Here is a 55,026-nt window from a genome sequence, read left to right as displayed (position 1 = left end):
GGGTTGTTCGCCGAGAGCATCGTTCGCCAGCGATGCAACTCGAGTTCAATTCGACTATCGGTGGTATCGCTTCTCAGTCACCCTACGAAGGTTACCATCTCGACTGGTTCCGGTTCCGAATTTGGCCCCCGGAATCGTACGAAGAGGGTACCAGCTACGAGGTTCGCGTCCAACCACCGGGTCAGTGGGACGATTTTTCGGTGTACTACGAACTCCAGCCTACTGTTCGCCAGACTATCGTCGAACTCCGAGATGCCGATACCCAAGGCACGATTCTGGTTCCGGCCGTGTTCGACCCCGGTGGAGGCCGACTCCCCGAGTCTCTACATTGTTCGTTTACTGTCCAAGCATCTCGCCCCGGAACGTTTGGCAACACCGTCCGTGTCGCGGACGAGGGGACCCTTCCACTCGACCACGTCAACGCGACGGGCTGAGTCTGCCACGCGAGACGACACGTGCACCTGCCTTCGACAAACCCGGTTGAACGGAGTTGCCGTGTGCGAAACGTCAAGTGGCCGATTGACAATGAGTCTCTATGGCGTTTGATGATGTATATTTCGAGGGCCGAACGGCCTTCATCACGGGAACCAGTCGCGGAATCGGCAAGCAAATCGCGCTGGAACTCGCCGACCGCGGGGCGAACGTCGTCTCGACCGGCAAGACCGTCGAAGAGCGCGACGACCTGCCGGGGACCATCGTCGAGACAGCCGAGGAGATTCGCGACCGAGGTGGCAACGCCATCTGGTGCCAACTCGACGTTCGTGACGACGAGTCCATCCAGAACGCTATCGACGAGACGGTCGACGAGTTCGGCGGTATCGACTTCGTCGTCAACAACGCGGGCGCGATTCACATCGCGAACTTCGAGAACACGCCCCCGAGGCGCTTCGACCTCCTCATGGATGTGAACGCCCGCGGGACGTACGCGACGACACACGCCGCGCTCCCGCACCTCCGCGAGAGCGACCACGCCCACGTGGTGACGTTCTCCCCACCGCGCCCCGCAGACCCCGCACCCGGAAAGGTTGCCTACGCGCTCTCGAAATACGGGATGACGTTCATCGCGGAGTCGCTCGCACAGGAACTCGCGAGCGACGATATCGCCGTCAACGCGCTGTGGCCGGTGGCCGCAATCGAGTCCGAGGCAACCCGCCACTTCGGGATGGGAACGCCCGAAGACTGGCGAACCCCGCAAATCATGTGCGACGCAGTGACCGAACTGTTCTCCCGTGAGCCGACGACCTGTACGGGGAACACCTTCTACGACGAGGAACTGCTGAGCGAGGCTGGTGTCGAAGACTTCTCGGCGTACAACGTCGTCGAGGGGAGCACTCCGGGACCGATGTCGGCCCAACTGTTCGACACCGAGTACGAGCGATAACGGCCGCCCTCTCGGAGCTAATTATCTCCGTTGAGACTCAGGGCCGTAGATTTATGTGTTTGAGCGGGCTACCACAGATAATGAGTTTCGTCACTAACGGGTTTGTGAAAACGTTCACTCTGACGGAACTATTTCACGAATCGGCAATTAGACTTATATAGTCATAGAGGTTCAAATAATCCGTGGACTTCCCGCGCCTCCCCTCACGAGATACAAGCGGTCAAAAGGTCGTCTTACCGGACGATCTGGACGGTGAGCAGACGCTCTTGCTCATCAGTTTCGACCGCCGACAGCAGTCGCTCGTCGGGTCGTGGCGCGGGTTCGCAGAAGAACTCTCCGAGACCTACGACCACTTCGAGTACTACGAACTGATGGTTCTCGGTGGTCGAAGCGGGATGATGCCGTCGTTCGGCGGTGGCGGCGGGATGTCCCCCGGTGCCGCGCGGAACAAGCGGCACGACAACGCGCTCATGGCTCGGGTCGACAAGACGGCACTCCAGCGCCGTCTCGGTCTCCTCGGCGAGGGGAACATCTACGCGCTGCTTATCGAAGACGGAACGGTCGTCAGGCAGGCCGCGGGCGTCATCACGCCGAAGACTGCCGACGCGCTCGAAGACCTGCTCCAAGAGTGGCGCGAAGCCAATTCGGACTGGCTCGATGCGACCGCGTCGCCCGAACAGACGGGTGACAACGCCCTCGACAGTTAAGGCCGAGCGGGCGACGTTTTCGAAGTATTCGACGGCTGAGCCGCGGTGGTGTTCGACAGTTGAGCCGTAGCGTTATTCGACGACCAGTTCGACCGGGTAGTCCGTCAGGTTCTCGTAGCCGTCTTCGGTGACGACGACGAGGTCTTCGATTCTGACGCCACCGATTTCGGGGTCGTAGAGGCCAGGCTCGATAGTGATGACGTGTCCGGGTTCGAGTTCCTCGCCGGCTTGACTCACAGACGGGAGTTCGTGAACGTCGAGACCGACGCCGTGGCCGGTGCTGTGGATGAATCCGGTTTCAGCAGTCGGGTTCGCGCGGAGTGTGTTCTCGCCGGCCGCTTCGTACACGTCGCAGACGGCGTCGTGGACGTCCTCGCCGGTCGCACCCGGTTCGATGGCGTCGAGTGCCGCGTAGAAGGCTTCCTCGGTGAGGTCGAACCACTCGCGGATTTCTTCGGTCGGCTCGCCTTTGACGAACGTCCGCGTCATGTCGCCGTTGTACTTCGTCTCCTTGTCCCGCGGGAAGATATCGACGATGATGGCTTCGTCAGCCGAGAGCGGGCCGCTTCCACGGTCGTGCGGGTCGGCGGCGTCGGCACCGCAGGCGACGATAGTCTCGTCGAGGGCGCAGCCGTGTCGGAGCAGCGTAATCTCGATTTCCTCTTTGACTCGCTCGCTCGTCAGCGGCTCGCCCTCGTAGTAGAGCGTGCCGTCGTCGGCCACGTCGGCGGCGCGGATGAGTTCCTCGGCCGCCTGCATCGACGCCTCGTTCGCGTCCTGTGCCGTGCGGATGTGTTCGACTTCCTCGTCGGACTTGACTGCGCGGATTTTCGTCAGCACGTCGTCGGTCTCTGCGTCGACCGCGACACCCTCGTCGCGGAGGCCGTCAGCGAGGCCGAGCGGGAAGTCGGCGGGCGTCGCGAGCGTCTCGACGCCGTGGTCGGCGAGGAACTCGGCAATCGCCTTCGCTTTCCCGACAGTCGGGCCGTATTCGGTGTACTTCTGGCGGTAGTCGTAGTCGGCGAGTCGAGAGACGGTGTCGGCGCGACTCTCTTTCTTCGCGCGTCCGTATTCGAGCGCGGAGACGAGGAGGGCAGTTTCGTCCGGGGTGAAGAGCGTCACGTACGGGTCCGGCGCGTCGAATCCCGAGAGGTACAACTGGTTCGAGTCGCTACCATCGGCGGAGATGAGATAGCCGTCGAAGTCGTCGCCGAGGAACTCGGTGAGTTGAGAGAAATCGGGTTCCATACTCCGGGGTTGTCTGGGGTGGTAGTAAAGGCCTCGCGTCTGGTACGGCGGTTTCCGGTTTCGGCCACACGGAGAGTCTACTCGGGCAAGGACTCACCGTGTGAGAGCCGCCGGAATACCGCACCAGCACTGGGCGAGCAGTATCCGACCGACACCCCGGACAGGGTGGTTCGGAACATCCCTGCCGCACGTTGGCATTCGTAGCCCAAGGTAATGGTTGTTATTCTAACCATATGAGAACGTCGCCGCGTCCGGTACCCTGATACCATCCCCTGACGACGCCCGGGTATGGACGCCCACATCTCGCAGTCTCGCGTTCGGGGTCGAACACGAGCACCTCCGTCGAAGAGCTACACACACAGAGCCATACTTGCCGCCGGATACAGCGACGGCGCGGTCGTTCGCGACGCCCTCGTCAGCGCCGACACGAAGGCGACGATGCGGGCCGTGGAAGGCTTCGGTGGCAGCGTCGGCCGCGAGGGACAGACGGTCGAGGTGACGGGCTTCGACGGTCGACCCGAGACGCCAGCGGACGTCATCGACTGCGCCAACTCGGGGACGACGATGCGACTCGTCACGGCCTGTGCCGGACTGGGCGAGAACCTGACCGTCCTCACCGGCGACGAATCCCTCCGCTCGCGCCCACAGGGACCGCTTCTCGAAGCCGTGTCCGACCTCGACGGCCGCGCGGAGAGCACACGGCGAAACGGACTGGCTCCACTGGTCGTCGGTGACGGAATGACCGGCGGCACGGTCGAAATCCCCGGCGACGTCTCCTCGCAGTACATCACGGCGCTCCTGATGGCCGGGGCCGTCACCGACGAGGGTATCGACGTCGAACTGACGACCGAACTCAAGTCCGCCCCGTACGTCGATATCACGCTGGAAGTACTGGCTGACTTCGGCATCGAAGCCGAGCGAACCGACGAGGGGTTCTCGGTTCCCGGTGGGCAGTCGTACCGCCCGACCGGCGGCGAGTACAGCGTCCCCGGCGACTTCTCGTCGATGTCGTACCTCCTTGCAGCGGGTGCAGTTGCCGGTTCCGAGGACGAACCGGTCGTCATCGAGGGAGCACGACCCTCTGCGCAGGGCGACAGCGCTATCGTCGATATCGTCCGCGACATGGGCGCAGCAGTCGAGTGGGACGAGGACGCGGGTGAATTGACCGTCTCGCCTGCCCCGCTCTCGGGAATTACCGTCGATGTCGGCGACACGCCGGACCTCCTGCCGACGATTGCGGTTCTCGGCGCGATTGCCGACGGCGACACGGTCATCGAGAACTGCGAGCACGTCCGGTACAAGGAGACAGACCGGGTCAGCGCGATGGCCGAGGAACTGTCGAAGATGGACGCCCACGTCACGGAAGAACAGGACCGCCTCACTATCCACGGCGGCCAGACCGACCTCGTCGGTGCCGACGTCGATGGTCGCCACGACCACCGTATCGTCATGTCGCTGGCCGTTGCTGGCCTCGTCGCCGACGGCGAGACCACCGTCGCCGGGTCGGAACACGTCGACGTGTCGTTCCCGAACTTCTTCGAGACGATGCGCGACCTCGGCGCGGACGTGCACGAAGACTAAGCTTCCGCGGCAGAACCAGCTTCCAGCATAAAACCCGCTTCCACGACAGAACCTTTTTCCCGACACCGTCCGGCGAATTCGTCATGCAGTTATCGGACCTGTCGGCACTGCGGGAGCGCCAGCGAGATGGCGAGTATCTCCTGCCCGCCTACGAGGACTGGTGCTTCTCTCGGATTCCGGGCACTGTCGCCGATCTGCTCGGTGCCGACGTTGGACCGCGACTCCCCGAATCGGCCACCGACGAGTACGATGATATCTCTCGCGTCGTCGTCTTCCTCGTCGATGGCTTCGGTCTCGCGCAGTGGGACGGCGAGCGCGACCGAATCCCGTTCCTCCGCGACTTCGAACGCGCGGGCCGTGTGACGCCGATTACGTCGGTCTACCCCTCCGAAACCGCCGCCGCGATGAACACGTTCCACTCCGCGACCCTCCCATCGGAACACGGCGTCGTCGGCTGGAACGTCTACGAACCCGAGGCCGACGAGATGTTCGAGGCGCTTCCGTTCCTCCGAAAGGACGGCACCGAACCCGAGCGCATCGACATCGAAGACGTTGCTAATGCGGACCCAATCTATCCCGAACTCGAAGCGGCGGGCGTCGAGACGCACCACGTGACGCCCTTCCCGTCGGAATCCACGGTGCCGCACACCTACGACGCGGACGACCTCTCGACGTTCTCGGACGCCTTCGACGAGGCGGCCGAGGAAGCGTCGGACCCGTCGTACATCTTCGCGTACCTCCCGCAGACCGACGCCACCGCCCACGCCGAAGGCGTCGATTCCGAGGCGTACCGCGAGATAGCTGCGGAAACGTTCGACCGGGTCGCTTCGGCCATCGACACCCTCGCATCGGAAACCGACGACCACGGCGAGACGCTCGTCTGTCTCACCGCCGACCACGGGCTTATCGACACCGACCCCGAGCGAAACGTCGACCTCTCGGCACCGCCGTTCGACCTCGTTTCGGACTTGAAGACGCTCTCCGACGGGACGCCGATTCGATTCTCGGGCAGCGCCCGGAACGTCAACCTCCACCTGCGACCGGACCGAATCGACGACGTGTACGACACGCTCACGGCGGAGCTGGACGCGAAAGTGCTACGGAAGCAGGAGGTACTCGACACTGAACTCTTCGGCCCGAATCCGTCGCCGGTGTTCGAGCGCCGACTCGGCGACCTCGTCGTCGTCCCCCGCGAACTCAGCGTCTGGTACGGGGACGAAGCCAGGGACAAACTCGACTACGTCGGCATGCACGGCGGTCTACACCCCGACGAGATGCTGATTCCCTTTGCGACGGCGACGCTGGAGTCACTCGCCGACTGAGTCGTCTGAACTCTCGTCTCCCGGCCCCGAACCGGTCACGCCCGTCTTCTTCACAATCGCGTCGGTCCACCAGAGTTTGAGCACCATCACGCCGAGCGTCCCGAGCACGGTTCCGACGGGATTGCGGCGAATCGCGGACGCGAACGCGTAGAAGGTGACTGGGATGTTGAGGACGTTGAGGACGTTCGGATAGTCGAGACCCATCGTGTTCTTCCCCTCGTCCAGCCACTCGCGTTCGGCGAGGACGATGCGACTGAGGTAGTTATCCGTGCGTTTCGGGCGCGGGAACAACACTGGGTTGACTGCGATGAACGCGAGCGTCGCCGCGAAGAGTCGCCGGTTCCGCGTGAAGATGGCGTACATCAACACCGGATAGACGAGGATTCGCGTTCCGGCGCTCCACGGATTGGCGTGCCGCTCCCAAAACGTTGCTTCGAGGCGGTCACGGAGGCCGGGTTGCGTCGGCTGTTCCATAGTAGCTTTTCGACAACTGCGGGTATGAAACTCACTACGGATGACGTGTCACCACGACTCAGACAACATCGACTCAACGAGTAACGACCGGACCGCTTTATTGTGATTCCGAGGTATTGGCTCGCAGTCTAACAGTGGTCTCGCGTCAAGGACGAGAAGCCGGTTGTCGTATGCGGGTACCAAGCCGTGCGCAAAGTATCCAATCGGTAAATCGTACGTATCCAACAAATTCTTGATTTCGGTTGTGTACGTCCGAACGATGTCTCTGTGGTTAGCAATCGTCTCGGTATCCAATTGTCCGGACTCTGATTTCGAGTCCACAAAGATGTCCTCACGAAGTTCGAATACGTGCCAGAGATAGACGTAGTCTAAACCCATCGACAGCAGTGATAACGCCTGTCCCAACCCACTGTAAAAACCGCCAATCGGGTTTCCTTCTGGACCGACGCGCTTCGGTAACAGCCGGTCCCCCTCGATACCGGTATACTGACCGAAGTACTTCGCTTCGATACCGATTAACGGTGGATTCCGTTGCCCAGCATTAATCGAGCCACAAAGAATGTCGATATCAGGCTGTAGCGGATGGCTGAATTCACGTAGTGCGCGCTGCGGCTCTATTAGGTCACCCTCCGATTGTGCCTTCTTCTGCCAGAGGTTCACCTCTGTCTCGGCCCAGATATCGTCGCGTTCGGCGACAGTTGTCGCTAGGCTATCAACAATCAACTTCTCGGATGGTTCACGGTCAGCAAATGACTGAACGTGTTCATCCGGGTCATTACAGAGTAATTGAGTGAGAATTGTCCGTGGACTGTTCATTCTCGTCAGTAGTACAACTCGACGCTAAATGCTAAACAATTGTCTATTGCTGGAGTAGCTGTGAGTCAGCGGGGCCACCAGTCATCTGTGCTCTCATTAAATCCTCGCCCACGATTGCACCTATCTACAAACACTAAATGGGCGGCCCCCCGAGGGTCCGGTAATGAACGGGAACGAATTCGGTCGCCTCTTTCGGGTGACCACATACGGCGAGAGTCACGGCGACGCCATGGGCGTCACCATCTCGGGGTGCCCCGCGGGCGTGGAACTCTCCGTCGAGGACGTACAGAAGGAACTCGACCGACGAAAGCCGGGCCAGTCGATGATTACGACGAGTCGCGGCGAACCGGACGCCGTGGTCATCAACTCGGGAACGCTCGACGGCTACACGACGGGCACGCCCATCGGGATGGTCGTCCAGAACAAGGACGCCCGCTCGGGCAAGTACGAACCCTACGTGACGGCTCCGCGTCCGTCGCACGGCGACTTCACCTACTCGGCCAAGTTCGGCACGCGCAACTGGGGCGGCGGCGGACGCTCGTCCGCGCGTGAGACAGTAAACTGGGTCGCGGCCGGTGCCGTGGCGAAGCAGGTCATCGAACAGAGCGAGTACGACATCGAGGTCAAGGCCCACGTGAACCAAATCGGCGACGTCGAAGCGCCGCCGGTCACGTTCGAGGAGATGCTCGAACACACCGAAGAAAACGATGTGCGGTGTGCCCACCCCGAGACGGCCGAGAAGATGATGGAGGTCATCGAACAGTACCAAACGGAAGGCGACTCTATCGGCGGTTCTATCTACTTCGAAGCGCAGGGCGTCCCCCGCGGCCTCGGCGCACCGCGGTTCGACTCGTTCTCGGCGCGACTCGGGCAGGCGATGATGGCTGTCCCGGCCGCGACGGCCTTCGAATTCGGTCTCGGCCGCGAGGCCCGCGAGTGGACCGGCTCCGACCGCAACGAAGACTGGGAGTTCGACGAGAACGGCGACCCGCTTCCCGTCGGCAACAAACACGGTGGCATCCAGGGCGGCATCACGACGGGCCAACCAATCTTCGGCGAGATGACGCTCCACGCGCCGACGTCGATTCCGAAGAAACAGCGGACGGTCGATTGGGAGACGGGCGAGGAAAAGGAGATTCAGGTCGTCGGCCGCCACGACCCGGTGTTGCCGCCACGGGGTGTGCCCGTCGTCGAGGCGATGCTCTACGCGACCATCCTCGACTTCATGCTCCTGTCGGGCCACATCAACTCGGACCGACTCGACGGACAGGTCGGCGAATACGACACTCCATATCACCCGTCGAGTCCCGAAAACCGGTAGATAACTCCATCCCGAGTTATCGTTTATCGGGTTACGGCAATTTCTGAATATCCGTTTGTCCACTTTTCAGGAGGCATCTGACCACCAATTTAGGAATATTAAGTCCTTCATTATCTTTTCTTGTTAATCCATAGCAAAGTCTTTAATCGAACCCCCACCAAGTCATCAGATAGCGCCCCAGCGGGGCCGTGAGCTCAAATATGACTGACCACGAACTTATCTGGCGCATCGCAGGGGGTTCCGGTGACGGTATCGCCTCGACCAGCCAGAACTTCGCCAAAGCCCTGATGCGAGCGGGGCTACACGTTTTCACGCATCGCCACTATCCATCGCGCATCCGCGGTGGCCACACGTACACTGAGGTCCGTGTGAGTGCGGACCCGATTCAGTCGCGTGGTGACGGGTACAACTTCCTCCTCGCGCTCGGTGACTCCTTCGCCCGTAACCCGAGCGAGGGTGCCTACTACGGCAACGAGGAGATCAAACCGCTCTCTGAGAATCTCGACGAACTCGCCGAAGGCGGCGTCATCGTCTACGACTCCGGTCTGCTCGACACCTCCGAAATCGAGGACTTCGACGAGCGCGTCGAAGAGAACAACTGGCACGTCTACGACATCGACCTTCGCAGTATGGCTCGCGAGCACGGTCGCGAAGTCATGCGTAACACCGCCGGTGTCGCCGTCACGTGCGCCATCGCCGACATCGAGCCGGACGTCATCAAGAGCCTGATGTCCGACGCGATGCCGGAGAAGATTCTCGAACCGAACTTCGAAGTCTTCGACGACGCCTACGAGACCGTCAAGTCCGAGTACGATGTCGACGCCCCCGAGGTGTCGGCACCGACAGGCGAACACGACGAAGAGCAGGTTCTCATCTCTGGTTCTGACGCGATTGCCTACGCCGCTATCGACGAAGGGTGCCGTTTCATCTCGGGTTACCCGATGACCCCGTGGACGGAAGTCTTCGTCATCATGTCGCAGAATCTCCCCGAACTCGGCGGTATCTCCGAGCAGGTCGAAGACGAGATTGCGGCCGCCGCGCTGGCGATGGGTGCGTCCCACGCCGGTGTGAAGGCCATGTCCGGGTCGTCCGGTGGCGGTTTCTCGCTGATGTCCGAGCCGCTCGGTCTCGCTGAGATTACCGAGACGCCTATCGTCCTCGTCGAGGCCATGCGCGCCGGTCCGTCGACGGGTATGCCGACGAAGCCCGAGCAGTCCGACATGGAGCACGTCCTGTACACCTCGCAGGGTGACTCTCACCGCATCGTCTTCGCCCCCGGCACGGCCGCCGAGGCGTACGACCAGACGCGCAAGGCGTTCCAAATCGCCTACGAGTACCAGATTCCGTCTATCGTCCTCTACGACCAGAAGCTCGGTGGCGAACTCTCGAACGTCCCGGCGTCGGTCTTCGACGAAGAGCCGAACGCGGACCTCGGCTCTGTCCTCTCGGAAGCCGAACTCGAAGAGGCACCGCACGACGACTCGGGCAAGTACCAGCGCTACCAGCACGACACCGAAAACGGTGTCTCGCCGCGCTCGCTGCCCGGACAGAAGGGCGGTCGCTACCTCGCGACGGGTAACGAACACATGCCCGCGGGTCACATCTCGGAGGACCCCGACAACCGTATCGCTCAGATGAACCGCCGCATGCAGAAGGTCGAGTCCATCCGCGAGGAACTCGACGAAGACGGCGAGTTCAACACGGTCTACGGTCCGGAAGACGCCGACTACGGTCTCGTCACGTTCGGTAGCCAGCAGGGCACCGTCGAAGAGGCCGCAGCCGAACTCAACGAGAAGGGCCACTCGGTCAAGGTCCTCGGCGTCTCCGAACTGATGCCGTTCCCGAAAGAGCAGGTCAAATCGTTCCTCGACAGCGTCGACGAGGCGCTCGTCGTGGAGATGACGGCGTCCGCGCAGTTCCGCGGACTCGTCCAGAAGGAACTCGGCGGCTACGGCGACAAGATGTCGAGTCTCCTCAAATACAACGGGAATCCGTTCGAACCGCTCGACATCGTCGAAGGGTTCGAGACGGCGCTCCTCGAAGGCGAGGCGCTCCCGGACAACCGTACGAAGTTCGTCCCCAAGGTGGGTGAATAATCATGAGTGCATTCAGCGCAATCGGTGAAGAAACGGAGAAAGACCAAAACGAGTTCACCCCCGGACTCGAACCCCAGCCGACGTGGTGTCCTGGCTGTGGTGACTTCGGTGTCCTGAAGGCTCTGAAGGGTGCGGCGGCCGAACTCGGCCTCTCGCCCGACGAGATGATGGTCATGACGGGTATCGGCTGTTCCGGGAAGCTCAACAGCTACTTCAACAGCTACGGCTTCCACACCATCCACGGCCGCTCGCTGCCCATCGCCCGCGCCGCAAAGCTGGCCAACCCCGGTCTGACCGTGGTTGCCGCTGGCGGTGACGGTGACGGCTACGGTATCGGTGGCAACCACTTCATGCACACCGCCCGTGAGAACCACGACATCACGTACATCGTGTTCAACAACGAGATTTTCGGCCTCACGAAGGGACAGACGTCCCCGACGTCGCCGAAGGGTCACAAGTCGAAGACCCAGCCTCACGGCTCGGCCAAGACGCCGCTGCGCCCGCTCTCGCTGTCGCTGAACGCGGGTGCGTCCTACATCGCGCGTACGGCCGCGGTCAACCCGAACCAGGCCAAGGAAATCATCGTGGAAGCCATCGAGCACGACGGCTTCTCCCACGTCGACTTCCTCACGCAGTGTCCGACGTGGAACAAGGACGCCCGTCAGTACGTCCCGTACATCGACATCAACGAGTCCGACGACTACGAGTTCGACAACACGAACCGTGCGGAGGCCTCCGAGATGATGTTCGAGACGGAGAACGCACTCCACGAGGGGACCGTCCTCACCGGCCGGTACTACGTCGACTCGGACCGTCCGTCCTACCAGCAGGAGAAAAAGCAAATCGGCGAGATGCCCGAAGAACCGCTCGCCGAGCGCTACTTCGACGACTCCTACGAGTGGGAACGGTCCTACGACAAGTTCCTCGACAAGCACAAATAACGACGGCTCACCGTCCGTCGACGCCGACTCCGACGCCGGCTTCGGCGTGACGGAGAACCGTTTTCGGATTCGCAAGATATTTTTCTCCCCTTGGAAAACCTGAAGCCATGGAATCCACGTCCACGGAGGGACGCATCCTCGCCGTCTTGGAGGACGACGCGAAAGCGTCGTACGCCGAGATAGCGGACCGGGCGGGCGTGTCGAAGCCGACGGTTCGAAAGTACATCAACAAGCTCGAAGACGACGGCGTCATCATCGGCTACTCGGCAGACATCGACCCGAAGAAGCTCACCGGGCAGTCTATCGCCATGGTCGGCATCGAGGTCGCAAGCGAACGCTACGTCGAAGTCACCCGGGCGTTGAAATCCCTCGAATCGGTCGAATCGCTGTACACCTCGTCCGGCGACCACATGTTGATGGCCGAGGTCCGAGCCTCGGACGGCGACGCGCTCGGCGGCGTTATCTCCGACGAAATTCTCTCTATCGACGGCGTCACCGCTGCGCATCCTTCGTTCTTGCAGGAGCGACTGAAGTAGATAGCATCTCGTCGGCTCCCCTCACGACACCGCCCGGTGCTTTACTTTCACCGCGCTATCTGAAGGTTCAGGTACGTCCGCGTCTAACCCACGACCATGGCGGGGGAGACGCTGCCCGGAACGGAGACCGACGACCGCTCCGACAGCATCGTCCTCCACGTGGACATGGACTGTTTCTACGCCGCTTGCGAGCGCCTGCGAGAACCCGAACTCCGCGGCGAACCGCTCGTCGTCGGTATGGGCTACGAAGCGGGTGAGGGACACGGCGCGGTCGCCACGGCGAGTTACGAAGCCCGAACGTTCGGCGTCGAGAGCGCCCAGCCGATTTCGGCGGCGCTCGACAGACTCCCGCGAATCGAGGACCTCGGTCCCGACGACGACCCCGATGCAGCAGGCTACTATCGCCCGGTCGACCTCGACTTCTACAAGGACGTCGCCGCCGACGTCAAGGAGATACTCCACGACTGCGCCGACGTCGTCCGCGAGGTGAGCATCGACGAGGCGTATCTGGACGTGACCGCGCGCACGGCGTGGGACTACGCTCCGTCTGGGGACCGGACGCTCGCGGAGGGGTTCGCACGATACGTGAAACAGCGCATCGAACGCGAAGTCGGCGTCACCGCGTCGATTGGCGTCGCGCCCAACATGTCGACCGCGAAAATCGCGTCCGACTTCGACAAACCGGACGGGCTGGTCGTCGTCCCGCCCGGAGAGGTGCGGTCGTTTCTCGCCCCCATTCCGGTCGACGAGATTCACGGCGTCGGTCCGGTCACGGCCCGCGAACTCCGGTCGCTCGACATCGAAACCGCGGGGGACCTCGCGGAGGCCGACGTGAGCACGCTCGAATCGCGCTTTGGGTCGCGAGGGCGTGAACTCGCCGAGCGGGCAAACGGCGACGACGACCGGGCAGTCACGCCCACGGGGCGACCGAAGAGCCTCTCCAGAGAATCGGCGTTCACCGACCCAACCGACGACCCCGAAGCCAAACGCGACGTGGTTCGCACGCTCGCCGCCGACGTGGCCGACCGCGCTCGCTCGCGGGGGGCGATGTACCGAACGATTGGCATCAAGGTGGTCGTTCCGCCGTTCGACATCAACACCCGAGCGCGGTCACTGCCCGGCCCGGTGGACGAACCCGAACTCGTGACCGACGTGGCGCTCGACCTGCTCGACACCGAGTTCGAAACCGAGACGGTTCGAAAGCTCGGTGTTCGCGTCTCGAACCTCTCGTTTTCCTCGGCCGACCAGTCGAGCCTCGACGGGTGGGAGTCAGCGGACGACGAGAAAAACGGCGGCAGTGAACGCGAAGGCGGACAAGAAAGCAGTCAGGGAACCCGACGAGAAGACGGGAAGGGTCCCCAACGAGAAGACAACCGAGGCTCCCAACAAGATGACCGCGCCCCCGACGACAGCGCACACGACGACAGCACCCACGACAACCACACGTCGAATTCGAAGCCGCGAGGTCAGTCCTCGCTCGTCGAGTTCGATTGAGCGTCAGACTCGGGAGCGAGTCCCTGTCCGGTTCGGACTTCGATTCGTGCGCCACCGCCCTCCGCGTCTCGGATTCGAACGTCCCAGTCGTGTGCGTCGGCGATTTCGGAGACGATGGCGAGCCCGTAGCCGGTCCCGTCTTCGTCGGTCGTGTACCCGCGTTCGAAGACCGACTCTCGTTCGGCGTCCGGGATGCCCGGCCCGTCGTCTATCACGGCGAATCCGACCTCGTCTTCGAGCCGTTGGACAGTTATCTCCGGTGTCGTTCGGTCGTCCGTGAGGGCGTGTTCCGTGGCGTTCCGAAGCAGGTTTTCGAGGAGGCGAACGAGTCGCGCTCGGTCGCAGTGAACCGTCCCGAGCGATTCGGGTAGCTCCAGTGTCACTTCCCCCGCGTGAACGGTCTGCCACGCTTCCGCGACGGCGTCAGCGAGACTGACGCGTTCTCTGTCGAGGACGTTTCGACCGCCGCGTGCCATCGAGAGGACGTCCTCGACGATGTCGTCGATGCGGCCGAGCGTGTCGGCGACTGTTTCGAGTCGCTCGTCGTCGATGTCTTCCCGGAGGAGTTCGAGGTTGCCGTGGGCGACGCTCAGCGGGTTTCGAAGGTCGTGGCTGACGATGTTTGCGAACTCCGCGAGCCGTTCGTTCTGCCGAGAGAGCGCCTGTTTTCGTCGCTTTCGCTCCGTGATGTCGTAGCTGATGCCGATGATTCCGACGACGTTCCCGTCGTCGGTCCACGGAACCTTCGAGGTGAGGTTCCACCGGTCGAGGTTGGACACGTACTCTTCTTTGTCCAAGATTGGGTCGCCGGTTTCGAGGATGTGACGGTCGTCTTCGTAGGCACGCTGGCGATGCTCCATCTCCGAGGAGACACACGCTTCGAGGTCGGTCTTTCCGACGAACGATTCGGGGTCGTCGACGAAGGCGGAGCTTACGCGGACGTGTCTGGCCTCGTCGTCCTTCACGAAGAGGTGCACGGGGACGTTTTCGAACAGCGAATCGAGAAGTGTCTCCTTCTGTCGCAACTCGATACTGCGTCGGTGTTGGTCGGTCACGTCGAAGATGTAGCCTTCGATGGCGACGGCCTCGCCGTCTTCCATCACGCCGAGGCCCTGTTCTCGAACCCACTTCGTCTCGCCGTCGCGGGTTCGAATTCGGTAGGTTCGGTCGAATCGGTCTCCCGCTTCGACCGCGGCGAGGATTTCGTCCCAGCCGTCCCCCCGATGTTCCGGGTGGACGATATCCGCACCCCACATGACCTCGCCGGATTCGAGTTCCGCGGGGTCGTAGCCGGTGAGTGCTCGACAGCCTTCGGAGACGAAGTCCATGGGCCACGTCGAGTCGATTTGCGAACGATACGCGACGCCGGGCATCGCCCGAATGAGCGTCGAAAACCGACGGTTCGACTCTTTTTGAGCTTCTACTGCTCGGTGTTCGGAAACAGCCCGTCGAACGCGGTTGGCGAGCAAGACCCACTGGTCGCCTCCGGGGTCCTTCTGGACGTAGTCGGTGACGCCGGCGGCGATAGCGTCGCTCGCGACCGCCTCGGAGCCGTGGCCCGTAAAGAGAATGAACGGAACGTCGCTCGACTCGCGGACCGCTTCCAGCAGTTCGACCCCGTTCATATCCGGCATCTGGTAATCCGAGACGATACAATCGACCGCGTCGGATTCGACCCGGTCGAGTACCGCCTCCGGCCGCTCGTAGGTCTCGACGTGCACACCGTCGATGCGGCGCGTGAGATTGTGAGAAACGAGTTCAGAGAACATCGGGTCGTCGTCGACGTGAAGAATGGAGATGTCGTCTCCGTCCCCGTCCATCATCGACCGGAACTTACGTTGATGCGTGATAAAACTTGACTCGTCGGGAGGGGAGGAACTATGACCCCCGAAAGAGTCGAAAAAACCGGATGACGGATTCGGACACGGAAACCATCTCGGTTGCCGAGATTAGCGACGGTCCAGGGGGAGTGGGCACCGAAGACCCGGGCACGACGGTCGAATTACCGGTCGTCGATATCTTGACCGGCCGGGGGTTCATCACGGGCAAATCCGGGTCCGGGAAGTCGAACACGGCCTCGGTCATGATAGAGAACCTGCTGTCGTCGAACTTCCCAGTGCTCATCGTCGACACCGACGGCGAGTACTACGGACTCAAACAGGAGTTCGAACTGCTTCACGCGGGCGCGGACGACGAGTGCGACATTCAGGTGAGTCCCGAACACGCAGAGCGACTCGCGACGCTCGCGCTCGAACAGAACGTGCCGATTATCCTCGACGTGTCCGGCTACCTCGACGACGCCGCGGCCGACGAGTTAGTGACCGAGGTCGCAAAGCACCTCTTCGCCAAGGAGAAGAAGCTGAAGAAGCCGTTCTTGATGCTCATCGAGGAGTGCCACGAGTACATCCCCGAAAAGGGCGGGATGGACGAAGCGGGCAAGATGCTCATCAAAATCGGCAAGCGCGGGCGAAAACACGGCCTCGGCGTCGTCGGTATCTCACAGCGCCCCGCGGACGTCAAGAAGGACTTCATCACCCAGTGTGACTGGCTCGTCTGGCACCGCCTCACCTGGCGCAACGACACGAAAGTCGTCGGTCGCATCCTCGGGTCGGAGTACGCCGACGCCATCGAGGACATGGGCAACGGCGAGGGATTCCTCGTCACCGACTGGTCGGAGTCGATTCGGCGCGTCCAGTTCCACAAGAAGCAGACGTTCGACGCGGGTGCGACGCCCGGCCTCGACGACTTCGAGCGTCCCGACCTGAAGTCTGTCGACGGCGACCTCGTCTCGGACCTCAAAGAGATATCCGACGAGAAAGCCCGCCGTGAGAGCGAAATCGCCGACTTGAAACAGGAACTCGAAAAGAAGGAGGCCAAAATCCGACAACTCGAACGCGAGTTAGAGGAGGCCCGCGACCTCTCGCGGATGGCAGACCAGTTCGCACAGGCGATGTTCCAGAAGGCGGAAGCGCCCTATCGCGGTGGCTCGGGGAGAAACCTGAATCGCCCCGAAGAGAAGCAAGCCGCGCTCGGAGAGTACAATCAGAGCGCTGGCGAACCGAGTGACGAAGACGTTGCCGAGGCGACGGCGAACACAGACGCCGAGGTTGCCGACGATGCGAGCGAACTGCAAGCCGCATCTGACACGCCTCCCAGACCACTGCTCGAAGCACCCGACGGGCCGCCGTGGCCGACCCACGGGTTCGGCCATCTCGAAGATACCACGGCATCAGGGTCCGACGACGAGTTCGACTTCGAGAGCGAGATGGGCGACTTCGAACCGGCGGACCTGCAACCGGCACCGGGTGCGCAGGACCGACGCGACGTGGTCGACCGAATGACGGCCGTCGTGGGCGCACTGAGCGACGTCCACCACGGAATGCTCCAGCACTACCGCGAGCGGCACGTCTCCGACCCGGTCACGGCGCACGTCGCGGCGGGTGAGACAGCCGACCAGCACCTCGCATACGGTCGAAACAGGCCACTTCGTCGGGCAGGGTTCATCCGACACGCCGGGCGTGGTATCTACGAGTACGCCCTGCCGGACCTCGTCCGCGACGAGTACGACGACCTCCTCGACCCCGACGAGTTGGCCGAGACGGTCGCGGCTATCGAAGCGGCGTTCCTCGACGAGACCGACGAAGTCGCCGACTCTGACGCCGTCGCCGACGCCGCCGACGGTACTGCCGACGGGGCCGAACTACTGTCCGACGGCGACGCTGGCGGCGACGAGTAGCGTCGTCAGAAAACAGCTTCTTCGAGTCGGTTCTACAGGCCCGAGACGAGGTCTTCGAGCGCCGCGCGCGGGTCGTCGGCCTTGGCGACGCCGGACGCGAGGAGGATACCGGACGCGCCGAGTTCCTCGGCCGTGACCACGTCGTCACCGGTCGAGATGCCAGCGCCACAGTACACGTCTACGTCCTCGTCCACGTTGGCCGCGGCGTCGACGGCGTCGGTGACGATACCGGGGTCCGCAGTCGCGACGGACACGTCGCCGCCGATGAGTTCCGGCGGTTCGACGGCGACCGAGTCAGGACCGAGTGCGGCGACAGCGCCGATTTGGGCGGGGTTGTTGCCACAGACACAGGTCTCCAGTCCGGCGCGGTCGGCCGCCTGAATCGACCCGTCGATGTCGGCGAGTTTGAGGCGGTTCTCGGAGTGGTTGATGAGCGTGCCGACCGCCCCCGCTTCGGCGACGGCCTCTGCGAGGGTGCTTCCGGTGTGGCTCCCGTAGCCGTTGGGGTCGACGTGCTGTGCCCACGTCTCGACGCCCGTGTCGGCGACGCGGGAGATGTCTGCTGCCTGCGGCGAGACAGCGATGCGGACGCCGGACTCCTCGGCGACGTCGCGCGCGGCGGTTGCTACTTCGATGGGGTCACACGGGTACGCCTTGAGATTGACTAGGATGAACACACCGGAGGTGGGGTGCGACGAGACTAATAAATTGGTTTTCGGGGCCGTCGTTGCCACGAGACGGCGTCTCTATCGTTGAAAATCGTGAGGAAACGGACGTCCGCAACGAACTGAACCGAATTCGTCAGTCTTTGCGCTTGACGACGTCGCCGAGGGTCGTCGTCGTGTCGCTGCCGCCGGACCACTCCGACTCGTCGTCGCTTTCGCCCTCGACGAGCGAGATGTCGAGGTTGCGTTCGAGTTTCGTGCGGACGGAGTCCGGTGGGAGGATGTCGCCGCGTTCGAGTTTGCGGATGAGACTCGCCTTCTCGTTGAGCGACTGTGCGAGGTCCTCTTGGCTCATGCCGCGGGACTCGCGTGCGTCGCGGATGCGAGCGTCGTAGTCGGCCGCAATCTCGTCCATGTCGTCGAACATGTCGCGACGACGGCGGGTGTTCGACGACGACGAAGACGACCCCGAAGAGCGAGACGCCTTCGAACTCGACGAGGAGGTGGAGTACTTGGTGCTCGTGCTGGAGGACGTCGACTCGGTGCGGACCTCCGTGCCGAACTCGGCGCAGTCGTCGCACAGTTGTAGTTCTGCGCCTTCCACCTTCACTTTCTTCAGAGAGGCTTGGTTGGAGCCGCACATCTCGCACTGAGGCATACCCTCACGTACCCCCCGGCCGCGTATAAAAGACACGCCCCCGGCCACGCGGTGCGAATTGTGAGCACGGCCGCGTCTCCCAGCTCGCCCTGCTATTCTCGGCGACGGCGAAGTGCCGCCACCTGACGACTAACCGGACTGGCCACCACGCGATAGCCGCGCCGATAGACGACGAGGTGCGAAAGCGGCAGCAACACGACCAAACCAAGCGGATACAGCAGCTCGCGGAGTCCCGAAGCCGACACCGGGAAGAGGCCGACAGCGGCGAACGACCCGGCAGCCGCGAAAAACACCGTCAGTGCGACTCGCTCGGCTGGACTCGCGGGACGCGTCCGCGGGTGTTCTGGACGGTACGCGACGAGATACGCGAGTGCGCCGATGGGAATCACGGCGAGGAGTGCGCCGAGGACGTTCGGAAATCGATGGCCGCGGGCCGCCGCATTCTCGGAGAGCCAGACCGACTCGGCGACGACGAGAGTCCCGAGGAGCGCAATCGAACCAGCCTGACCAAGTGGCGAAACTACGGAAGACACACCTCGACCGAAAATGTAGAAAAATTAATTTCTTACGTTAGGTCGCCCCACGCGCCCCAGAACCGCTGGAACGCGGTGAGGTGACCGATGATAGCGAAGAACACCAGCAGCCACCCGACGAGCGTGAATCCGGCGAGGGTGTCGGTGTAGACCGCCGACGCGACGCCGACGAGACCGATGAGCGCGAGTCTGTCGGCGCGACCGACGAGGCCGCCGTAAGCGCGACCGAGGCCGACTGCCTGAATCTGCGTCCCGAGGTAGGAAGTCATGAGGACGCCCGTGACGGCGGCGAGCCCGAGCGCGTACGACTCGATTCCGGCCGCGAGGCCGACGAGCACGACGATGTCTGCGTAGCGGTCGAGTACGTGGTCGAGCAGGTCACCGGCCTCCGAGGAGACGCCCTGCTCGCGTGCGAGCGCGCCGTCGACGAGGTCAAGCCAGCCGTTGAGGAAGACGAACACGGCTCCTGCCCCGTACCAGAGGGGGTCGGCGAGGCCGAAGGCGACGCCCGCGGCGATGGCGAATCCGAAGGCGATGACGCTCACGCCGTTGGGGGTGAGTCCCACGGTGTCGGCGGCCGAGACGAACGGGACGAGGAGTTTGTCGGCGGTGTCGCGATACTGGTCGAGCGTCATAGATATTCGATGAAATCGACGGTTCCGGCGGACGGTTCGCGCGCACCCGAGACGACGGCTTCGATGTCGTCGGCGACGGCTTCTGGGTCGCGGTCGGTCGTGTCTATCTCGTAGACCGACTCTTCGCCGTGGAACTCGACGGCCTCGCCCAGAACGACGTCGAGGGCTTCGGACTCGCGGTTCTCGCGAGCTTTCGCCTCGGGTTCGCCGCGGTCGAGCAGGCGCTGTTCGAGGATATCCGGGCGGCAGCGAAGGACGACGACTCGGTCGGCCTCGAGGTGGTGAGCGAGGTGGCTCTCGACGATGCCGTCCCAGTCGCCGAGGTGGTCGCGCACGGCGTCGAGGTCGACGACGAGCGTGTCGCGGTCTTCGTCCCGTTCGGTCCACAGTCCCTCGTCTTTGACGAGTTGGTTGAGGTGGACCACGTCGAGGTCGAGCGCGTCGGCGACGGCGTCCGTCGCCGTGGTCTTCCCGGTTCCGGGGGTTCCGGTGATGGCGACTCTCACGCGGGCGGCACCTCCGAGACGATTTGGTTGAGCACGTCGACGGCGCGCTTCGTTTGCGCTTTCGTCCCACAGGAGATGCGGATGCACTCTGGCAGGCCGAAACTTGTGCAGTCGCGGACGATGACGCCCTCGCGCTGGGAGGCCTCCGAGACGGCGGTGGCGTCGCCCACCTGTGCGAGAACGAAGTTTCCGGCGCTTTCCCACGTCGGCACGTCGAGTTCGGCGCGGAGGTAGTCGCGGGACCACTCGACCGATTCGACCGTCTTCTCGACGTGGTCCTCGTCGTCGAGGGCGGCGAGCGCGGCGCGGCAGGCGAGTTCGCTGGCCGCGAACGGCGTGTTCACGCGGGCGTAGGCGTCCGCCCACGACTCGGGGACGCAGGCGTAGCCGATTCGAAGTCCGGCGAGACCGTAGGCCTTCGAGAACGTGCGTAACACCGCGATGTTGTCGTACTCCGAGAGCAGGTCGATGGCCGACGGTTCGTCGGAGAACTCGCCGTAGGCTTCGTCGACGACGAGGAGCGTGTGGTCTTCGACCGATTCGGCGAGGGTTCGAATCTCGTCGATAGCGAAGGTCGCCCCCGACGGGTTGTGCGGCGTCGTCAGGTAGACCATGCGCTCGCCGTCGTAGGCGTCGAGGACCGACTCGGCGGTCTGTTCGAAGTCGTCGTCCTTCGACACCTCGTACTGGACGGCGTCGCCGTGGTGGTAGCGAGCGCTCATCGAGTAGTAGGTGAAGCCGGGCGACGGTTCGAGGACGCGGTCGTCGGGTTCGAGCATCGCTCGCGTCAGGTAGTCGATTGCCCCGTCGGCACCGGGCGAAACCCACACCTGCTCGGGTGTGAGTCTCCACTTGTCGGCCAGTTTCTCCGTCAAGTCCGTATGAGCCGTCTTCGGGTAGACGCTCACCGTCGGCGCGGCGTCCTGAATGGCGGCGACGGCCTGTTGACTCGGACCGTGAGGATTCTCGTTCGAAGAGAGTTTCGTCAGGTCCTCGGGGTCCACCCCGAGTTCGCGGGCGACCTCCTCTGTCCCGCGGCCGGGAACGTAGGGAGTGTGCGCGGAGAGGTCCCGTGGTTGCATGGTCGAAAGATGCGGGTCGCGGTTCTTAAGGGTGCGTACTCGCGGTCGATACTGCTGCGAATCGAGTCTCTCAGTGCTCGCTTTCAGGCGTCGTCCGCGACCGGCACGTACTGGTCGAACGTCGGGTCGTCGCCGAGCGCGTCTGGAACGAACAGGGTGGACTCGCCGAACGTCCGAATTATCTCCTGTCCCGTGCGCCCCGTCAGGAACCCGACGTAGGCCATCGCCGACGGGTAGTCAACGTCGTGTCTGGCGGGGTTCGTCGGGATGATTCCGTAGTCGTTTCGGAGACTCTCGGGGCCGTCGCCGAGTGGCCCTTCGACGAAGGAGTCGAGTGAAATCGAGTCGCCGTAGACGCGGAACGTCCCCCGGTCGACGAGGGTGTACGCGCCGCGTCTGCTGGCCTGCCTGAGCGTGTCGCCCATCCCGTCGCCGGTGGCCTGATACCATCGTCCCGAGGGGGTCGCCGGCGAGCGTTCCCACAGCGTCTGTTCTCGGCGATGAGTCCCGGAGTCGTCGCCGCGGGAGAGAAACAGCGACTCGCTCTCGGCGATTGTTTGGAAGGCTGCAAGGGGGTCGTTCCCAACGGAATCGACGCCTGCCGGGTCCGACTCGGGACCGACGACGAGGAAGTCATTGTGCATCAAATCTCGGCGGTTGATACCGTGTCCCGCCCGGAGGAACTCGTCTTCGGCCTCGCGGGCGTGGGCGATGACGACATCCGCGTCGCCGTCAGCCGCGGTTCTGAGGGCTGCTCCGGTCCCCTGTACGAGCGTCTTGACCCGGATACCGAATCGTGCGGTGAACTCTTCGTGGAGTGCGTCGAGCAGTCCCGTGTCGTAGGCGGTCGTCGCTGTCGCGAGGACGATGTCGCGCTCGCCGCTGCCAGACCCCTCGCCGCGTTCTGTCTCGGCGCTTCCCGCCGCGTCGGTGTTCGGGCGGCTCTCGTCTCCGCCGAGACACCCCGCGACACCGGCGATACCGAGCGCACCCACTGCGTGGACGTAGCGCCGCCTCCTCATAGTCCGTGGTTTGCGATCCCGGGGATAAACAGTACCGGTGTCGTTCCCAGAACGATGGAATCGGATTCAGTTTCGCACTCGCTGCTTGACCGACTGCGAAAGTCGGACCGCGAGCGCGGCGATGGTGAGCGTCGGATTCATCGCGCCGCCGGTGGGGAAGACACTCGACCCGGCTATCCAGAGGTTCTGTAGGTCGTGTGTTCGACACTCCGCGTTCACGACGCTCGATTCGGGGTCGTCACCCATTCGAGTCGTGCCCATGTGGTGGAACGCCGGGCCGGTGTTGTCCGGGCCGACGGTCCACTCCACGTCGACACCGAGTTCCTCCAGAACCGTCCGCTGAATCTCGTTTGCACGTTCGAGCGCCGCCTTCGTCTGGTCGTCGATAGACCAGTGGACCGCCGGAACCGGGTCGCCGAGGTCGTCTGTGGTCTCCGGGTCGATGGTGACGTAGTTTCCTTCGTCGGGGAGTTGCTCGACCAGCGCGCCCATGGCGACGTGGGTTCCGTAGTCCGCCTTCAACTGTCCCAAGAGGTCGTCGCCCCACGTATCGGCGTGGAGAGCGCCGATGACGGGCGACGGCCCGGCGTAGTTGAGAAACTCCAGTTTGAGACCGTTGACCGGCTCCGCGTCGTCGTAGAACTGGTGGGTTTCGCTGGTGTTGAAGCCGACGTGGTTCTGTCTGGTCGGTCTGTCGAGCCGACCGCCCATCCCGGCAAACAGGTGGTCCATGAAGTACCGACCGACGAGTCCCGAGGAGTTCGCGAGACCGTCTGGGTACTGCTCGGACTCCGAAAGCAGGAGCAGGCGGACGTTCTCGACGCCGCCACAGCCGAGGACGAACTGGTCCGCAGTCTGGCGGTGGGTCTCTCCATCGGGTGTCGTGTAGGTCGCGGCGACGACGCGCTCGCCTGTCGAGTCGTGTTCGAGTCGGCGCACGCGGGCGCGGTCGATGACTCGCGCCCCCTCCGACTCGGCCTTCTCGACGTGCGACTCGGCGGTGTACTTCGCACCGGACGGACAGACCGGCTTGCACGTCCCGTAGCCGACACACGGGCTGCGGCCGTCGTAGGGTTCGGAGTTGCGGGCGTTCGGGACCGAGTGCATGTCGATGCCGAGTCGCTCGCAGGCCTCCGCGAAGATGGAATCCGAGTGCGACGGCGGGAACGCCGGAAGCGGATGCGGTTCCTCGCGAGGCGGGGCGTACGGGTTGTCCATCGCGCCCGCGACACCGAGTTCGCGCTCCGCCTCGGCGTAGAACGGGCGCAGGTCGTCGTACGTGATGGGCCAGTCAGCTCCCACGCCGTGTCGTGAGTCGAGTTCGAAGTCGCGCTCGTGGAGGCGCATCACCATCCCCTGCCAGTGGAGCGTCGACCCGCCGACACCCTTCACGCGGGCGGCGTTCAGCGGGTAAAACGAGTCGCCAGACGACGTGAATTCGTCGCGCGGGCCGCCCATCCCCCACGGGTCGTCGAGTCCGGGGCGGAGGTGTTGTTCCAGTTGCTCCTGTCTGTCGCCGTCGAATCGCGGCCCCGCTTCGAGAACGACCACGGACGCTCCCGATTCTGCGAGGCGATGGGCGACGATTCCCCCTGCCGGACCCGCACCGACGACACACACGTCGGCGTCTTCGACTGGTGTTCGGTCAATTTCGGCGGGCATTCGGTCAATTTCGGCGGGCGTCCGGTCACTCTCGGCGGGGTTACTCATCGGCCTCACTCCCCTCGACGTCCTCAGCATCGCCTGCGCGTTCGGCGCGTTCGACACGCCCAGCATCGTCTTCGAGCATCGTCGCCCGCTGGTAGCTCTCTGTGCCGCCAGCGTGGCCGATTGGGTTCTCGATGCCGACGAGTCTACCCCCCGTCGGCGAGGCGTAGAAGGCGTAGAGCAGTTCGTTCACGACGTGGAACCGGATTCGCTCGGAGACGGTCCCGTCGGCTACCGGGTCGGCGGCGGCGACGCCGAGTTCGCGAAGCAGCGAGTCGCGGTCGTCCGCAGAGAGGTCGGTGAAGGCGTCGCCGTACCAGTCGCGAGCGATGGCGTCGAGTTCGAGCGCCGCATCGCGCATGGCGTCCCGACGCGACTCGTCTCTCGCGCGGCCGACGACGTACGTCTCGACGAAGTCGGCGACGCCCTCGGTCTGACTCGGGTAGACGACCGCTGCCGCGGCGGTCATCGTGGCGGTGACGGTCGCCGACAGCGCGCCATCGCCGCCGCCGTCTCCGGTTTCTCCAGTCTCCGCCGTCTCTGCGGTCGGCGGGTCGAACTGGTCGACCGCGACAGCGCCCCCTCCAACCACGCCGAGACCGGCGAGAACTGCAATCGCGTCGCGTCGAGTCAGTCGCATTCGGCGGGGATTAGGCGAGCCTAAACATATGGCTTGCCCTCTGTCGACTCTAGCGTTGGATAACGAACACGACAACGACGAACGTGACGAGTGCGGGAGCGAGCGCGGTCGTCACGTTGATTCGTACGCCGAGGTTGTACGCGAGAACGAGTGCCTGCACGTACCCGAGGAACGTGGCGAGAAGCGGGTCGAACACCGGCGGTGCGCTGGTTCCGATACCGACCGAGCCAGCGACTCTGGTGAAGACGAGCGTGGCCAGCCCGATGCCCGGAAGCAAGAGGACGCCGGCCGGTGCCGCGACGAACGAATCAGGTTCGCCGCCGATGCCGAAGTGAATCGCTACTTCGGACGGCAGACGCGGCAGGAGAGCGAGGCTCGCGAGCGCGGTGATGGCGAAGATTGCGACGCCGAGGAGTGTCATCCGATGGACGCGCATCTCTCAATCCTGTCGCACGTCGTGTTCGAGGACGCCGACGCCCTCGACTTCGACTTCGACGTGGTCGCCGTCTTCGAGCGGGCCGACGCCCTCGGGCGTGCCGGTCGAAATCACGTCGCCCGGTTCGAGCGTCAGATACGTCGTAATCTCGGCGATGAGTTCCGGGATGGAGAAGATGAGGTGTTCGATACTGGAGTCCTGCCGGGTCTCGCCGTTAACTCGCAGGGAGACGCTCGCGTCCTCTGGGAGGTGCTCGGGGTCGGCGAGTACCGGGCCGAGTGGGGCCGCGCCGTCGAACGCCTTTCCGCGAACCCAGTTGGTTTCGACGTCCTGGTCGTCGCGGTTGGACACGTCGTTCATGACGGTGTAGCCGGCAATCACGTCCTCGGCATCTTCGACCGCGACGTTTCGGCACTGTTCGCCGATGACGACGGCCAGTTCGGCCTCGTGTTCGACGTTCTCCTTTCCTGCTGGAAGCGTGACGGTGTCGCCGTGGCCCGCAACCGCGTTCGGGGGCTTGAGAAACAAGAGTGGGCGGTCGGGAACGTCTTCGTTGCGCTCCTCGGCGTGCTTGGCGTAGTTGCGGCCGATACAGACGATTTTCGTCGGCTCACACGGGGGGAGCACGTCGACCTCGTCGAGGGCGTACGTCTCGCCGCCAAAGGAGACCGAGTCACCGTGCCATTCGCCTTGTCGGACCGCGCCAGCCGGGTCGCGGAATCGAACGTGATGCATGCGCGACGAGTCTGTGTGGGGCGTGATAGGTCTTTACACTCACCACGTGTTCGGCCGGTTTCTGCGCGCGGAACCTCCGATTACCGACAGCCCAGACGACGTTGATTACCGGCAGCTCAAAAGACGTTGATGACGCTGCCCACGGCGAAGCCGACAGCGAGGGAAAGCGTCGAGACGAGGGCTTGTCTGTCAGTCGCGCGGAACACGCCCGAGAGCAGTATCCCGAGCGCACCGCCGAAGAGGAACCCGCGTAGCATCACAACCCCGTCTGCCGACGCTGGTTGTGGTCCCAGTTCGAGGACAGCGAGACCCGTCACCCCGATAAGGAATAACAGTCCGTCTCGGCGGAGGTCCCGCTCCTGTTTCTCGACCATAGCTCACATGACTGCCCCGTAGTGTTATGAATGTGTCACACCTGGTCGTCAGCCGCAACTGCTCGCGCCTCGGTGACTAACCCATCTGAGTCTTCGAAGACGCCCGCATCGAGTGCGACCGCGACGCCTTCGGCGCTCGAACGGACGAAGTTCATCTCGACGACCGAAGGGAACACCTTGATGGTACAAATCAGGTCGTCGTGGTCGTCGGTGTAGAGGTCGCCGTAGACGGGAGCCATCAACGACTCCGTTCTCGTGTCGTCGACGGCCGTGGCGACCTCGCGCTCCGTGTATTCCGCTGCGACGTCGTCCCGAAGATAGCTCACCTCGAACTCGTTTTGCTCGTATACGACGACACTTCGCAGGTCGCCTGTCGTTCGCTCTTCGAAGAACTCCTTGAGACGACGTGCCATCTCCGTGACCATGTCCAGAGAATATCACGATTTGGCATAATATTTGCCCCACGCTGGATTTGTGGGGATTGTTCACGACACCGTCGCCAGTCTCTTTCTTATCTCCGTGCCATCTCACGTCTCCGAATACCTTTTTGTGTATTTCACGAGTAACTTCGGGTGCTATGGAGCTCATCTGGCACGGCCACTCGACGTGGCACGTCACGGTCGGAAGCACTTCGATTCTCATCGACCCGTTCTTCGACAATCCGTTCACGTCGCTGGAGCCGAGCGACGTCGAGACGCCGGACTACGTCCTTCTGACGCACGGCCACGCCGACCACATCGCCCACGCAGGCGAGTTCGATGGCGCGACAGTCGTCGCCACACCCGAACTCACCGGCTACGTCGAAGCCGAGATGGGCGTCGACGAGACCATCGGCATGAACATCGGCGGCACCGTCGAACTCGGAGACGCGTACGTCTCGATGGTCCGCGCAGACCACACGAACGGCATCAACACGGGCTACGAGTACGACGCGGGCGTCCCTGGCGGATACGTAATTAGCGATTCGGTGCCGACACAAGAGTCCGACGCCGAGGCGACGACGTTCTACCACGCGGGCGACACTGGTCTGATGACCGACATGCGCGAAATCTTCGGGCCGTACTACGAACCCGACGCCGCGGCGCTGCCGGTCGGCGACCACTTCACGATGGGACCGTGGCAGGCGGCCGTCGCAACCGATTGGCTGGACGTCGACCACGTCTTCCCGATGCACTACGACACGTTCCCGCCCATCGAAATCGACGTTCAGGACTTCGAGCGCGAAGTGAAGGCGGCCGGCAGTCACGCCGAAGTCCACGTCCTCGACGGCGACGAGTCGTTCTCGCTCGAATAGCCCGCGCCGTTTGATTTTTTGGGTATTGTGTGTGGCGCTACCCGACCGACCAACCGTTAGGTGAAGACAGTCCGTCGAACCGAGTGGATGTCCGATATTCAGACCTCAACCATCAGCGAAGACGGATTTTCGAGTACGAGTCGCGTCGGCGACTTCGACCTGCAGATTGACGCGCTCAACGAGACTGGACCGTCCCCGAACGAGACACTCGTGGCGACGTATGCCTCCTGTTTCCTCCCGGCTTTCCGTGTCGGTGGCCAGAAGACGGGCTTCGACGACCTCGGGAAGATTCAAATCGACGCGGACGCCACGGTCGACGGCGACGACGACCTCACGAGCGTCAGTTTCGACGTCTACGTCGAAGCGGCCCTCTCAGACGAGGCGGTAGCTAAGATAACGGACCTCGCCGAAGACATCTGCCACGTCCACACGGCGCTCCGTGATGGCCTGCACGCGGACGTGAGCGTCCACGACGCGGCGTTCTAACGGCTACGGGACTCGGTCAGTGGGGTGGAAATCGAGGAGCGGATACGCTCCGCTCCGGCTGTGTTCCCCACAAAAACGGTCCGCGTGACCGAACACCACCACCACCGAGACCTACGGGTGTCCCGACCGATTAGTCGTGACGCTTCTTGTAGGCTCGAAGGCTCATCGCTTGACCCTCCACGATTACGACCTCCCCCTCTTGTGGGTTCGTCTCGACGGCATCGTCGACCTGTTCGCGGAAGTATGGGCTGTTCGGCTCTTCCATACGAGACCCTACGCTGCACCACTTAAAAACCTTTGTCAGACATTCTCACTCGTGGTATTCACGGTGTGAGAATACTGACTAGTCGTCGCCCGCGGCCTGCGCAGTCGGCGTGTGGCTGATTTCGGTCCCGAGGACGTCGAGGAACGCCGACAGCCACTCGGGGTGGTCGGGCCACGCCTGTCCCGTGACGAGGTTGTCGTCGACGACGACGCCGTCGACCCACGAGCAGCCGGCGTTCTCGACTTCCGCGCGGACTGCCGGGTACGACGTCATCTCGTAGCCGTCGAGGACGCCCGCAGCGGCCAGAATCTGCGGTCCGTGGCAGATTGCTGCGACCGGCTTTTCCGCCTCGAAGAAGTGCCGGACTGTGTCGAGCACCTCGTCGTAGCCACGGAGATACTCGGGTGCGCGCCCACCGGGAACCACGAGTGCGTCGTAGTCCGCCGGGTCGATATCTGCGAAGGTGGCGTTCAGCGCGAAGTCGTGGCCGCGGGTCTCCAGATACGTCTGGTCGCCGCGGAAGTCGTGGACGGCCGTCTTACACACGTCGCCGTCTTCTCTCTCGGGGCACACCGCGTGGACCTCGTGGCCGACCATCTGGAGTGCCTGGAACGGGACCATAATCTCGTAGTCTTCGACGAAGTCGCCTGCGATGAGCAGAATTTTCTTTCCAGTCATGGAGTTTCCCCGCGCAGAAGTTGTTACGTCAGAATAATAATGATTGTGTAGAGGAGGGCTGACTGTCGGAAACTCGGACACGTGACGGAAAAGTTCGGACAATTGACCGAGAGGTCGGACAGAAAGACGAGGTCAGCCCGACAGAATCGACTCGATATCGCCGAGACTGTCGAGGACGTAGTCCGGTTCGTAGTCGCTGGCCGCGAGTGTCGCGTCGTCGGTCACGCCGGTTCGGACGACTGCGGTTCCCATTCCAGCGGTCGTCCCCAACGCGATGTCCGTATCGAGTCTGTCGCCGACGACGAGGACCTCCTCGGGTTCGAGGCCGAGCCTGTCGAGGACGATACCCCGTGCGACCGGCGAGGGCTTCCCGAGAATCGCATCAGGGTCACGCCCGGCGACCCCGGAAACGGCGTGGATAATCGCGCCCGACCCCGGAATGTCGCCATCGGCAGCCGGAATGACGATGTCGGGGTCGGTGCCGTAGAACGTCGCACCGTCACGCAGGGCGACGTAGGCGTCGCGCAAGTCGTCGTAGTGGAACTCGCGGTCGATAGAAACGACGACGACGTCGGGGTCGTCCGACGCGGAAACGAGTTCTAATCCGGCCTCTCGAAGTTGGTCGCGCAGTCCCTCCTCGCCGATACAGAAGGTCTTCGCACCCGGATGTTGCTCGGCGACGTACGATGTCGTGGTCGTGCCCGACGTGACGATTTCGTCGGCTGTGGCGTCGATACCGGCACCGCGAAGTCGTTCTTCGTAGGCTAGCGGTTTCTTCGTGGGATTGTTCGAGACGAACAGGCGGTCGAGCCCGGCCGCTTCGATAGCTGCCAAGCCGTCGAGCGCGCCCGGTATCGCTTCGTCACCGCGGACGACTGTGCCGTCGACGTCGAGGACCACTCCTCGGTATTCCATCACTGGCTATTCGGAGGCCGACTGATTGAACGTTCTCCCGAGAGAACAATTATGTTGGTTGGTACCATACATCTCATCATGGGTGTGTCCTCCAAGCGAGTCGTCGGGTGGTTACGCGGTCCAGCGACAGGAAATAGCGCCATGGGAGTCTACGGGTTGGTAACTGCGATGGTCGCGCTCTTTTTGACCTACACGGCCGTCGCGACGCTCGCGTTCACCGTGCCGCTGTTGTCATCGACAGTTATAGTCCTCGTCGGACTCACCGTTTGGGTCGTGATGTGGGCTATTCTCGACATTACGGCGAGTTTTCTCCTCAGTGAAGACACGGCATAACGGTTGTTGTGAATGCAGTTTGGGTATTGGGTGTAGACTGGCTTGAGAGACCTTCGTCTGGGGTGGAGTCAGGTCACACCGACTGTCGAGTCACATACAGTGAGAGCGTGATGACCGCAAACCCGACCGTCGTTAGCGCAGCTTCAACGACAAGCGCAGTATCCGGTGCGAATAGCGGAAGTTGGTGAGCAACCCCCGCAAGCAACGACCCGAGCGTGACGACACCAAAGCCGACCGCAAGATATCCCAGGCCGGTCACGCCTGTTCTTTTGGCGGCTTTGACTGCAAAGTACGTCACGAGACACCCCAAGACGAGTGTCACTGTCTTCAGTGCGACCACCGCAAATGGAAGTTCTGTGTTCATAGTTCCTCGCTGACTTGTGTCCAGAGTTGGGCAAGCCGTTGGTCTGGCGTTTCATCGTCGGTAATCAGCTCGACACTGAACGACTGCCCGTCTTCGAATGTCACGAACGCCCCGGTCGCGTTGCGAACGAATCGAGTCGTATGGTTCCCATCGTCTCGTATCTCAGTCCGTTCTTCGACGAGGTCAGCAGTGCTCAACATCCCCAGTTTTCGGTACGTACTCGTCTGTGGAAGGTCACAGTGCTGCGCAACGTCAGATGCCGTTAGTGGCTCGTCAAGCACGCGGAGAATACGTCTGCACTCCTCGTCCGCAAGTGCTGTACACACTGCCTCGACCGGACAGGAGTCTAACTCGCTCATTCGACCCTCCGGAGACACCACTGTGACGGAACCGCTAGCCCCCACATCGTGACACAGAATCGGTCTGGTAGAAATACCAGCCAAGAGAGGGTATACAGTCCTCTAGCTGCGTGTGCGACCAGCCGATTTGCATCGTCGGACATTGGTAGAGGAGGGATGTGGCCGTGAACGGCTTCGAATAAAGTGTCTCTGAGTATAAATATTCGCGTTCAGGTCACTCTACGATGAGTGCGCCTTTCATCGCGATTCCTTTGTGTGGCTCACAGGCGTAACGGTACGTACCAGTCGTTTCGAACGTCTGTTTGAACGTCTCTCCTGAGTCGGTTGCAATCTCTCCCGAGTCGATGTCAGCCTCTTGGAAGACGACATTGTGGCCACCGCCGTTGCCGGTCCACTCCCACGTAATTGTGGTCCCAGTCGATACTTTCAACACAGGTGGGTCGAACGCGAAGTTTCCGCTGTTTCCGGGCGTACCGACGCGAATGGATGCGGTTTCGGAACCTGTCTCGTCGGTGACGGTCCCGTCGAAGTTACTGGTGTTTATCATCCACTCGTCGACGGCTTCGTACCCCGTCGAAGGTGGATCGGTGACGACAACGGCACCCTTCATCCCGTCGTTATAGTGCGGTTCGGAGACGAACAGGTACTCTCCTGGTTCGTCGAAGAAGTGGTGGTACGACGTTCCTCGCTGTGCGTTGGTCCGGCCGCTATCGAACGCCCCGTCGAGAGCGACGACGTTGTGTTCGCCGCGTCCGGTCCACTCCCACCAGACGTCCGTCATCGGCGGGACCTCAATTAGTGGCGGGTCGAACGCGGGTCCATCGTCGGTCGGTTTTCCGACGCTGACCGCTACCCTCTCGTCTGGACCGTATCGCCGTGACTTACCATCGTACTTGTTGGCGTCCGAGAGCCACTCGTCAAGTGAGTCCGGTTCCGACAACTCGGTAGCTTCGATATGTGTCTCGTCGTCAACACAGTTGTCAGTAGTTGTCTCTGTGTGCTTGCCCGAAGTCGTCGTCTCGCTGGTCGAGTTAGCGCCAGCGCCGTTTTGCAGTTTCTCCTGCCCAGAAGTGGCAGCAGAGAGACACCCAGCCATCGAGCCGAGGGTGACGAGGGCGCTTCCTTGGAGGAGTCGTCTGCGTGTCGGTTTCCAATCCATGGCGATTCACACTTCTATCTCTGAAAACCAATAATTGAGAGATAATTTCCAGAATCTGGAAATCCCGAGAGACACGACAACAGTACACGAAGGGACAAACATATCGGCGAACAGCGGTCAGAGAGGGGAGTAGCTAGACAGTGCTGGCAAAAACGGGTGAGAAGTCCAAATGATGACAGCGAACCGGTGACTAAACATCACGCAGTTTCGCAGCCAGCGTTTCCCATCGAAAGCGAGACTGTGACAGAGTCTCGGCAGACCCGTCGCAGAACCAAAGAACGATATGCGCTTCGCCCGACTCGTCTACTGTGACGAATACGCAGCTGACACTCGTCCAAATCGACAACTATGGGCCGTGGACCGTAACGCCCGAGCCTCGACGGGAGATGGACCTCCAGACGCTCCAGTCGCGGCTCTTTGCCGACCTGGCCCAGTTCGTCGGCTCTCGCGACGGGTACGTCTTCTTTACCCGATTCGACAACATGGTCGCCGTCACCAACGGCCTGGACCGTGACGACCACGAACTCCTCCAGGAGTCTATCGCCAACCGCTATCCGGTGACGCTCAGTCTCGGTATCGGCGTCGACCGCAATCCCGCGGTTGCACTCGAACGCGCCACAGACGTCGTTCAGCGTGCCGGCAGTGCACAGGACCACGAGCGACGCGAAGTCCTCTCCGGGGAGACGCTCCCGATGGAAGACCGCACCGACTCGGACGTGCAAATCGCTCACTTCGACGTGAACGACGCGACCGGCAAGTACACAGACCGCCTCAACGAGTTCGATACGTTCATCCAAATCGAGCAGGGCTACGCCTCGCTCATGCGTCATCTCAGAGAAGAACACGGCGCGCTGTCGTTCTTCGTCGGCGGCGACAACATCATCTCGGTCACACCCGACCTCACCGCGAGTCAGTACCGCGCAGCCATCGACCACGTCGAGGGAGAAGCGGGCGTCGAACTCAAAGTCGGCGTCGGGACGGCCTCGAACGCCCACGAAGCGGGCTTCGCCGCCAAGCACGCCCTCGAAGACTGCCGTCACCGCGGGACGATAGTCGAGTTCGCCGACGCGCCACTCGCCGCAGACGACTGACCGATGCACGGACGCGCGGTCTACTTCGTCGGTCCGAAGGAGGTCGAGGTTCGCGACCACGACGTTCCAGCCCCCGACCGCCACCAAGTGCGTGTTCGAACCCACCTCTCCGCTGTGAGTTCGGGAACCGAGCGACTCGTCTATCGCGGTGAGGCACCCACGGACCTCCCCGCAGACGAATCTATCGCCGCGCTCGAGGGCGACCTCTCGTTTCCGCTCACCTACGGTTACGCCGCCGTCGGCGAGGTCGACGCGGTCGGTGATGCTGTCGACGCGTCGCTCCTCGGAGAGCGAGTGTTTTCCTTCCATCCTCACGAGGGCTGCTTTCTCACCCGTCCGTCGGAACTCAGGTCGATTCCAGACGACGTGAGCGACGGCCGGGCCGCCCTCTTGCCGACGATGGAGACGGCGCTCAACTTCGTGATGGACGGCCGCCCGCTCGTCGGCGAACACGTCGTCGTCTTCGGGCAGGGAATCGTCGGTCTCGTCACGACGTGGCTCCTCGCCAAATTCCCGCTCGGGAGTCTCACCGCCGTCGATTGCGTCCCCGAACGGCGACAACTCGCACGCGAACTCGGTGCCGACGCTGCGGTCTCCCCCGAGTCGCTCGACCACCCCGCCGACGGTGCCGACCTGACGTTCGAACTGTCCGGAGACCCCGACGCGCTCGACGACGCGCTCGACGTGACGCGCTACGACGGCCGGGTTGTCGTCGGCTCGTGGTACGGCACCAAGCGCGCCTCACTCGACCTCGGCGGGCGGTTCCACCGCTCTCGAATCAGCGTCGAGAGCAGTCAGGTGAGCACCATCGACCCGGAACTTAGCGGTCGCTGGGACACGGAACGACGGTTCTCGCTCGCGTGGGACTTCCTCGAAGACATCCCTCTCGAATCGCTCGTCACGCACCGTCTCGACGTCGGCGACGCCGCCCGCGCATACGAGTTACTGGAAGACGAACCCGACGACGCCGTCCAAATCCTCTTTACGTACGGAGACGGTTGAGGTGGTATGTATCGCGTGTCGGTTCGCCAAGATATTATCGCGCAGCACTACCTGACGGTCCCCGACCCCGGTCCGGAAGGCGAGCGCCACTCGCACGCCTTCACTGTCGAAGTGGAACTAACCGGTCCAGAACTCGACGAATACGGCTATCTCGTCGATATCGACGACGTGAAATCGGCGCTGGATGCGACCCTCGCTCGCTATCGAGATGAGACGATGAACGACCTCCCCGAGTTCGAGGGGAAGAACCCGAGTGTCGAGCGATTCGCTCGCGAGGTGTGCGGACGGTTCGTCGATGCCGCGGAGTTAACACAGCCAACACACCTCTCGGTCCGAATCTGGGAAGACGACGTCGCGAGCGCGACCTACGAGACGGACCTCTAACGTGCATCTGGGATTCGTCGTCTACGGCCCGCTCGACGACCGCTCCGGTGGCTACCGATACGACCTCGAACTCGTCCGTCGGTTCCGCGAGGCGGGCGACGAGGTGACGGTCGTCTCGCTCCCCGAGCGACCGTACTGGGCGCGTCTCGGAGACAACGCCACGGCGTTCCGGCGGTTGCGAAATCTGGACGTCGACGTACTGCTCCAAGACGAGTTGTGTCACCCGTCGCTGGCTGCCGCGAACGCCGGTCTCGACGACGACACGCCGCTCGTCTCGGTCGTCCACCACCTCCACTCCCGAGAGAACTTCCACCCGTGGCGACGCCGACTCCGCCAACTCGTCGAAGCACGCTATCTCGACTCGGTCGACGCGTTCGTGTTCAACAGCGAGACCACTCGGGAGAGCGTCACAGACCTCACGACGACCGAGCCGAGCGTCGTCGCGTATCCCGCGGGCGACCGATTTTCCGAGTTCGGTGCCCCGCTGACGCCCGAAGCGATTGGCGAGCGGGCGACCGACGGCCCCCTCCAAGTCGTCACCGTCGGCAACCTCGAACCGCGGAAAAACGTCGATGGACTGCTCCGCGGGCTCTCTCGCGTCCGATGGGAGTGGGAGTTGACGGTGGTCGGCGCAGCGGTCGACGCCGGATACGAACGACGGCTTCGGGCGCTCGTGTCTGACCTCGGTATCGAGGACTACGTCACCTTCACCGGCCGACTCCCCGATGCCGAACTCGCTGCGACACTGCGTGAGTCACACGTGTTCGCCCTCCCCTCCCACTACGAGGGCTTCGGCATCGCCGCGCTCGAAGCGATGGGGTTCGGGCTGCCAGCTATCGTTTCGACCGCTGGCGGTGGGAGCGAACTCGTCACGCACCGCGAAGACGGCTACCTCGTCGACCCGACGGACCCATCCGAGATTACCGACGCTATCGCGCCGCTGTGTCGGGACTCCGAACGCCTCGTCGCTCACTCGTTGGCCGCCCGACAGCGATACCTCGACCACGTGACGTGGGACGAGACGGCAGCGACAGTCCGCGAGTTCGTGCGTGCGGTCGCCGAGGGAACTGCGACGGGTTCGATGGGCACGACGGCCGCGACGGGTCGGGGTCGGACCATCGAGTGACTCCTAACGTGCTTAGGTGAATTCGAACGCGCCGAGGTCGGGCGCTGCACCGAGATATGGTTCGCCGATATCGACACCGGCATCGATACACGGCGAGCCTTTCGTCAAGCGGAGGAAGTCGTCGCCTGTCACCGTCCTCGCGAACTCGGGGTCGTCGATGTCGAGGTCCCACGAATTCCGCTCGCTTCGGACGTTGAACGCCTGAAACACCGCACCCTCTCCGTTGAGCCACGCCAGCGAGTTGCGCGCGATGTTGTCCGGTTCGGTGTTGCCGGTGAAGCTGAATCCGAAGGTCCCGTTTCGGAACGACGTGCAGTGGTCGTAGGTGTTGGCGACGCTCGCACCGTTGTTGTCGAATCCGTAGGCGGTGTTGTCGTAGGCGACACAGCGATAACAGCGGTTGCCGCCGGTCTCCCACCCGCCGCCCATCTTGAAGCCGTTTCCGTCGCCCGTGGTTCCGTTGCCGTCGGTTCCGTTCTTGTAGGCGACGGAGTTGACGACGAGACTGCCGCGCGTCGGGTCCGAACGGTAGAAGTCGAAGCCGTCGTCGGCGTTCAGATACGCGACGCACTCTTCGAAGCGGTGGCCGCCGCTCAAGCGGTCTCCCTCGCCGCCGATGTAGAAGCCGTCGGAGCTGTTTTTCGACCCGCCGTGGTGGGCCGTAACCCGCCGAACGAAGTGGTCGAACGAGTGCCCGTAGAAACTGATTCCGTTACCGTTTCGGTCGTCTCCTTGCCCGTAGTGGTGAATCTCTAAATCCTCGAACACACACGACTTCGCTGGCCCGTCGTTCGACTCGCTGCACGCGATGCCGTTTCGCTTGACGTTCTTGAGTTCGAATCCCCGGAGATGGATGTGCTCGCTTCCGAACATCGAAATCCCGTTCGACCCTTTCATGTTGACGTCGATGACGGGTCGCTCACCGGGAAGCGCCTGAATGGTAATCGGTTTTTCTTCGGTTCCCGTGAGGTACGAGAGGTTGATACTGCCGTCTCCTCGGAGTTTGTGGACGCCACCGCGAAGGTAGACGACGTCGCCCGCACCGAGTTCGAATTCGGCGTCGTACATCACGGGCCGAAGGGTTTCGAACGGCGCGTCCAGTGAGTCACCACTGTTGTCGTCCGACCCATCCCTCGGGTCGACGTAGTAGACGTTCTCCGCGTCTTCGGGGTCGACGACGTTTGGCTCGGGTGTCTCTGTCACCGTGTCCGTTCGCGTGGGCGTGGCTGGTGGCTCCGTCGTGACCGTGTCCTCGGTGGCGCGTCCACCACACCCCGCGAGGGCCAACGTCCCGAGTGCCGCTGCTCCGGCGAGGAACGAACGACGAGAGTGGAGGGGCATTCTATCGGTACAGTACAACCTGAGAGAGTATAAAATTGTCAACTAGGTTAAATTAGTAAGAAGATGAGACAGTCAGTGTCGCTGAACAGAGTTTATACGAGGTCGTGTCTCAGCTTGCAACCTCCCGTGTTCGGTCGAGAAGTCACGACAGAGGTACTCAAAACGGGAGCCCTGCGTATCGCAGGTAGACCATATCCACGATGAGGATAAGTTGAAACAGTCCCTGCACGCCGCCGAGCATCGCGTTTTGCTGTCCGACCCCGGCGATTACTTCGGAATCGGGAGTCGGTGAGGTCATCTCCAGGTAGATTCTGACTTCGCCGGGCATCAAGAAGCCGAACCCCTGAACGGAGAGAATCGTCACGATAGCCAGCGCCACGACGACAGCGGGCGTCGTCATTTGCAGGTCGCCGATGGTCAAGCCGACCCAGACGAGCGACCCGATGGTCGCGACGGAGAAGGGTATCCGCCACCGCCAATCGGACCACGCGTTCAACCGCCATCCTAACAGCAAGAATATCGGAATGATGTTGACCGCAGTGAAGAGCGCGAGCCACGGGTCCGGGTTCGGAAACAGCCCGACGCGGAGCGCGAGAGCCAGTCCGGTCGCGATGGTGAGAAACGCCATCGACGGTAAGAAAAACGATAGCTTCGGCGTCAATCGTTCGAACACTGCCGCACTGTCGTCCGCGTCGAGACCGCCGAGCACCGGACCGAGGATGGCCCCGAGAAACAGGTCCGTCCCCGTCCAGAGGACGCCCGTCATCACGTGGACGTAGGTGTGTATCTGCACCGACCCGACGGTAAGGACGTACGTGAGGGCAACAACCGAGATGGTGACAACGCCCCCCGCGAACGACGGATTCGCCCGCTGTGCCATGCCTCCGATTGTTCCGCGGACTGTCTGGGTGCTCATTAGTTGTCACGTTGGACACCACACAGCAAAAGTGTGCGTGTGTTTATCATGCATCACGGTAGTAAAACGGCTACACAAGTAGCAAAACAGCCACGCAAGACAGCGTCGCGTCGAGTGCGAGTCGCACCAGCGACCAGTTATCCTCAGTTAGTCACCCGCCATCGGCGTCGTCGCCGACTCACCTATCGTCTCTCTGACCTGGGTGTACACGACGAGGAGTCCAACGGCACCGAGTGCGGTGGTGACGACGAAGGGCACCGCAAACCCGAATCCGACGAGGATACCGGAAAACAGTGTCCCGAAGGCGACCCCGAGCCCGAACCCCATCGTCAAAATCGAGAGCGTCGACCCCGACTGGCCCTCCTTGGCGAGGTCGCCCGCGAGAGCGAGCGAGGGGGCGAACACAGCCGCGACGGCGATTCCTTGCAAGAACCGCGCGAGAATCATCAACAGCGGTTCCTGTACGAACCCCTGTGCGAGCGTGGTCGGCAAGAGGAGCACGAAGCCACCGAGCAGGAACGGTCGTCGGCCGTAGCGGTCGCTGAGCCGACCGATTGGGTACTGGAACATCACGTTCGCCAGCACTGTCGCCCCGAACTGGACGGCGAAGAGAAACGTCCCCTGGTCGAGGCGGGCGTTGACGAGGTTGGCCAGCGGGGCGAAGATAGCGAGACTCAGCGCCATCACGATAGTCGCGAGTCCGAGCGCGAACACCGGGTCGAGACCCGACCCGTCGGGGTCCCGAATCGTGAGCGAGATGTCGTCGGCCGCCTCGCTTTCGGTGCGCTCCGGGTCGTCGATGAGGGCGACGATGAGTCCAAAGCTGAGAACTGCCCCGACGACCGCGACGAGGAACGCGGCTTCGAAGCCGGATATCGGTATCGCGAACAGCGTGTAAGGCCCGGCAGCGACGACGCCCCCAGCCACCAGCGGGCCGACGCCGAATCCGAGGAGTCTGAACGTATTGAACAGGCCGAAGTTCCCACCGCGTTCGTCCTCGGCCGACAGTTCGTTTACGAGCGCGACCGTGACCGGGATGGTGAACGCCGCGCCGATGCCCTGCAACCCGCGCATCAGCAGTATCGAGAGGTAATCGGTGAAGACGATGTACCCGGCGCTCCCGATTGCGACGAGCGCCAACCCGGTCAGTAGAAACACTTTCCGACGGCCGGTCTTGTCCGATATCGACCCCGTGACCGGCTGACTGAAGCTGTTGAGGAAGCCGAAAAGCGAGAGGACGATTCCGATGAGGAGTTCGGCTGTCACCGTGAACTCGGCGACACCGAGTGCGACAGTCGTCCCGACGAACGACGGGAGTTCGACGAGTTGGCTCCCGATATACAGCGGCAGCACGACGACGAGAAACGAGTTGGCGAGCGCATCGACCATTCGTGCCATCGCGAGCGCGAGGATTCGACTGTCGAGGGAGGAACCCATCGGCGGTGCGTAAGGACGATGGTCGTATCAATGTACGCACGGTCCGGACGTCGACGACGCCTCCACGTCCCGGCGAGCGCGTGATGCCCGGTGCGCTCTCGTGGCCGCGAGTCGGTGACGACGTCCGTCGGTACTGTACTTTGGTGAATCGAAGACCTGCAAGAGGGTTGGCGACAATGTCGTCGCAGGGGGCGTGCCTCTGACGGCAGCGAATATTCATTCGTAATCGAGTATATTATGTTTTCCGTGAGACAGGTGGACAATGCGTGTGGCAGGTGTTGGTGGGGATTGCAGGGAGAACCGACCGCCGTCATCGGTAGGAGCGAGTCCGACGCCCAAGTCGGTTCGAGACGTGCACCCTCGGGTGGTCTGTCCTTCCTCCCACACACCATGTGACAAAGAATAAACCAATTTGGGTCCTATCGCCGGTATGGACAAGCGAGCTATCGCGATGGCCGTTCTCGTCTTTACCATTATTGCAGGTCTGGCGACCGTCGGGACCATCTACTACACGACACACTCCGGACTGTATCTCGTCTTTGCCGCAATTGCCGGACTCCTCTTGTTGGCGTTGGGTGGTGGCCAAGCAGGACGGACGAACGTGACCGAGGGCGGTGTCCACGAAGAGGGGGGTATCGAGACAGAGGCCAACGTAGATATTCACGCGGCATCGGCAGCGGGGAGACTCAGTATTCGACTCGTCCTCATCTGCTATGGCATCGGTATCTTCCTTTGGTCTGTGATTATTCTCCAGTACTTCAGGTCTGGACTTCACTGATTGGGAGTGGATGAGACATCGTGACGAGCGCCTCAGAATGTGACACGAACCGCGTGGCACAGACAGAAGGTGTAGTCAGCAGATCAGAAATGCGGTTCCTCGACGAGTAATCGCGAGACGACAAGCGGAAGGATGGATTCTGTGAAGTGGTTCGGTCCGTGTGACCTGCCAATGAAGCCGTACATTTTATCGGAGCGGCGTCAATGCATAGGTTGAATGGTCTCACTGTTGCTGGTCGCTGGAGTCGCCGCAGCGGTATTCGTGGGATTCAATATCGGTGGCTCATCGACAGGCGTGGCATTCGGGCCGGCGGTCGGGTCGCGGCTCACTCGGAAAACGACTGCCGCGGCGCTGTTCATCGGGTTCGCGTTCCTCGGCGCGTGGACCGTCGGTCGAAACGTCATAACCACCATGAGTAGCAGTATCGTCCCGGCGGTTCAGTTCACACCCGTCGCGAGTGTCGTCGTCCTGTTCTTCACTGGACTCTCGTTGCTCGTCTCGAATCTGTACGGTGTTCCGGCTTCGACGTCGATGACGGCTGTCGGAGCTATCATCGGACTGGGCCTCGCGTCGGGGACGCTCAACCAAGCACTGATGTTCGTCATCGTCTCGGCGTGGATCGTCGCACCGCTGTTGAGTTTCGCTGTCGGCCTCGTGATTGGACGGTACGTCTACCCGTATCTCGACCGCTACGTCGCATTCACGAAGTTCGACCTTCACCTCATCCAAATCGACCGCTCCGGGTCGGTTCCACGCCCGCACCTCAACCAAAACGCATCACTGCAAGACATCGTGGGTTCGATTTCGGTGGTCGTCATCGCCTGTTATATGGCGTTTTCAGCGGGGGCCTCGAACGCAGCGAACGCCGTTGCCCCCCTCGTCGGCGCTGGTGGCCCGCTGACCGTGAATCAAGGGGTGCTGCTCGCGGTGGCGGCCTTCGGGCTGGGAAGCTTCACCATCGCTCGTCGCACGCTGGATACGGTGGGTGACAACATCACCGAACTCCCGATTCTCGCGTCACTCATCGTCTCTATCGTTGGTGGGACGGTTATTACGATACTGTCCTACCTCGGTATCCCCGCGAGTCTCGCGGTGAGTACGACCTCCACGATTATCGGACTGGGCTGGGGTCGAGCGAGTCGGGCGGCGACACTGGCGGAATTGGCGACGCCGTCTCCCCAGTCTGCGGCGGTGGACGTGGAGGTTGCCACGGGAGCGTTGGCTACCTCACGGGACGAGGAGGTGCCGACCAGTCCAACCATTGGGGACATCGCTCGTCACGAAGAGCCGGCGGAGAAGCCTACGGAGGTACCGGACGTGCCTGAAGTCGGTGAGAAGGGACCGGTTGACCTCGACCAAAAGAGTCTCTTCGACTCCGCGGCGGCCAAACGTATCGTTTCGATGTGGGTCTTGACGCCCTCGCTGGCGGTGGCCACCTCGTACCCAGTGTTCTTGGTCCTGTCGTGAGCCTCGCTCGGAGGACGGTATGAACCGAATCGTCTCCTCACCCGACACGTGCCCTGTATTCAGCACGACCTCAATGACGCATCACAGATTGAGGGGTTATACACAGCTGTAAATCACGCTGTCCACGAGGGACGGAGCGCCCGCTAAGACGGTGGTTTTCGAGAGAAAATGGGGCCGGAGGGGAGTGCGTATCTGGCGTATGGCAGCACGATGGCCCGTGAGACCGCCGAATTCGCAAATCCCTCAGTCATGGTTCTGAATATCGAGGGATGCGCTCAGTTCACGACGCCGCTCACGGAACCGCTCGTGCTCGTCCGCCTTATCGTAGTACCGGCGAATCGTCGAAGGCGTCGCGTTCACACGCTCAGCCACGAGTTCGATAGGCACGCCGCGGTCGAGTTGCCACGTAATCGAACCCGTCCGAATCGCGTGCGGTGCCCTCGAAGACGGGCACTTGCTGCCCTGACCACGAGACGTGAACGAACACGAGTGACGCTGCCGACCGTGCGGGCACTCCATGTAGAGACACGGCTGCGTCCCACGGTACGACCACGACCGGAACGTAGACCGCGACGGCCGTCCCTGCCGACACGAGAACAGTGGTTCACGACCGAACTCGTCGCGCTTGTCCGACCGCTCACGAGCGATGTACACGTCGAGCGCATCGACCACCGGTTCCGGGAGACCGACGACACGCTCTCCCTCCTCCTTGTTCTTCAACGGCGTCCCCGAATCGGGTTGGTGACGGAACTCCAGCGAGCGTTCTTCCTTGTCGAAGTCGCTCAGGTCGAGCGCACGCACGCCGCCCATGCGAGCGCCGGTGTGCCACGTCACTTCGAGGAACGCGTGCCACGCGGTTCCGTAGAGCCGACGTGACTCACGGTACATCGACAGCAGGCTCAGCGCGTCCTCAGCAGCGAGCTTCTGGTCGCTGGTTTGCTGGTCCTTCGAGAGCTTCGGCACCTGAATCTTGTCGAGCAGATTCGGGTCCACAGCCTCGATGCGCTGGCAGTACTTCACGAGTTGTCGCACCGCGACAATCGACCCCTTCACGGTCGAAGGTGACACGCCCTGACTCTCACGGAACGCCTGAAACTCATCGACGAGCCACCCATTCAGTTCGGCCATCGACTCGATGTTCTCCGACTCGCACCAGTGGACGAACGCGCCCAGCCGGTTCTGATACGACCGGACGGTCGCCTCAGCCTGCGTCTGTGCCCGTCGAGCGAGGAACCGTTCACGCGCCTCTCGGGGCGACAGGTCGCGTAGTTCGTCGCTCATCACAGCACCTCGCGTTCGACTGACCGGGTGTTGACTTTCGCGTCAAGGAAGTCGGCCAGCGCGGTCGCGTCTATCTCCTCGGGAGTGACGAAGATAATCGAATCTTCGAACCCGAAGGTTGCACTTCGGCCCTCGGAGAGCGCCGCTACTTGTTCGTCGGAGAGTTGCAGCACGGTGAGTTCCTTACTCATCGTCCTGCCTCCGCGGTCGGTTCGATTCCAGCGCAGCCGCTACGCTTAGGGGATGGGCTTTCGTACTCTGTCATGGCTCCCACGTCCGGGTTTCGTGGACCGAACCGCTCGGGGAGGGTCCTGCCAGACTCTTTCTCCCCGTCGGGGACCACTAACCGTGAGAGTTGTTGGTGAGTAGACGTATGAACCTGACATCCACTCCCCGGAGTGAAAGTGAACCTATTGGCGAAAGTGAACGTTCGCCGCGAAGTCGAGACCGATTCTTCCGTGCTTCGTAGGGGTTCAAGGCCCCTCGGATTGTAGTTAAACATGCTTCCGTACCTCGGTTACGGGAGCCACCGCGGGCCAGTGCTGCTACACTGGGTCCGCTTTGATTCTGGATGGACCCGAAGACGCTCAGGTCCGCGTGTAGCTTCCGTTACATTGTCAGTGCTCACCAAGGAATCATTAATCTTTGCATACGCAAAGTCTACAAGATTCAAATGCACAGAAATTACAACTCATATGGGGGTTCTAAGCATCCTGTTCACAGAGAATCGCGCATGCGCCAACGGGCGGACTGGATGGTTCCAATCGACGACTCTATTCTCGAATACGTACGTGACGCAGGTGAGGTACCTCCTGCAGTCATCGGCCGTAATATCGACTCTCACCGGAACTACGTCGGCGTCCGCTGTCGGGAACTCTCGAACTACGGTCTCCTCTCGCGTGAGGAAGATGGTTACTACTCGCTGACTTCTCTTGGCAGCCAGTACCTTAACGAGGAACTCGACGCTGGCGAACTCGACGCCGGAGAGTGAGCACCCACCACCCTGACCCGTAAAGGGGGCGGGTGGCTGGGTGGGTGGTGAAATTGATTCTACAGGTCTCTACGTTGAACCTCATTTTTCAGTTTTCTTCGGTCATGTTCCCATTTTATGACCTTTTCACGGCTATCCACCTGCGACATACTTTCCGCGTCAGTATCTGGTGTCCCGTAGTAGCACAGGCTCACCATCCCATTTTTTTCTTTAAAGAAGAAGTCTAAGCCAGCAGACTCAAACTCCCCGTTCTGGTAGTCAACGAACATTCGAAGCTCGTCGTCACTCACATCTGTTATATCATTCATACTGCATACATTACTACGCACTAAATAAATGTAAAACCAGTGCATGTTTCACGTTATTTTACAATTCAGCAGCCCCCGTTGCAGGGTGCCGCATGCACTCTCTGTCTTCGTCGTAGTAGTCATCTACCAGCAGTATATGGTCCGCACTCTCCGGGTCCGTGATACCGTGCTCCCCGACGAAGTGACGTGCGTGCATCGTCCCGTCGCCGTGGTACGCGAAGTTACACTTCGAGCACCGCCACATCTCACCACGTCCGAGACTGTGCTGTAGTCTCGTTTCGTCGAGGATTCGCTGCACCGGCAGCTTCAGCGGAGCCATATCGACGCCACCGCCGTTCGGGGCGTGCTCCTCGCCGTCGCGGTCGATGATAGCCTCTAACTGCCACTCCGATTCCAGCGACTCGCGGCGGAACGATTCGACTGTGCAGTCGTTCTCCCCGTACATCACCGATTCCACGAAATCGGCGTGCTTCGGGTCTATCATGTTCCGCCCGAGCATCGACGCCACGGTCGGCATCTCGTCGCAGTGTTTCAACTCCTCCTCGACGCGCTTCCGTATCCTCGTTCGTGTCGTCGTCTCCCCGACCCTCACCGCCGCGGTCGCGCTCGGCCAGCGTTCGGCCAGCGTCAGCTCACGCCCAGTCTCTTCCGACTCTCCTTCGGCGTCGAGCACGTCGCTCAGTTCGTCGTCCGTGACTGGTTCAGTGAGCCGTGACTGGTCGATGTTCCATCCAGAACCGCAGCAGGCGCAGACTACATCTGGTCCGCGGCCGTCGTCCCACTCGACCGCTTCGCCGTGGGCATCGGTCTGATCCGATTCATCGGACTCTGCCCGCTGCTCGCAGGCGTCCGCGGTTATCGCCTCGGTGAGTACCTTCGACCGAGAGGACCGCCGTCGCGCTGCCGACCAGTATATCGCTCCCCACGCAAGGTACTCGATAGGCTTCTCAAGGAGTTCCTCGGTGTATCCGCCCATGTACGCCGCGAGGTACGAACCCATGTTCTCCACGTTGGCGTTCAGGGAGATACAGCCGTCAGACTCCTTCTCGTAGTCGGTTATCGTATCGTAGTCGTGTGCCGACCGACCGGCGTACTCGCACACCTCAAGGTGCTTCTCGATGACCCGTTCGAACTCCCTGCCGACGCTGTGCAGGTCGCCAGCGCGTTCTCCAAGCGGTTCAGTATCGAAGTAGACGCCCACGTGGAGATGCGTGTAGCACGCGTTCATCCCGGTTCCGTCGCCGCCCATTCCGTGCGGCTCTGCCTGGAGCCAGTAGCCCCACTGGTCGGCGTCGAGGCCGAGATGATACTCCATCGTGTTGCGCAGTGTGTCACGTACGCCGTCGTACGAAAACGAGTCGTGCAGCGCGTCGGTGTGTTCTACCGGCGAAATCCGAGTACCGTTTGGTACCGACGAAGCCGTCAGGGTGAGCATCGCGGTCGCGGGCGCGTCCCACGCTGCGACTGACTCACCGCCGCTCGGCCGCTCTCCTCCGGCCATCTGTCGCTGCAGCGCCATCGCGCGGGCGTACTGCTTCTTCGAGTATTCTTCACCCCACGCGTCCGTCAGCGGTATCTCGAACGTCTCGCCCTCTCTGTTGCCGAACCGGGCGAGTAGTCCGTCATACCGTTCGTGTGCGGTGAGGAATGCACTCAGCGCATCTGCCCACGTCGAGGCCTCTCGTCGCTGCAGTTCTGTCACCTGAAAGCCCCGCTCGTACGGCTGGTCTGGTTCGACCCACTGGTCGCGCCACTCGGCTTCCGTGACGATGCGCCGCAGCTTGCGCCCGTGGGTCTGACAGACTGGCGTCTCTGCGAGTTCCGGGTACTTCTGAACGAACTCCAACACTCGTTCGTGTACGAGTTCGTCCAGTTCACCGGTCCCGTGAGAACGGGCGTATTGAGCCTCTACAGAGTTAGTCTCCTTGGAAGGCCGAGAGGCCACCCCTTGCTGGGGCGAGTCGTGAGCACCCTCACTGCTCACACGAACCTCCGTCAGTTGAGAGGGGTTCGCCCTGCAGGTGGTGGCGGCTGTGAGCCACCGGCTCTACAGCGACGAGGTTTTCCGGTGTGTTCAGCCACGGAATCGAAATCTCGTGATGTACGTGCCACCCTACGGGAAGCGCATCAAGACCGTACTCTGCTACGAAGACCAGCCGATGGATGTAAACCGTCGCGTCGTCGCCGCCGCTCCGGCACCTAACGTACTCGTAACCCTCGCCTGTGTGGTGGAGGGTTAGAGCAGCATCATCGGTCACGCTCGCCTCCGTCAGCACGAGCAGAATCGTTCAGACGGCACTGGGCCTTACCGCCGCTCGTTTTCGGCCGACGGCCGTCGGCCTCTTGCGGCCCGGCTTCCGGGTCGAGGGGCAAGCCCTCGCTTCCGGCAGGCTCCTCCCTCCCGCGCCTCGGGGCGCTCGGCGCGGGCAAGACGGTCGTCGCCTCACCGGACCTTGCGGTGGTTTCTTTGACGGCTTGGTGTGCCCACAACAGGCTGGTGAGACGGTGGTCTCTCACCTTTTGGTCGAGCGCAGGAACACGCGCGCACCCCCGACATTCTCGGTACTTGGCCGCCTGTTCAGCATGGTCGACAAGGCAGCGCTGGTTACAGCTCGCGCATTTGTACTTGACGAGTCGCCACCAGTGCCGCCGCTCAGGAGGGTCAAAGGCTGGTGGGTCTTGGATGTAGTAGTCCGGCCCTCCGTCGTACTTCGGTTCTCTGGGACTCTTATCCCAGATTGTCATCTGGTTGGGCGAGTCGAGACGCGTTAGTGGCCGTGCGACGGGTATCTTTGGGTCGTCAGGACGCCACTGGTCCTTTGGGTCCGCGTCGAAGTCGTCACTTCTCCCTAAGGGGAACTTGCGAGAATTACCCCCGCTCTCGTCCGCAGAGCCGCTGCTCTCCGGGTTTGGAGAGTCACACACGGGGAAACACCCCCGGTGTGCTGCAGGGTCGTTTACAGCGCCGCTGCTCCTTGTTAAAACCCTGCGTTAGAATTAAGGTTAGAGTGGGGCCGGAGGGATTTGAACCCCCGATCGACTGATATCTCCGGTGTGCGCCTCGGAACTCCAGAGGGTCTTCAACACGACCGATGATCAGTCGGCCGCTCTGTATATCAGCTGGAGTGTCGTCCCGGGCGCCAAGCCTCTGGAGTCAGTCGCCATGCCGGGCTTGGCCACAGCCCCGATTTGCGTGCACTCTTTCGTATGGCGATTTTTCTTAAAGGGGTTTCGATTCTACTCGTCGCGGTCGTCGTCCGCCCAGTCGCACTCTTGGCACTTGTAGGCGGTCACGAATTCCGTAATACTCGGCATGTAGCCGACCGAGATGACGTTCTCTCCGCATTCGGGGCAGTCGAAGTCGGCGTCCTGAATCGCTTCGGCTTCCATCGGCCGCTCGCCTTCGACGAGTTCGGCCAGCGTCTCTGGAGTGACCATCCGCCCTTGTACGACGCGGTTACTCATGTCCCGACGAAACGCGCCGAGGTAAGTAAGCCCTCCGGCACTGGACCCGAGTTACGGCATCGCCACGGTCACGGTTCGCGTCCGCGGGCCGTCGCACTCGACGAGAAGGACCGACTGCCAGCGACCGAGGTCTAACTCACCGTCGACGACAGGTATCGAGACACCGTTGCCGACGAGAAGCGCGCGAAGATGCGAGTCGGCGTTTCCGTCGAGTGTGTCGTGGTCCCAGCCGTCGTCCGGAACGCTCTCGGCGAGCATCGTCTCAATATCTCCCAAGAGTCGTGACTCCGCCTCGTTGACGCAGACGCCCGTCGTCGTGTGACGCGAAAAGACGGTACAGACGCCGTCCGCGTCCGACGGGAGCGCCTTAGAGACCTGCCGAGTAACGTCGATAGCTTGGAGACGCCGGTCGGTCTGGATGTCGAAGGTTCGGCGCATACACCGCGTTCGGTGCGCAGGTGGAAAAAGACGGCTCGCGATGCGAAAAAATGAGACCCTGAACTACAGCCACGGCGCGCGTGACTCTCCCTCGCCGGGATAGCCGTATCCGGGTTCGGGCGAGTCGTCGTCCGTGTCTTCGACGACTGCGTCGTCGGCGTCGGCGACGACCGCCTCACCAGCAACGTCGCCGGCTGAGACACCGCCCGAAACGTCGTCACCACCGTCGGCGACCGCGCCATCGACCGAGTGGGATGACGGGGACTCGACTGCGGGTGCGTCGTCGAAGTCGGCACCGGCAGACGAAGCGTCGGCCGCGACGTCGGATTCGGGGTCGGCTGCCGACCCGGGGTCGAAGGCGAAAAGCGCCGTGACGCCGAGGACGCCGAGTGCGACGGGTGCCTGCGTCGGCATCAGGCCGAGGACGTCGAGCGCGAGCATGCCGAGCGCGACCGAACTCCCGAAGCGGAAGAGGTCGATGTCGACGTTGCCGCGCAGACGGGGCGCGAAGACGGCGACAGCACCGGCGAAGCCGACGCCGGTTCCGGCGGCCGCACCGGCGTTGATGAGCCGGGACGGGTCCGGGCTGACGACGAGTTCAGCGCCCGCGGGGTTGAAGCTGGCAACGAGACCGAGACCGATGATGACACTTGGTGACGGGAGATATTCGCCGACCTTCGAGGAAGCCGTCTTCGCGGCGATGGCCAGGATGACCAGCCCGGCGAAGCGGTGGAAGACCTCGAAGTTGAGTAGCGTCTCGATGGTCTCCGCGATGGCGGCCTCGGTGACCGCAATCGGGATGAGGAACGCGCCCAGGAGCAGGATAGACGTGAGCTGCTCGCGGCGCGAGCCCTCCATCTCTGCGAGGATGACGGCGACCGTCGCCGACCCACCGAAGATGAGGAGACCAGTCTGTAAGATACCCGTGACGGAGTTCAACGCCCCCGCGATGATGAGCGCGGGGAAGATTCCGTCGACGAGAGGGAGCGCCATGACGGTGGCGAGAAGCCGGGTCGCACCACCTACCTGTTGCTCTAGACGAAGGGCGACTGGGTGACGTGAGACACTCATTACGTGTTATTGGCCTTGACCATGGCCCAAGCGGCGATAAGGACGCAATTCAGACAAACGCGTACGAGAGGTTCGTACGTTTCGTCCATTGTGTCCTGGTTTGAACTCCCGTTTAAATGTCTGCCACATCGGTGTAAAGAGAATGCCGGAGTCGAGGTTCATCTGACCGGCAATACGCGATGCAACGGGACACGTGGAGTCCATACACAACGAATTTCGGACAGGAGTATTAAACGTTGTGTGGGATACGACCGCATGGAACACAGACATATTTGGCTCTTTTTTAAATGGTGGTGTGAAATCTTCGGATATTTCTCTAGTGGCCTATGATACTGTGGTACACGTTCGTGAACATGATGATTATTCACGACCGACTTGCATTACGATAGTCTGTCACACTTGCACACGAGTGAACTCATCAAGTCGCGCGAATGTAACCACCACCGTGTATATCTCGCCCGCCAGGTTTGCCAAACATCTGCACGCCTGTGCCATCTCGCAACCCTTTTGTTGCCCCCGAAACCACGCTTGATATGGCGAACGACGTTCCTGACCAAGAACCCTTCACCGAGAAGCTTCGGGTACCCGAATCCCTCACATTCGACGACGTACTGCTCCGACCCATGGAAAGTCGGGTCGAGCCAGACGACGCGGACGTCTCGACGCGCGTCTCGAAGAACGTCGAACTCAATATTCCGATTCTCTCTGCTGCGATGGACACTGTCACCGAGAGCCGGATGGCCATCGGGATGGCCCGCGAGGGCGGCCTCGGTGTTCTGCACCGCAACATGGACGCAGAGGCGATGGTCCAAGAGATAGAGCGCGTCAAGCGCGCCGACGAACTGGTCATCCGCCGCGACGACGTGGTCACGGCGCGACCCGAACAGACCATCAGCGAGGTCGACGAGATGATGGAGCGCGCCGGCGTCTCCGGTGCACCCGTCGTCGGCGAGGACGACGTCGTCCTCGGCATCATCTCCGGCACGGACATCCGCCCGTACCTCGAAGTCGGCGAGGCCGACGAAGTCCGCGAAGCCATGACTGACGAGGTCATCACGGCCACACGCGACGTGAGCGCCCGGGACGCCCTCGAACTCATGTACGACCACAAAATCGAGCGCGTCCCCATCGTCGACGACGACAGCCGACTCGTCGGCCTCGTCACGATGCAGGGCATCCTCCAGCGCCGCGAACACGAGAACGCCGCCCGCGACGATGACGGACGCCTCGTCTGTGGTGTCGCAGTCGGCCCGTTCGACGACGAGCGCGCCCAGATGGCCGACGAGGCCGGTGCGGACGTCATCTTCATCGACTGCGCCCACGCGCACAACCTCAACGTCATCGACGCCGCCCGCGAAATCAAAGAGACCGTCGAGGCCGACGTCGTCGTCGGCAACGTCGGCACGCGCGAAGCGGCCGCGGAAATCGTCGACTTCGCAGACGGTCTCAAGGTCGGTATCGGCCCCGGTTCCATCTGTACGACCCGCGTCGTTTCCGGGTCTGGTATGCCCCAGATTACGGCCGTCGCAGAAGTCGCTGACGTCGCCGCCGAGTACGACGTGCCCGTCATCGCCGACGGTGGCATCCGCTACTCCGGCGACGCCATCAAGGCCGTTGCCGCCGGTGCCGATGCCGTCATGCTCGGTTCGTACTTCGCAGGCACAGACGAGGCCCCCGGCCGCGTCATCACGATGAACGGCAAGAAGTACAAGCAGTACCGTGGCATGGGGTCCGTCGGTGCGATGCAGTCCGGCGGTGCCGACCGCTACCTCAAGGAAGACAACGAAGACGAGGAGTACGTCCCCGAGGGCGTCGAGGCCGCGACGCCGTACAAGGGGTCGCTCGCGTCTGAACTCCACCAGCTCGTCGGTGGCATGCAGTCCGGCATGGGCTACGTCGGTGCCGAGACGATTCCGGAAGTCAAAGAGCGCGCTCGCTTCGTTCGCGTCTCCGCCGCTGGCCAGACCGAAGGCCACCCCCACGACGTGATGATTACCGACGAAGCGCCGAACTACAGTCCGAGCGAGTAACCCCACGGGAACGCGTTCGCGTTCGTCACCTTTTGTTGGACTCGACGCTCAGAACGCTCTTTATTCCGCTTTCGGACCGGTCGCTATCTTCTCGGAACACCTCGGCGTTCGAAATTCCATCGAGGAACGCCATCTTCAGAAGACGACCTCCACGTCGAACTTCTTGCGCCAGCGGTAGCGACGGCCGCCCCAGACGAAGGTCCGACGCGCCAGCCCGTACAGGAAAAGCGGGACTTGGGCGAGTGCCGCGGGGTACGCCAGAAGGAACGTCCACCGAGGCTCACCGACGGCAGCGTAGAGGCCCAGTTGGAAGAGCGTCAAGAGCACGAGGGCAGGAAGCGGGAACGCGACAGCCCCAACCGAGACGAGCGTTGCGAGGAGGACCATCACGACCATCCCCTTCGGGTCGTGATAGCGAACGATTTGCGTGAATCGGACGTGCCGTTCGAGCGTGTCGCGAATCGACCCGCCGACTGGAACGCGCCGTGCGCGTCGAAGCGGCGTTACGTCGAGGTGTTCGGTGAGTATTCCGTCGTCGCTCACCGTGCGCCGAAGGTCGGCGAAGAACGCCTCGACGTCGAGGTCCGACCGCTCGAACAGCACCGCGCCACCCCAGACGATGTCGTCGGCGTAGACGCTGAGCGTCCCGCCGACCGCGTAAACCGGTTCGAGGAGCATCGAGAGCGGGTCGCGGCCGACGAAAAACGGCATCTCGGTGACCGGTCCGTGTTCCTCGTAGGCGGCGTGTAGCTTCGCCAGCCAGTCTGGTGGGTGATAGAAGTCGTCGTCCGTCCAGACGATGCGGTCGTGTTTGGCTTCGCGCATGCCCGCGATAATCGCGTTCGCCTTCCCGGAGCACCCCGCCGGTTCTCCGGCGTTCACGATTCGAACCCCGTCCGGCAGCCCACCCTCTCGGCTTGTGATGGGGTCGGACTCGTCGTCACAGACGAGTAGCAGTTCGTCCTCCGGTGTGAGTTGCTTTGCGACTTCCTCGCATGCATCTGTCCACCGAATCGTCGGAAGGAGGATGGTTGTCGCCGGTGGGTCACTCATGCATCGACTACATTATTGATTTTTTATATACATTTCCAATCGACACTATTGGGGTGAATCGTGGTCCTGACGGGATGAGCACGGCCTGTCCGTCGAACGCGGCGACTGCGACTACACTATATGTAGCGTGTGTGCGTTCTGCACGCAGCCGAAGTCATAGAGGATGATTAATAGGGAAGCATACCCTGCATCTACAGAGCGATGGATTCCGCGGAGCTGCGTACCGCGCTTCGAAACGCTGGATTATCACAGTATCAAGCGGAGGCGTACGTTGCACTTCTTCAGCTGGGGGCGGCGAGTGCGACGGAGTTAGCCGACGCGTGTGCCGTTCCAACGGCGCGAATATACGACGTTCTCCGTGACCTCGAAGCAAACGGGTATATCGAAACGTACGAACAGGACAGCCTCCACGCACGGGCGTGCAACCCAGAAACGGTTATGGAGGATCTCAAGAACAGAGCAAACCAACTCGACAAGGCGGCGTCAGAGATTGAGACGCGCTGGCAAGAGCCGGCCGTCGACCGACACATGCTGAGTATCGTCAAGCGATTCGAAACAGTGTTCGGTCGGGCCGAAGAGCTGATTCGGGACGCGACGAGCGAGGTTCAAGTCTCTGTCACGCCGGAGCAACTCGAAGCACTCAGGCCTGCGTTGTCGCGGGCGCACGAAAACGGCGCACTGGTGAAAGTCTCTCTGCACCCCGAACAGGGAGACACACTCGACTCGGTCGACAAACGATTGTTCGAGGGAGTGGCGACAGAAGTCCGCCGTCGGACACTCCCGACACCGTTTATCGCCATCGTCGACAGGACTGGAACGTGCTTCGCCCCGCACGCGAACTCGGTCAACCAATACGGGGTGCTCGTCGACGACTACACGATGACGTACGTGTTCCACTGGTACTTCCAGACGGCTCTCTGGGAGGTCTGGGACGTCATCTACTGCACGCATTCGAACGAACCACCAATTATCTACTCTGATATCCGGAACTTCGTTCAGGATGCAAAGCCGTTGCTCGACGAGGGCAAGCGCATCGTCACGAATATTGTCGGGCACGAGACAGAAAGCGGTGAGTCAGTCGAGTTCACCGGAGAGCTAACCGACCTCTATTACACGGCGGTCTCGACACCAAACGACTCACTGTCGTTTTCTGAACTTGCGGGACAGGTCTGCTTGACGGTCGAAACCGAAGACGAGACATATTCGGTCGGTGGGTGGGGTGCAGTTCTCGAAGAGGTCGAGGCGAACAGAATTACCATCGAAGTGATTTCTTGAACAGTCATCATCGCCGAAATGTATAACAACACGTAGGCCGCATATTTTGTACAAACCTGTTCAGGACACCACGACTGACAAGGGGTATTTTGATATACCACCGCACGACATTCAATTTCGTGAGTGTTCCCGGAACACCACTGAACTACCAATGAGTGATGAACAGCCACTCGTGCTCATCGTCGAAGATGAGCCGGACCTCGCCGATCTGTACGCAACCTGGCTTAGGAAAGACTACCGTGTTCGTGTCGCTTACGGTGGTCGCGAAGCCCTTGAGAAACTGGACAACGAGGTCAACGTTGTTCTCCTCGACCGTCGGATGCCCGACCTCTCGGGAGACGAGGCCCTCGCCGAAATCCGCGACCGCGGCTTCGAGTGCCGCGTCGCGATGGTGACAGCCGTCGAACCTGACTTCGACATCATCGCCATGGGCTTCGACGACTACCTCGTGAAACCGGTCTCTCGCGAGGCGTTGACTGAAACCGTCTCGAACCTCCTGTTGCGAAACGACTACGATACAGGGATTCAGGACCTCTTTTCTCTCGCGTCCAAGAAAGCCCTGCTCGAATCAGAGAAAGACGAAGCGACGCTCAAAGACAACGAGGAGTACCAAGAACTCACCGCGCAGCTGAACGAACTGCGCGCTGAGTTAGACGAAACACTTGGACAACTTGACGATACCAAAGGGGTCACGGCAGTGTACCGAGACATCGGTGAGTCGTCTGACTCCCAAGATTCGTAGACCGGTCGACGCGATAACGATCCGGGAACTGTTCCGCGGCTTTTTCCTTTCAATCATCGACAACAGAGAGATTAGCCAACTATTCCTCGTTTAATGTGTTATTGATGCTACTTAATTAAGTTAATTATATATCAGAATTACACGAAAATTTATATTTTGTAGTCGCTCCTCGGTGTGAGTGCAATGTCCGACAACACCAACTCGATGGTTTCGTACCTTCGTCAGAATCCGCGAATGATGGGCGTCCTGTTCACGCTCACCCTCCTGCTGTCGCAAGCAGGTAGTGCGGCAGCAGGAGGGAGTGCAAGTGTCATTTACGGTCCGTAACTAA

At 62.0% G+C, this 55,026-nt stretch carries 62 protein-coding genes and 1 tRNA gene (1 of these 63 only partly in view); 25 read left to right on the top strand and 38 right to left on the bottom strand.

What is annotated here, in order from left to right:
• Window positions 1–32: 32 nt before the first annotated feature.
• The 3 genes from KU306_RS11380 (at window position 33) to KU306_RS11370 (ending at window position 2,088) form a co-directional block, all read left to right on the top strand.
• The gene (locus KU306_RS11380; RefSeq protein ID WP_241429807.1) at window positions 33–434 is read left to right on the top strand and encodes a hypothetical protein; all 402 of its coding nucleotides are present in this window, start codon (window positions 33–35) and stop codon (window positions 432–434) included.
• A gap of 101 nt (window positions 435–535) precedes the next feature.
• Window positions 536–1,381: an SDR family oxidoreductase gene (locus KU306_RS11375; protein WP_258301982.1), complete on the top strand. Its 846-nt coding sequence runs from the start codon at window positions 536–538 to the stop codon at window positions 1,379–1,381.
• Window positions 1,382–1,563: 182 nt separating this feature from the next.
• Window positions 1,564–2,088: a hypothetical protein gene (locus KU306_RS11370; RefSeq protein ID WP_007539805.1), complete on the top strand. Its 525-nt coding sequence runs from the start codon at window positions 1,564–1,566 to the stop codon at window positions 2,086–2,088.
• Window positions 2,089–2,160: 72 nt separating this feature from the next.
• On the opposite strand, the gene KU306_RS11365 is transcribed toward KU306_RS11370, so the two are convergent.
• Entirely contained in the window at window positions 2,161–3,336 is a 1,176-nt protein-coding gene (locus KU306_RS11365) for a M24 family metallopeptidase (RefSeq protein WP_258301981.1), read from the bottom strand.
• 288 nt (window positions 3,337–3,624) lie between these two features.
• On the opposite strand from KU306_RS11365, the gene aroA reads away from it, so the two are divergent.
• Together aroA and KU306_RS11355 are read left to right on the top strand one after the other, a co-directional pair.
• On the top strand, window positions 3,625–4,917 hold the full coding sequence (aroA, locus tag KU306_RS11360) for a 3-phosphoshikimate 1-carboxyvinyltransferase (RefSeq protein ID WP_258301980.1): 1,293 nt from the start codon (window positions 3,625–3,627) through the stop codon (window positions 4,915–4,917).
• Between the two features lie 83 nt (window positions 4,918–5,000).
• Window positions 5,001–6,239 (top strand): alkaline phosphatase family protein, encoded by a 1,239-nt coding sequence (locus KU306_RS11355; protein ID WP_258301979.1) that lies wholly within the window; start codon window positions 5,001–5,003, stop codon window positions 6,237–6,239.
• Here the strand turns inward: KU306_RS11355 and KU306_RS11350 are convergent.
• Window positions 6,225–6,713 (bottom strand): DUF6653 family protein, encoded by a 489-nt coding sequence (locus KU306_RS11350; RefSeq protein WP_258301978.1) that lies wholly within the window; start codon window positions 6,711–6,713, stop codon window positions 6,225–6,227. The genes KU306_RS11355 and KU306_RS11350 overlap by 15 nt on opposite strands.
• Window positions 6,714–6,761: 48 nt before the next feature.
• Window positions 6,762–7,529 (bottom strand): hypothetical protein, encoded by a 768-nt coding sequence (locus KU306_RS11345; protein ID WP_258301977.1) that lies wholly within the window; start codon window positions 7,527–7,529, stop codon window positions 6,762–6,764.
• A gap of 163 nt (window positions 7,530–7,692) precedes the next feature.
• Here KU306_RS11345 and aroC point away from each other — a divergent pair, with 163 nt between their 5' ends.
• From aroC to dinB, 5 genes are all read left to right on the top strand, one after another.
• Window positions 7,693–8,850 (top strand): chorismate synthase, encoded by a 1,158-nt coding sequence (aroC, locus tag KU306_RS11340; protein ID WP_007539795.1) that lies wholly within the window; start codon window positions 7,693–7,695, stop codon window positions 8,848–8,850.
• 200 nt (window positions 8,851–9,050) lie between these two features.
• Window positions 9,051–10,946: a 2-oxoacid:acceptor oxidoreductase subunit alpha gene (locus tag KU306_RS11335; protein WP_007539793.1), complete on the top strand. Its 1,896-nt coding sequence runs from the start codon at window positions 9,051–9,053 to the stop codon at window positions 10,944–10,946.
• Between the two features lie 2 nt (window positions 10,947–10,948).
• A complete protein-coding gene (locus KU306_RS11330; RefSeq protein WP_007539791.1) occupies window positions 10,949–11,887 on the top strand; it encodes a thiamine pyrophosphate-dependent enzyme in 939 nt (312 codons plus the stop codon).
• Window positions 11,888–11,994: 107 nt separating this feature from the next.
• Window positions 11,995–12,423, top strand: coding sequence for an HTH-type transcriptional regulator LrpA1 (gene lrpA1, locus KU306_RS11325; RefSeq protein ID WP_007539788.1), 429 nt, complete (start codon window positions 11,995–11,997; stop codon window positions 12,421–12,423).
• 96 nt (window positions 12,424–12,519) lie between these two features.
• Complete coding sequence (gene dinB, locus KU306_RS11320) at window positions 12,520–13,917, top strand: DNA polymerase IV (RefSeq protein ID WP_258301976.1); 1,398 nt, start codon at window positions 12,520–12,522, stop codon at window positions 13,915–13,917.
• On the opposite strand, the gene KU306_RS11315 is transcribed toward dinB, so the two are convergent.
• Complete coding sequence (locus KU306_RS11315; protein ID WP_258301975.1) at window positions 13,890–15,740, bottom strand: response regulator; 1,851 nt, start codon at window positions 15,738–15,740, stop codon at window positions 13,890–13,892. The genes dinB and KU306_RS11315 overlap by 28 nt on opposite strands.
• 86 nt (window positions 15,741–15,826) lie before the next feature.
• Between KU306_RS11315 and KU306_RS11310 the strand changes: the two genes are divergently transcribed.
• Window positions 15,827–17,653 (top strand): helicase HerA domain-containing protein, encoded by a 1,827-nt coding sequence (locus tag KU306_RS11310; protein WP_258301974.1) that lies wholly within the window; start codon window positions 15,827–15,829, stop codon window positions 17,651–17,653.
• A 32-nt stretch (window positions 17,654–17,685) separates the two neighbouring features.
• Here the strand turns inward: KU306_RS11310 and tpiA are convergent, their stop codons facing one another.
• From tpiA to KU306_RS11245, 13 genes are all read right to left on the bottom strand, one after another.
• Window positions 17,686–18,330, bottom strand: coding sequence for a triose-phosphate isomerase (gene tpiA, locus KU306_RS11305; RefSeq protein WP_007539781.1), 645 nt, complete (start codon window positions 18,328–18,330; stop codon window positions 17,686–17,688).
• A gap of 124 nt (window positions 18,331–18,454) precedes the next feature.
• Complete coding sequence (locus tag KU306_RS11300) at window positions 18,455–18,976, bottom strand: multiprotein bridging factor aMBF1 (protein WP_082229580.1); 522 nt, start codon at window positions 18,974–18,976, stop codon at window positions 18,455–18,457.
• Between the two features lie 92 nt (window positions 18,977–19,068).
• Window positions 19,069–19,509 carry a hypothetical protein gene (locus KU306_RS11295; RefSeq protein ID WP_258301973.1) on the bottom strand — a complete coding sequence of 147 codons (441 nt, stop codon included), beginning with the start codon at window positions 19,507–19,509 and terminating at the stop codon, window positions 19,069–19,071.
• Between the two features lie 32 nt (window positions 19,510–19,541).
• The gene (locus KU306_RS11290) at window positions 19,542–20,144 is read right to left on the bottom strand and encodes a CDP-alcohol phosphatidyltransferase family protein (RefSeq protein ID WP_007539773.1); all 603 of its coding nucleotides are present in this window, start codon (window positions 20,142–20,144) and stop codon (window positions 19,542–19,544) included.
• Window positions 20,141–20,650: an adenylate kinase family protein gene (locus KU306_RS11285; RefSeq protein WP_258301972.1), complete on the bottom strand. Its 510-nt coding sequence runs from the start codon at window positions 20,648–20,650 to the stop codon at window positions 20,141–20,143. The genes KU306_RS11290 and KU306_RS11285 overlap by 4 nt, the downstream gene beginning before the upstream one ends.
• Window positions 20,647–21,732, bottom strand: a complete 1,086-nt coding sequence (gene hisC / locus KU306_RS11280; protein WP_258301971.1) for a histidinol-phosphate transaminase — start codon at window positions 21,730–21,732, stop codon at window positions 20,647–20,649. The genes KU306_RS11285 and hisC overlap by 4 nt, the downstream gene beginning before the upstream one ends.
• 83 nt (window positions 21,733–21,815) lie before the next feature.
• Complete coding sequence (locus tag KU306_RS11275) at window positions 21,816–22,754, bottom strand: ABC transporter substrate-binding protein (protein ID WP_258301970.1); 939 nt, start codon at window positions 22,752–22,754, stop codon at window positions 21,816–21,818.
• Between the two features lie 66 nt (window positions 22,755–22,820).
• Window positions 22,821–24,404 carry a GMC family oxidoreductase gene (locus KU306_RS11270; protein ID WP_258303396.1) on the bottom strand — a complete coding sequence of 528 codons (1,584 nt, stop codon included), beginning with the start codon at window positions 24,402–24,404 and terminating at the stop codon, window positions 22,821–22,823.
• Window positions 24,405–24,456: 52 nt separating this feature from the next.
• Window positions 24,457–25,101: a gluconate 2-dehydrogenase subunit 3 family protein gene (locus KU306_RS11265; protein WP_258301969.1), complete on the bottom strand. Its 645-nt coding sequence runs from the start codon at window positions 25,099–25,101 to the stop codon at window positions 24,457–24,459.
• A gap of 49 nt (window positions 25,102–25,150) precedes the next feature.
• Complete coding sequence (locus tag KU306_RS11260) at window positions 25,151–25,537, bottom strand: DUF1648 domain-containing protein (protein ID WP_007539761.1); 387 nt, start codon at window positions 25,535–25,537, stop codon at window positions 25,151–25,153.
• Between the two features lie 3 nt (window positions 25,538–25,540).
• The gene (locus tag KU306_RS11255) at window positions 25,541–26,272 is read right to left on the bottom strand and encodes a fumarylacetoacetate hydrolase family protein (RefSeq protein ID WP_258301968.1); all 732 of its coding nucleotides are present in this window, start codon (window positions 26,270–26,272) and stop codon (window positions 25,541–25,543) included.
• 116 nt (window positions 26,273–26,388) lie between these two features.
• The gene (locus tag KU306_RS11250; protein ID WP_258301967.1) at window positions 26,389–26,646 is read right to left on the bottom strand and encodes a hypothetical protein; all 258 of its coding nucleotides are present in this window, start codon (window positions 26,644–26,646) and stop codon (window positions 26,389–26,391) included.
• A 35-nt stretch (window positions 26,647–26,681) separates the two neighbouring features.
• Window positions 26,682–27,071, bottom strand: a complete 390-nt coding sequence (locus KU306_RS11245) for a DUF7522 family protein (protein WP_007539756.1) — start codon at window positions 27,069–27,071, stop codon at window positions 26,682–26,684.
• Window positions 27,072–27,223: 152 nt separating this feature from the next.
• Here KU306_RS11245 and KU306_RS11240 point away from each other — a divergent pair, with 152 nt between their 5' ends.
• Together KU306_RS11240 and KU306_RS11235 are read left to right on the top strand one after the other, a co-directional pair.
• Window positions 27,224–27,940 carry a metal-dependent hydrolase gene (locus KU306_RS11240; RefSeq protein WP_007539754.1) on the top strand — a complete coding sequence of 239 codons (717 nt, stop codon included), beginning with the start codon at window positions 27,224–27,226 and terminating at the stop codon, window positions 27,938–27,940.
• An 87-nt stretch (window positions 27,941–28,027) separates the two neighbouring features.
• Window positions 28,028–28,426: an OsmC family protein gene (locus KU306_RS11235; protein ID WP_258301966.1), complete on the top strand. Its 399-nt coding sequence runs from the start codon at window positions 28,028–28,030 to the stop codon at window positions 28,424–28,426.
• Window positions 28,427–28,556: 130 nt separating this feature from the next.
• On the opposite strand, the gene KU306_RS11230 is transcribed toward KU306_RS11235, so the two are convergent.
• From KU306_RS11230 to KU306_RS11220, 3 genes are all read right to left on the bottom strand, one after another.
• Complete coding sequence (locus tag KU306_RS11230) at window positions 28,557–28,691, bottom strand: hypothetical protein (protein WP_007539750.1); 135 nt, start codon at window positions 28,689–28,691, stop codon at window positions 28,557–28,559.
• A gap of 78 nt (window positions 28,692–28,769) precedes the next feature.
• The gene (locus tag KU306_RS11225) at window positions 28,770–29,369 is read right to left on the bottom strand and encodes a DJ-1/PfpI family protein (RefSeq protein WP_258301965.1); all 600 of its coding nucleotides are present in this window, start codon (window positions 29,367–29,369) and stop codon (window positions 28,770–28,772) included.
• 132 nt (window positions 29,370–29,501) lie between these two features.
• A complete protein-coding gene (locus tag KU306_RS11220; protein WP_007539746.1) occupies window positions 29,502–30,284 on the bottom strand; it encodes an HAD-IIA family hydrolase in 783 nt (260 codons plus the stop codon).
• A 78-nt stretch (window positions 30,285–30,362) separates the two neighbouring features.
• Between KU306_RS11220 and KU306_RS11215 the strand changes: the two genes are divergently transcribed.
• The gene (locus tag KU306_RS11215; RefSeq protein ID WP_258301964.1) at window positions 30,363–30,617 is read left to right on the top strand and encodes a hypothetical protein; all 255 of its coding nucleotides are present in this window, start codon (window positions 30,363–30,365) and stop codon (window positions 30,615–30,617) included.
• A gap of 73 nt (window positions 30,618–30,690) precedes the next feature.
• Here the strand turns inward: KU306_RS11215 and KU306_RS11210 are convergent, their stop codons facing one another.
• From KU306_RS11210 to KU306_RS11200, 3 genes are all read right to left on the bottom strand, one after another.
• Window positions 30,691–30,981 (bottom strand): DUF7521 family protein, encoded by a 291-nt coding sequence (locus KU306_RS11210; protein ID WP_258301963.1) that lies wholly within the window; start codon window positions 30,979–30,981, stop codon window positions 30,691–30,693.
• On the bottom strand, window positions 30,978–31,340 hold the full coding sequence (locus KU306_RS11205) for a winged helix-turn-helix domain-containing protein (protein WP_258301962.1): 363 nt from the start codon (window positions 31,338–31,340) through the stop codon (window positions 30,978–30,980). The genes KU306_RS11210 and KU306_RS11205 overlap by 4 nt, the downstream gene beginning before the upstream one ends.
• A gap of 214 nt (window positions 31,341–31,554) precedes the next feature.
• Window positions 31,555–32,499: a halocyanin domain-containing protein gene (locus KU306_RS11200; RefSeq protein ID WP_258301961.1), complete on the bottom strand. Its 945-nt coding sequence runs from the start codon at window positions 32,497–32,499 to the stop codon at window positions 31,555–31,557.
• Between the two features lie 308 nt (window positions 32,500–32,807).
• Here KU306_RS11200 and KU306_RS11195 point away from each other — a divergent pair, with 308 nt between their 5' ends.
• The 4 genes from KU306_RS11195 to KU306_RS11180 are packed head-to-tail and all read left to right on the top strand — an operon-like array spanning window position 32,808 to window position 36,102.
• Window positions 32,808–33,590 (top strand): GTP cyclohydrolase III, encoded by a 783-nt coding sequence (locus KU306_RS11195; RefSeq protein ID WP_049918571.1) that lies wholly within the window; start codon window positions 32,808–32,810, stop codon window positions 33,588–33,590.
• Between the two features lie 3 nt (window positions 33,591–33,593).
• Window positions 33,594–34,592, top strand: a complete 999-nt coding sequence (locus KU306_RS11190; protein ID WP_007539741.1) for a zinc-binding dehydrogenase — start codon at window positions 33,594–33,596, stop codon at window positions 34,590–34,592.
• 6 nt (window positions 34,593–34,598) lie between these two features.
• Window positions 34,599–34,976: a 6-pyruvoyl trahydropterin synthase family protein gene (locus KU306_RS11185; protein ID WP_007539739.1), complete on the top strand. Its 378-nt coding sequence runs from the start codon at window positions 34,599–34,601 to the stop codon at window positions 34,974–34,976.
• Window position 34,977: 1 nt separating this feature from the next.
• Window positions 34,978–36,102 (top strand): glycosyltransferase family 4 protein, encoded by a 1,125-nt coding sequence (locus tag KU306_RS11180; protein ID WP_258301960.1) that lies wholly within the window; start codon window positions 34,978–34,980, stop codon window positions 36,100–36,102.
• Between the two features lie 12 nt (window positions 36,103–36,114).
• Here KU306_RS11180 and KU306_RS11175 read toward each other — a convergent pair whose 3' ends face one another.
• The 3 genes from KU306_RS11175 to KU306_RS11165 form a co-directional block, all read right to left on the bottom strand.
• Entirely contained in the window at window positions 36,115–37,443 is a 1,329-nt protein-coding gene (locus tag KU306_RS11175) for a right-handed parallel beta-helix repeat-containing protein (protein ID WP_258301959.1), read from the bottom strand.
• A gap of 157 nt (window positions 37,444–37,600) precedes the next feature.
• The gene (locus KU306_RS11170) at window positions 37,601–38,323 is read right to left on the bottom strand and encodes a hypothetical protein (protein ID WP_309138750.1); all 723 of its coding nucleotides are present in this window, start codon (window positions 38,321–38,323) and stop codon (window positions 37,601–37,603) included.
• 183 nt (window positions 38,324–38,506) lie between these two features.
• Window positions 38,507–39,796 (bottom strand): MFS transporter, encoded by a 1,290-nt coding sequence (locus KU306_RS11165; protein WP_258301957.1) that lies wholly within the window; start codon window positions 39,794–39,796, stop codon window positions 38,507–38,509.
• A gap of 430 nt (window positions 39,797–40,226) precedes the next feature.
• Here KU306_RS11165 and KU306_RS11160 point away from each other — a divergent pair, with 430 nt between their 5' ends.
• Window positions 40,227–40,574 (top strand): DUF8070 family membrane protein, encoded by a 348-nt coding sequence (locus KU306_RS11160; protein ID WP_007539729.1) that lies wholly within the window; start codon window positions 40,227–40,229, stop codon window positions 40,572–40,574.
• Window positions 40,575–40,790: 216 nt separating this feature from the next.
• Entirely contained in the window at window positions 40,791–42,041 is a 1,251-nt protein-coding gene (locus KU306_RS11155; protein ID WP_258301956.1) for an inorganic phosphate transporter, read from the top strand.
• Window positions 42,042–42,284: 243 nt separating this feature from the next.
• Here KU306_RS11155 and KU306_RS11150 read toward each other — a convergent pair whose 3' ends face one another.
• Together KU306_RS11150 and KU306_RS11145 are read right to left on the bottom strand one after the other, a co-directional pair.
• Complete coding sequence (locus tag KU306_RS11150; protein WP_258301955.1) at window positions 42,285–43,322, bottom strand: tyrosine-type recombinase/integrase; 1,038 nt, start codon at window positions 43,320–43,322, stop codon at window positions 42,285–42,287.
• Window positions 43,322–43,513: a hypothetical protein gene (locus KU306_RS11145; protein WP_258301954.1), complete on the bottom strand. Its 192-nt coding sequence runs from the start codon at window positions 43,511–43,513 to the stop codon at window positions 43,322–43,324. The genes KU306_RS11150 and KU306_RS11145 overlap by 1 nt, the downstream gene beginning before the upstream one ends.
• A gap of 542 nt (window positions 43,514–44,055) precedes the next feature.
• Between KU306_RS11145 and KU306_RS11140 the strand changes: the two genes are divergently transcribed.
• Complete coding sequence (locus tag KU306_RS11140) at window positions 44,056–44,313, top strand: hypothetical protein (RefSeq protein ID WP_258301953.1); 258 nt, start codon at window positions 44,056–44,058, stop codon at window positions 44,311–44,313.
• A 59-nt stretch (window positions 44,314–44,372) separates the two neighbouring features.
• Here the strand turns inward: KU306_RS11140 and KU306_RS11135 are convergent, their stop codons facing one another.
• The 8 genes from KU306_RS11135 to KU306_RS19125 form a co-directional block, all read right to left on the bottom strand.
• A complete protein-coding gene (locus KU306_RS11135) occupies window positions 44,373–44,621 on the bottom strand; it encodes a hypothetical protein (RefSeq protein WP_258301952.1) in 249 nt (82 codons plus the stop codon).
• Window positions 44,622–44,679: 58 nt separating this feature from the next.
• Window positions 44,680–46,470 carry a hypothetical protein gene (locus tag KU306_RS11130; protein WP_258301951.1) on the bottom strand — a complete coding sequence of 597 codons (1,791 nt, stop codon included), beginning with the start codon at window positions 46,468–46,470 and terminating at the stop codon, window positions 44,680–44,682.
• A gap of 124 nt (window positions 46,471–46,594) precedes the next feature.
• Window positions 46,595–46,879 carry an HNH endonuclease gene (locus KU306_RS11125; RefSeq protein ID WP_258301950.1) on the bottom strand — a complete coding sequence of 95 codons (285 nt, stop codon included), beginning with the start codon at window positions 46,877–46,879 and terminating at the stop codon, window positions 46,595–46,597.
• Between the two features lie 751 nt (window positions 46,880–47,630).
• Window positions 47,631–47,807: transfer RNA gene (locus KU306_RS11120), tRNA-Trp, on the bottom strand.
• Between the two features lie 51 nt (window positions 47,808–47,858).
• Complete coding sequence (locus KU306_RS11115; protein ID WP_007539725.1) at window positions 47,859–48,059, bottom strand: DUF5795 family protein; 201 nt, start codon at window positions 48,057–48,059, stop codon at window positions 47,859–47,861.
• A 78-nt stretch (window positions 48,060–48,137) separates the two neighbouring features.
• Entirely contained in the window at window positions 48,138–48,524 is a 387-nt protein-coding gene (locus KU306_RS11110; protein ID WP_007539722.1) for a secondary thiamine-phosphate synthase enzyme YjbQ, read from the bottom strand.
• 63 nt (window positions 48,525–48,587) lie between these two features.
• The gene (locus KU306_RS11105) at window positions 48,588–49,517 is read right to left on the bottom strand and encodes a DUF5794 domain-containing protein (RefSeq protein ID WP_258303395.1); all 930 of its coding nucleotides are present in this window, start codon (window positions 49,515–49,517) and stop codon (window positions 48,588–48,590) included.
• A gap of 84 nt (window positions 49,518–49,601) precedes the next feature.
• Window positions 49,602–49,757, bottom strand: coding sequence for a DUF8099 family protein (locus tag KU306_RS19125; protein WP_484494627.1), 156 nt, complete (start codon window positions 49,755–49,757; stop codon window positions 49,602–49,604).
• A 371-nt stretch (window positions 49,758–50,128) separates the two neighbouring features.
• Between KU306_RS19125 and guaB the strand changes: the two genes are divergently transcribed.
• Window positions 50,129–51,625 carry an IMP dehydrogenase gene (guaB, locus tag KU306_RS11100; RefSeq protein ID WP_007539718.1) on the top strand — a complete coding sequence of 499 codons (1,497 nt, stop codon included), beginning with the start codon at window positions 50,129–50,131 and terminating at the stop codon, window positions 51,623–51,625.
• Between the two features lie 135 nt (window positions 51,626–51,760).
• On the opposite strand, the gene KU306_RS11095 is transcribed toward guaB, so the two are convergent.
• Window positions 51,761–52,678: a glycosyltransferase family 2 protein gene (locus KU306_RS11095; RefSeq protein ID WP_258301949.1), complete on the bottom strand. Its 918-nt coding sequence runs from the start codon at window positions 52,676–52,678 to the stop codon at window positions 51,761–51,763.
• 201 nt (window positions 52,679–52,879) lie between these two features.
• Between KU306_RS11095 and KU306_RS11090 the strand changes: the two genes are divergently transcribed.
• From KU306_RS11090 to KU306_RS11080, 3 genes are all read left to right on the top strand, one after another.
• Complete coding sequence (locus tag KU306_RS11090; RefSeq protein ID WP_007539713.1) at window positions 52,880–53,953, top strand: TrmB family transcriptional regulator; 1,074 nt, start codon at window positions 52,880–52,882, stop codon at window positions 53,951–53,953.
• 151 nt (window positions 53,954–54,104) lie between these two features.
• The gene (locus tag KU306_RS11085) at window positions 54,105–54,695 is read left to right on the top strand and encodes a response regulator transcription factor (RefSeq protein ID WP_007539711.1); all 591 of its coding nucleotides are present in this window, start codon (window positions 54,105–54,107) and stop codon (window positions 54,693–54,695) included.
• A gap of 183 nt (window positions 54,696–54,878) precedes the next feature.
• Window positions 54,879–55,022 carry a DUF7503 family protein gene (locus tag KU306_RS11080; RefSeq protein ID WP_169316547.1) on the top strand — a complete coding sequence of 48 codons (144 nt, stop codon included), beginning with the start codon at window positions 54,879–54,881 and terminating at the stop codon, window positions 55,020–55,022.
• Here the strand turns inward: KU306_RS11080 and KU306_RS11075 are convergent, their stop codons facing one another.
• Window positions 55,023–55,026, bottom strand: the 3' portion of a protein-coding gene (locus KU306_RS11075) for a hypothetical protein (RefSeq protein WP_258301948.1). 2,099 nt of this gene lie beyond the right edge of the window; only the last 4 of its 2,103 coding nucleotides appear in the window; the start codon falls outside the window, past its right edge; the stop codon is at window positions 55,023–55,025.

It is taken from the genome of Haloferax larsenii, from assembly GCF_024730625.1.
Classification (GTDB): domain Archaea; phylum Halobacteriota; class Halobacteria; order Halobacteriales; family Haloferacaceae; genus Haloferax; species Haloferax larsenii.
The sequence above is the reverse complement of the archived record's forward strand: the minus strand, read 5'-3'. Positions and strand labels throughout refer to the sequence as shown.

Excerpts from the sequence above, each read along its gene's own strand:
- KU306_RS11290 (WP_007539773.1), bottom strand. The coding sequence starts at position 20,144 with ATGACGCTCGACCAGTATCGCGACACCGCCGACAAACTCCTCGTCCCG.
- KU306_RS11210 (WP_258301963.1), bottom strand. The coding sequence starts at position 30,981 with ATGAACACAGAACTTCCATTTGCGGTGGTCGCACTGAAGACAGTGACA.
- KU306_RS19125 (WP_484494627.1), bottom strand. The coding sequence starts at position 49,757 with ATGAACCTCGACTCCGGCATTCTCTTTACACCGATGTGGCAGACATTT.
- KU306_RS11300 (WP_082229580.1), bottom strand. The coding sequence starts at position 18,976 with ATGCCTCAGTGCGAGATGTGCGGCTCCAACCAAGCCTCTCTGAAGAAA.
- KU306_RS11140 (WP_258301953.1), top strand. The coding sequence starts at position 44,056 with ATGCGCCAACGGGCGGACTGGATGGTTCCAATCGACGACTCTATTCTC.
- KU306_RS11245 (WP_007539756.1), bottom strand. The coding sequence starts at position 27,071 with ATGGTCACGGAGATGGCACGTCGTCTCAAGGAGTTCTTCGAAGAGCGA.
- KU306_RS11175 (WP_258301959.1), bottom strand. The coding sequence starts at position 37,443 with ATGCCCCTCCACTCTCGTCGTTCGTTCCTCGCCGGAGCAGCGGCACTC.
- KU306_RS11205 (WP_258301962.1), bottom strand. The coding sequence starts at position 31,340 with ATGAGCGAGTTAGACTCCTGTCCGGTCGAGGCAGTGTGTACAGCACTT.
- KU306_RS11200 (WP_258301961.1), bottom strand. The coding sequence starts at position 32,499 with ATGGATTGGAAACCGACACGCAGACGACTCCTCCAAGGAAGCGCCCTC.
- KU306_RS11135 (WP_258301952.1), bottom strand. The coding sequence starts at position 44,621 with ATGAATGATATAACAGATGTGAGTGACGACGAGCTTCGAATGTTCGTT.
- KU306_RS11090 (WP_007539713.1), top strand. The coding sequence starts at position 52,880 with ATGGATTCCGCGGAGCTGCGTACCGCGCTTCGAAACGCTGGATTATCA.
- KU306_RS11255 (WP_258301968.1), bottom strand. The coding sequence starts at position 26,272 with ATGCATCACGTTCGATTCCGCGACCCGGCTGGCGCGGTCCGACAAGGC.
- KU306_RS11215 (WP_258301964.1), top strand. The coding sequence starts at position 30,363 with ATGGGTGTGTCCTCCAAGCGAGTCGTCGGGTGGTTACGCGGTCCAGCG.
- KU306_RS11365 (WP_258301981.1), bottom strand. The coding sequence starts at position 3,336 with ATGGAACCCGATTTCTCTCAACTCACCGAGTTCCTCGGCGACGACTTC.
- KU306_RS11350 (WP_258301978.1), bottom strand. The coding sequence starts at position 6,713 with ATGGAACAGCCGACGCAACCCGGCCTCCGTGACCGCCTCGAAGCAACG.
- KU306_RS11190 (WP_007539741.1), top strand. The coding sequence starts at position 33,594 with ATGCACGGACGCGCGGTCTACTTCGTCGGTCCGAAGGAGGTCGAGGTT.
- KU306_RS11355 (WP_258301979.1), top strand. The coding sequence starts at position 5,001 with ATGCAGTTATCGGACCTGTCGGCACTGCGGGAGCGCCAGCGAGATGGC.
- KU306_RS11265 (WP_258301969.1), bottom strand. The coding sequence starts at position 25,101 with ATGCGACTGACTCGACGCGACGCGATTGCAGTTCTCGCCGGTCTCGGC.
- KU306_RS11115 (WP_007539725.1), bottom strand. The coding sequence starts at position 48,059 with ATGGTCACTCCAGAGACGCTGGCCGAACTCGTCGAAGGCGAGCGGCCG.
- KU306_RS11335 (WP_007539793.1), top strand. The coding sequence starts at position 9,051 with ATGACTGACCACGAACTTATCTGGCGCATCGCAGGGGGTTCCGGTGAC.
- KU306_RS11095 (WP_258301949.1), bottom strand. The coding sequence starts at position 52,678 with ATGAGTGACCCACCGGCGACAACCATCCTCCTTCCGACGATTCGGTGG.
- KU306_RS11220 (WP_007539746.1), bottom strand. The coding sequence starts at position 30,284 with ATGGAATACCGAGGAGTGGTCCTCGACGTCGACGGCACAGTCGTCCGC.
- hisC (WP_258301971.1), bottom strand. The coding sequence starts at position 21,732 with ATGCAACCACGGGACCTCTCCGCGCACACTCCCTACGTTCCCGGCCGC.
- dinB (WP_258301976.1), top strand. The coding sequence starts at position 12,520 with ATGGCGGGGGAGACGCTGCCCGGAACGGAGACCGACGACCGCTCCGAC.
- KU306_RS11250 (WP_258301967.1), bottom strand. The coding sequence starts at position 26,646 with ATGGTCGAGAAACAGGAGCGGGACCTCCGCCGAGACGGACTGTTATTC.
- KU306_RS11275 (WP_258301970.1), bottom strand. The coding sequence starts at position 22,754 with ATGAGGAGGCGGCGCTACGTCCACGCAGTGGGTGCGCTCGGTATCGCC.
- KU306_RS11165 (WP_258301957.1), bottom strand. The coding sequence starts at position 39,796 with ATGGGTTCCTCCCTCGACAGTCGAATCCTCGCGCTCGCGATGGCACGA.
- KU306_RS11105 (WP_258303395.1), bottom strand. The coding sequence starts at position 49,517 with ATGGCGCTCCCTCTCGTCGACGGAATCTTCCCCGCGCTCATCATCGCG.
- KU306_RS11330 (WP_007539791.1), top strand. The coding sequence starts at position 10,949 with ATGAGTGCATTCAGCGCAATCGGTGAAGAAACGGAGAAAGACCAAAAC.
- KU306_RS11235 (WP_258301966.1), top strand. The coding sequence starts at position 28,028 with ATGTCCGATATTCAGACCTCAACCATCAGCGAAGACGGATTTTCGAGT.
- KU306_RS11345 (WP_258301977.1), bottom strand. The coding sequence starts at position 7,529 with ATGAACAGTCCACGGACAATTCTCACTCAATTACTCTGTAATGACCCG.
- KU306_RS11380 (WP_241429807.1), top strand. The coding sequence starts at position 33 with ATGCAACTCGAGTTCAATTCGACTATCGGTGGTATCGCTTCTCAGTCA.
- KU306_RS11160 (WP_007539729.1), top strand. The coding sequence starts at position 40,227 with ATGGACAAGCGAGCTATCGCGATGGCCGTTCTCGTCTTTACCATTATT.
- KU306_RS11170 (WP_309138750.1), bottom strand. The coding sequence starts at position 38,323 with ATGGCACAGCGGGCGAATCCGTCGTTCGCGGGGGGCGTTGTCACCATC.
- KU306_RS11110 (WP_007539722.1), bottom strand. The coding sequence starts at position 48,524 with ATGCGCCGAACCTTCGACATCCAGACCGACCGGCGTCTCCAAGCTATC.
- KU306_RS11155 (WP_258301956.1), top strand. The coding sequence starts at position 40,791 with ATGGTCTCACTGTTGCTGGTCGCTGGAGTCGCCGCAGCGGTATTCGTG.
- aroA (WP_258301980.1), top strand. The coding sequence starts at position 3,625 with ATGGACGCCCACATCTCGCAGTCTCGCGTTCGGGGTCGAACACGAGCA.
- KU306_RS11240 (WP_007539754.1), top strand. The coding sequence starts at position 27,224 with ATGGAGCTCATCTGGCACGGCCACTCGACGTGGCACGTCACGGTCGGA.
- KU306_RS11230 (WP_007539750.1), bottom strand. The coding sequence starts at position 28,691 with ATGGAAGAGCCGAACAGCCCATACTTCCGCGAACAGGTCGACGATGCC.
- KU306_RS11260 (WP_007539761.1), bottom strand. The coding sequence starts at position 25,537 with ATGCGCGTCCATCGGATGACACTCCTCGGCGTCGCAATCTTCGCCATC.
- KU306_RS11185 (WP_007539739.1), top strand. The coding sequence starts at position 34,599 with ATGTATCGCGTGTCGGTTCGCCAAGATATTATCGCGCAGCACTACCTG.
- aroC (WP_007539795.1), top strand. The coding sequence starts at position 7,693 with ATGAACGGGAACGAATTCGGTCGCCTCTTTCGGGTGACCACATACGGC.
- KU306_RS11080 (WP_169316547.1), top strand. The coding sequence starts at position 54,879 with ATGTCCGACAACACCAACTCGATGGTTTCGTACCTTCGTCAGAATCCG.
- KU306_RS11085 (WP_007539711.1), top strand. The coding sequence starts at position 54,105 with ATGAGTGATGAACAGCCACTCGTGCTCATCGTCGAAGATGAGCCGGAC.
- KU306_RS11150 (WP_258301955.1), bottom strand. The coding sequence starts at position 43,322 with ATGAGCGACGAACTACGCGACCTGTCGCCCCGAGAGGCGCGTGAACGG.
- KU306_RS11315 (WP_258301975.1), bottom strand. The coding sequence starts at position 15,740 with ATGATGGACGGGGACGGAGACGACATCTCCATTCTTCACGTCGACGAC.
- KU306_RS11225 (WP_258301965.1), bottom strand. The coding sequence starts at position 29,369 with ATGACTGGAAAGAAAATTCTGCTCATCGCAGGCGACTTCGTCGAAGAC.
- KU306_RS11145 (WP_258301954.1), bottom strand. The coding sequence starts at position 43,513 with ATGAGTAAGGAACTCACCGTGCTGCAACTCTCCGACGAACAAGTAGCG.
- guaB (WP_007539718.1), top strand. The coding sequence starts at position 50,129 with ATGGCGAACGACGTTCCTGACCAAGAACCCTTCACCGAGAAGCTTCGG.
- lrpA1 (WP_007539788.1), top strand. The coding sequence starts at position 11,995 with ATGGAATCCACGTCCACGGAGGGACGCATCCTCGCCGTCTTGGAGGAC.
- KU306_RS11375 (WP_258301982.1), top strand. The coding sequence starts at position 536 with ATGGCGTTTGATGATGTATATTTCGAGGGCCGAACGGCCTTCATCACG.
- KU306_RS11310 (WP_258301974.1), top strand. The coding sequence starts at position 15,827 with ATGACGGATTCGGACACGGAAACCATCTCGGTTGCCGAGATTAGCGAC.